We start from the raw sequence: 53,390 nt of genomic DNA, 5'->3' as shown, positions 1-53,390 counted from the left end.
CAGCGCCGCGATGGTGGCATAGCTTGGCCCGGCATTGGTGGTTTCGCCATAGGTGTTGTTGCCGGTGCGGATCGCGGTCGGACCGTAAAGCCGCTGGATCGCCAGGATGTCGGCGGTCATGGGCGAGGCGATATAGGCAAAGCTGGCATCGACCCAGACATTCTCCGCCTGGTCGAAATAGGACATCACCGATGCCTGCCAGCTGTCGTTCAGATAGTGGTTGTTCACCCCCAGGACGGCGCTGCCGTTGTAGTTCCCCGCATGACCCAGCCCCAGGGCATGGCCGATCTCGTGGATATAGGTCTGATAGCTGTAGCTGTTGTAGCCCGTGCCATAGCTGATCAGCCAGTCCAGCCCGATATTCACATGCGAGCTGACGATGCGGTCGCCGCTGGTCATCGACGAGGACCAAGCCCCCCAGTCGCTGTCGTCGAAGGTGATGTGGATGGTCGCGTTCGTCCCGGGATTGCGGTTGAAGACGATGCCCGTCACCTGCGCCCAGGCCGACAGCGCCATGCCGGCCAATTGCCGCCCCTCCTGCGTCAGCCCCGACAGGTCCACGTTCAGCACATCGCCCTGCCCGACATCGAAGGCGCGGCGCGACCGCCCGGTCGCCTCCCAGTAGCCGTCGGTCAGTTGCAGGGCGATCTCGGCCATGGTGAAGTGGTGCGTCGGCCCCGTCGCCGCCAGATTCAGGCTGTAGGCGCCCGAGTAAAGCCCGGCATAGCTGCCCGCCTCCAAGTAATAGGTGCCGGGCTGGGCCACGTTCAGCACCAGGCGCGAGTTCAGCCCGTCGCCGTCGTCGTTCTGGGCGACCTGCACGCCATCGTCGTCCATGACCCGCAAATACGGATCGTAGACGCCGGCCGCGCCGCGCGAATCCAGCGTGATGACATAGCTGCCCGGTTGCAACTCAACGCGCACCCAATCCCTGTCGCCCGCGCTCAGGGTGCCGTTGAACGTGTCCCCCACCGCCATCGCATAGCCGGTCGAGCGCCCCGCCGGCGCATCGCCGCCCTCGGTGCGGACCGCGCGGGCGACCGCGGCCGTCTCGTGCAGGGTCGTGCCGGCGGCATCGGCAAAGGTCAGGTTTCTGCCCGTGAGCGTCATGGAATCGTCCTTGTGCGAAATCAATTGCGTGCGGCTTGCGAAAGCGCGGTTTCCAGCAGCGCCCGGGCAAGGGCCCGGACCCGCTCATCGGGAATCGAGGGCCGATCCGTCACCGACAGTACGATCTCCTCGCCCTGGTGCCGGCCCGAGGCGCTCTCGACCGTCAGCCTGGCGCGCAGGATGTCGGGGCGCGGGCTTTCGGCATCCAGGACCAACTGCGTCCAGGGCATGTCTTCGGGCCGCGCATCGTGCTGGCCCAGCACCTCGTCCAGCGCAGCGCATAGCTGCGCCACCAGGGCATTGTCGCCCGGGGGGCAGGTCAGCCTGACAGGATCCGCCACCGCGCCGGTCACGACGCAGGCCGCGAACAGGGTTGCCGGCAGCAGGGCAAGGCGCATGGCGTCGTCTCTCGTGCGGATGCGGGGGTCATCGGATCAATGGTTAACCCGCCCCGCCCGAACATGCCAACGCAACGCAGGAACAACCGGCGCAAATCACGTCATCCGACCCGCAGTTCATGAAAATGCCGTGCATTTCCGGCCCCTGATGCGCAGGAAATCCGCCCGGCGCTTACCGGATGGTAAAGGTTTCCGGCCTAGAAGGGGATCGCACCACACCGAAACGACGGAACCGAAAATGCAACTGACACTGCTGCTCCAGCCGGACGGGCTGACGATCCGCGTCGATGAAAAGCGCCTCGACGCCGCCATCGCCACCGCCTTCAAGGACCGCGTGCGCGGCCTGATCGCGCGGGGTGGACCACATGTGACGCTGGATCTGGGCGGGGTCGAATTCATGGACAGCTCGGGCCTTGGCGCGGTGATCGCGATCTACAAGGCCATGCCCCCCGGGCGGCAGCTGACGCTGACCGGGCTGACGCCGAATGTCGAGCGGGTGTTCCAGCTGACCCGGATGCATACCGTGCTGACCATCCGCAAGACCGGCGACGCGCCCGAGCCCCCCGGTGACCCCGACCCGGGGCAGAAAAGGCCCGAAGAATGAACGCCTCGCCCGAACCTGCCGGAAGCCGGCTGCGTCGCCCTCCGCCCCGACGCCAGCCGATGTTTCACCGCATCTTCCGCGCCGATCCCGCAACCGTGCGCGCCGCGCTGCTGTTTCTGCGCGAAAGGTTCGACGGCAGCGCCGGGGACGAAGTGATCGCCAAGCTGGAACTGGCACTGGCCGAAGTGCTGAACAACATCTGCGAGCACGGCACCCGCTACGAGGCCCTGCGCCTGGACGGGCGGGCCCATGCGCCGCTGATCCATCTTTGCGTCGCGCGCCATGTCGGCGGCATCGCCTGCGCGGTGACCGATGACGGCCGGCCGCTGCCACCCTCCTGCCTTGCCGCGCATGGCCTGCCCTGGACCGCTCCGCCGCCCCGCGACGCCGAGGCGATCCTGCTGCTGCCCGAAGGCGGTTTCGGCTGGTTCCTGATCCAGGACCTGACCGCCTCGCTCAGCTATTTCCGCGAGGGGCGGCGGAATTTCCTGGCCTTCATCGTTCCGGTGACCGAGCCGCTGCTGCAAAACGCTCCCGCAGCCGGCACGACCTGAGGGGCCGGGCGATCAGTTCAGCCCGAACTGCAACGGATAGCGGCCGTCCTGGAATTCGCCGAACATCTCCGTCACCTCGGGATGTTCCAGCGGCTCGCCCGAATAATCGGGCACCAGGTTCTGCTCGGAAACATAGGCGACGTAATAGGTCGCCTCGGTCTCGGCATAGAGGTGATAGAACGGCTGGTTGCGCGACGGCCGCGAATCCTCGGGGATGGATTCGTACCATTCCTCGGTATTGGCGAATTCCGGGTCCACGTCGAAGACCACACCGCGGAACGGATGTTCGCGATGACGCACCACCTGGCCCAGATTGTATTTCGCGCTCTTGGACGGAATCCGCATCTCACCGTTCCTGTTTGGCGCGGCTCTTACAGCCCCGTGGCCCCGCTGTCCACCTGTCGGCTGCAAACCGCCCCGCCAGGTGCGAGTTTCTCACAGGCCGGGGCTGCGATCATCCGAAATCCGCATCACGCCGGGGGCCAGGCCGACTCCTGGGCCGGATCGGCCACAGCGGCCGGGCATGCGAAGCCGGTGCGGCCGGTGCTTCGTCACGGCGGCAGGACCCGGGCGGGTTCAGCGGGCCGGCAACCCCTCGCCCGGCTCCAGCGCCACGGTAGAGATCGACATCTTGGCCGACCCCTCCTTCACCTGATCGGCATGGGCCAGATAGACCAGGACCTGATTTTGCTCGTCATAGATCCGCTTGACCCGCAGCGACTTGAAGATCAGCGAGCGCGAGGCGCTGAACACCTCCTCGCCCTTCGGGCCGCGCCGGATGTCGCCAAGCCTGACCGGCCCCGTCCGGCTGCATTCGATGGCGGAATTCGAGGGATCCTCGAACCAGTTTCCCTGGCTCAGCCGATCGATCACCGAGCGGTCGAAATAGGCCAGATGGCAGGTCACGCCCTGCACCCCGGGATCGGCGATGGCCTCGACGATGATGTCGTTGCCGACCCAGTCCACCCCGACCTTGCCGACGATCTCGGCCGAAGCGGGCACGGCCGTCAGCAGCAGGGCAGCGATCCATGGCTTCATCTCGACCTCCAGGCAGCGGAACCGGATGGAGGATGGCAAGCCCGCCCCGCCGCCGCAAGCCCCTTGGCCGGGGTATTCGTCCGGGCCTGCGGACCGGCGGCGGAAATGCGGCCGGCTGTGGCGCTCGCCGGAATCACCGCCACGTGGTCCGAAGAGCCGGTCTCCGGCCCGCCGCATGGCGCGGCGCCCGCCCTGCTAGCCGGTCTTCAGCCGGCTTTCGATCAGCAGGTCGGCCTCGTCCAGGATGGGATGCGCGACCGAGACGATATGCGCGTTCACCCGCTTCAGGTCGCGCAGGATGTCCAGATGCAGCGAGGAGGTTTGCTGGCTGTCCGCCTGCCCCTCGCGCAGCCGCATCAGGTGGCGCTGCGCCGACAGTCGCTCCAGCCGCCGGATCTCGACCTTTTCCTCCATCAACTGCCGCGCCAGGTCGCGGTCGCGGGTCATGAAGACGGTCTGGGCAAGCTGCAGGTTCTCGATGGTCATCAGGAACAACCCGTCGAGTTCGCGATAGCCCTCGTCGGAAAAGCGCAGGGACAGCGCGGCCTTCTTGCGAATCTCGGGACCGAGTCCCTTGTCGATGATGTCGCCCACATGCTCCAGGTTGATGACGTAGTCGAGGATGGTGATGGCCTGGCGCCGCTCATCCTCGCCCGCCTCGCGGCCCAGGCGGGACAGGAAGCTCTTGACCTCCTGCTGCATGCGGTCCACCCGCTCCTCCAGCACCGAGACCTCGGCCAGGGGCGCATCGTCGCCGCGGGCAAAGGCGGTGCGGGCCTGCTGCAACATCCGTTCGACCACGTCGCCGATGGCCAGCGCCGCGCGGCTGGCGCGGGCCAGCGCCACGGCGGGGGTGTCCAGCGCATGCCCGTCCAGCAACTGCGCCTCGATCGGCGGCGGCTGCCCCTCTTCGCGCAGAATCAGGGCGGTCAGGCGGGTGACCAGCCCCGAGAAGGGCCAGATCACCGCCGCCAGCACCAGGTTGAAGGCCAGATGCGCCTCGACCGCCAGCCCCGTCTCGGGCAGGGGCACGGCGGACAGAAGCTGCGCCACCTGCCCGGCCAGGGGCAGCGCCACAAGACAGCCGACGGCACGCACGATCAGGTTGCCCAAGGCGACGCGGCGGGCGGCGATGCCCTGCCCGGCCGTGGCCAGCACCGGCGGGATCGCCCCGCCCAGATTGGCGCCCAGCACCAGAACGACGGTCAAGGCCGGCTCCATGCCCAGAGACAGCACCAGCATCACCACCGCCAGAGAGGACGAACAGATCACCGCCAGCCCCGCCGCGATGGCCAGCGCCACCGGCCAGGCATTGCCCAGCATGGCCAGAAAGGCCGCCATCGCCGCGGATTCGCGCAAGGGTTCGGTCGCATGACCCAGCAAACCCAGCGACAGCAGCATCAGCGCAATGCCGATCAGCGCCAGCCCGCCGCCCGACCAGCCCCGGCGATCCTGGCGGCGCAGCACGTAACCGGCCAGCAGCAGCACCGGCACCAGCGCCTCGATCCCCGAGGCGACGATCCACGCGGTCAGCGCCGTGCCCAGATTGGCGCCCAGCAGCACGATCTGCGCCATGCGGGGCCGGATCATGCCGCGATCCACGAAAGAGGCCGTCATCAGCGCCGTCGCGGTCGAGCTTTGCAGCCCCAGCGTCGCCACCAGCCCGGAAACAAAGGCCCGCAACCCGGTGCGCGTGCCCCGCCCCAGCACCATCTTGAGCCTGACACCGAAGGCGCGCACCATCCCGTCGCGGACCAGTCCAAGCCCGAAAAGCAGCAGCGCCACGGCACCGGCCAGCTGGAAGATCACGGAAAGGGACTGCACGGCGCTTCACCTCCTGACGCGCCGCGAGGGGCGCGCCTCCCCTGATATTTGGCCCCGGATGCGCGGGGGTCAATGGATGCGGGGGATTTGAGACATTTCCCGCCGGTGCGATGGCGCCCCTGCCACAGGGCGGGACTCAGGGCGCCGGAATCGGCTCGCGCCCGGCCTCGCCCAGCAGATGCAGGCCGGTTTCGTCGAAGACGACCACGCTCAGCGGGCCACCATAGGCCGCGCCGGTATCGATGGCCAGGCGATTGCCGAAATGCGTCACCCGCTCGACCGGGGTGTGGCCATGCACGACCAGCATGCCGTGATCGCCGGCATGGTCCAGGAAGCCCTTGCGGATCCAGACCAGGTCGTGCTCGGTCTGCCGGGCCAGATCGACGCCGGGGCGGATGCCGGCATGGACGAACAGCGCCTGCGGGATCAGATGCCACAGGGGCAGCGCGTCCAGCCAGCGCAGATGCGCCTGGGGCACGGCGCGCAGCATCTCGGCATGGGTGCGGTCGTGGTCGCGGATCTCGACGCCATAGGAGCCCAGCGTCTCGGCCGCCCCCAGCGAGGGATGGTCCAGCCAGTGCCGACCCGAGGCGAGGCCGGGATCGATCCAGCCCGGCTGCCGGGCAAAGCGCGGCAGGAAACGGTCGTGATTGCCCTTGAGCACGATCCATTGCCGCCCCTCGGCCTGGCCGCGCATCAGGTAATCGACCACGCCGCGCGAATCCGGGCCCCGGTCCTGAAGGTCGCCGACATGGACCAGCGTGCCGCCGCCGCCATGCGCCGCATCGTCGCGCGCGATCAGGTCATGCGCCGCCCTGAGCAGTTCCAGATGGCCGTGAATGTCGCCGATGGCATAGGTCCGCATGCCGCCCCCGCAAATGAAAACCCCCGGACCCTAGTCCGGGGGTTTGCAAGGTTCAAACCTCGAATTGCAGCGGACGCACCTGCAGGAACTTGCCGGTGGCGCGCAGGGCCTCCAGCGCCTCGGGCTTCAGCGGCTCGTCAAGATAGAGGATGGCGATGGCATCGTCCCCGGTCTTGGTGCGGCCCAGGGTGAAATTGGCAATGTTCACGCCCAGATCGCCCAGGGTCATGCCCAGCGCGCCGATGACGCCCGGCACGTCCCTGTTGCGGGTATAGAGCATGTGCTCGCCGATCTCGGCATCGACATTGATGCCGCGGATCTGGATGAAGCGCGGCTTGCCGTCGCTGAACACCGTGCCGGCGATGGACCGCTCGCGGGTGTCGGTCACCACGGTGGCCTTGATATAGCCGTCGAAGACGCCCGACTTGGCCTGCGTCGTGGTCGCCACCTGCACGCCGCGCTCGGCCGCCATGACCGGGGCCGAGACCATGTTCACGTCCGGGTTCGTCGCCTGCATTACGCCCGCGATCACCGCGGCGTTCAGCGCCTTGAGGTTCATCTCGGACGCAACGCCGTCGTAGAGTACGTTGATCGCCTTGATCGGCTCGTCGGTCATCTGGCCGATAAAGGCGCCCAGATGGCCGGCCAGCTTCAGCCACGGCCCCATCACCGCTGCCTCCTCGGCCGTGACCGAGGGCATGTTCAGCGCGTTCTGCACCGCGCCGGTCAGCAGATAGTCCGACATCTGCTCGGCGACCTGCAGGGCGACATTCTCCTGCGCCTCGGTGGTCGAGGCGCCCAGATGCGGCGTCACCACCACGTTGGGCAGGCCGAACAGCGGGCTCGCGGTCGCGGGCTCGGTGGCAAAGACGTCCAGCGCCGCCCCGGCGACATGGCCCGATTTCAGCAGGTCGGCCAGCGCCTCCTCGTCAATCAGCCCGCCGCGCGCGGCATTGATGATGCGCACGCCCTTCCTGGTCTTTTCCAGGTTCTCGCGCGACAGGATGTTGCGGGTCTTGTCGGTCAGCGGCACATGCATGGTGATGAAATCGGCCTTGGCCAGCAGCTCGTCCAGCTCGACCTTCTTCACGCCCAGATCCTTGGCGCGCTCTTCCGACAGGAAGGGATCATAGGCCAGGACCTTCATGTGCAGGCCCAGAGCCCGGTCGATCACGATCGAGCCGATATTGCCCGCCCCGATCACGCCCAGCGTCTTGTTGAACAGCTCGACCCCCATGAAGCGGTTCTTCTCCCACTTGCCCTCATGGGTCGAGACGCTGGCCTCGGGCAGTTGCCGGGCCACGGCGAACATCAGCGCGATGGCATGCTCGGCGGTGGTGACACTGTTGCCGAAGGGCGTGTTCATCACGATCACGCCCTTCTTCGAGGCGGCCGGAATGTCCACGTTGTCCACACCGATCCCGGCGCGGCCGATCACCTTCAGCTTGCCGGCATTCTCCAGCAATTTCGCCGTCACCTTGGTGGCCGAGCGGATGGCAAGGCCGTCATACTGGCCGATAATCTCGGCCAGCTTCTCCTTGTCCTTGCCGACATCCGGCAGGTAGTCCACCTCGACGCCGCGGTCGCGAAAGATCTGGACGGCGGTTTCCGAAAGTTTGTCCGAAACAAGAACCTTGGGCATTTCTCTATCCTCTGGATATGCGGGCGGCGCGCAGGACCAGGGCCCGCGCAGCGTCTTCTTCGTTCGATAAATACTCCGGGGGGGCGCGGGGGGCAGCGCCCCCCGTTCACCGTCAGGCCACTTCCGCCTGCGCCTCGATCTCGGCCTCGAAGGCATACTCGATCCAGGGCATCAGCGCCGCGACATCCGCGGTCTCGACGGTCGAGCCGCACCAGATCCGCAGGCCGGGGGGCGCATCGCGATAGGCGCCGGCGTCCAGCGCCACGCCTTCCTTCTCCAGCCGCTTGGCGACGGCTTTGGCGAATGCGGCACCGTCCTTGATGCGCGGATCGGTGAATTTCAGGCATACGCTCGTGGTCGAGGCGGTGGCCGGATCCTCGGCCAGATCGGCGATCCAGTCGCGGCCGGCGATGAAGTCGCGCACCGCTTTCGCATTCGCCGCGGCCCGCGCCACCAACGCCTGGCGGCCGCCCAGCGATTGCGCCCATTTCAGCGCCACCAGGTAATCCTCGACGCACAGCATCGAGGGCGTGTTGATGGTCTCGCCCTTGAAGATGCCCTCGATCAGCTTGCCGCCCTTGGTCATGCGAAAGATCTTGGGCAGCGGCCAGGCGGGGGTATGGGTTTCCAGCCGCTCGACGGCGCGCGGGCTCAGGATCAGCACGCCATGCGCGCCCTCGCCCCCCAGCACCTTCTGCCAGCTGAAGGTCACGACATCCAGCTTGTCGAACGGCAGATCCATCGCGAAGGCGGCCGAGGTGGCGTCGCAGATGGTCAGCCCGGCCCGGTTCGCAGGGATCGCGTCCCCATTCGGCACGCGCACACCCGAGGTAGTGCCGTTCCAGGTAAAGACCACGTCGTTGTCGAAATCGACCTGGGCGAAATCCACGATCTTGCCGTAATCGGCCTTGCGCACCACCGCATCCAGCTTGAGCTGCTTGACGACGTCGGTGACCCAGCCCTCGCCAAAGCTTTCCCAGGCCAGCATCTCGACCTTGCGCGCACCCAGAAGCGACCACAGCGCCATCTCGACGGCGCCGGTATCCGAGGCGGGAACGATGCCGATGCGGTAATCCGCCGGCACGCCCAGGACTTCACGGGTCAGGTCGATGGCCTCGGCCAGCTTGGCCTTGCCGATGGCGGCACGATGCGAGCGGCCCAGCGGCGCGTCGGCAAGCATGTCCAGCGAGAAATTGGGGATCTTGGCGCAGGGGCCCGAAGAAAAGCGCGGATTGGCCGGCCGCGCGGCCGGAGCAGTCTTGCCCATGATGTTAGCCTTCCAGCTATAAGCGCCGCGTTGGGGCGGCGTGTCCCGCTGACCGCCTTAGCGCCGCCGAAAGATTCTCGCAAGAAAAAATTGCAAGCCATGCTTGCGACAGATTCCCGGTATGAATCCGACTGATTGATCCCCCGCACCGCTTTGGCTAGTGCTGCCGGAAACAACCGCCGAGGGGGCCTTCATGTTCACCGTCACGATCCTTGCCGCGCCCAGCCGCGCGGACCTGCCCGCCTCGCTTGTCGACGATCTCCGCCGCGCCTGGGATGGCGGGCATGTCATCTGGCTGGCCCAGGGCGTTGCCGCGGAATTTCCCCTCGCCGCCGAACCGGCGGATTTCTGGCAGGCCTGGGAACGGCTCCAGGCCGAGGGTTTCGACCTCGCGATCCAACCCACCCTCGGCCGGCGCAAGGCAGTGCTGCTGGCCGACATGGATTCGACCATGATCCAGCAGGAATGCATCGACGAACTGGCCGATGTCGCCGGCGTGGGCGAGCGCGTCGCCACCATCACCGCCCGCGCGATGAACGGAGAGCTGAACTTCCACGAAGCCCTGCTCGCCCGCGTCGGCCTGCTTGCGGGCCTGCCGGAAACCGCCATCGGCGAGGTGCTGGAAAGCCGCATCACCCTGGCGCCGGGCGGCCGGCAACTGGTCGCCACCATGCGCGCGCAGGGCGGCTATGCGGCGCTGGTCTCGGGCGGCTTCACCGATTTCACCGGCCCGGTCGCCGGCGCGCTGGGTTTCGACGAGCATCGCGCCAACACCCTGCTGGCCGAGGAAGGCGTGCTGACCGGCCATGTCGCCCTGCCCATCCTGGGCCGCGAAGCCAAGGTCGAGGCGCTGCGCGAGATCGCCGCCGCGCGCGGCCTTTCCCCCGCCGACGTGCTGGCGGTGGGCGACGGCGCCAACGACCTAGACATGCTGAAACTGGCCGGCATGGGTGTCGCATTGCATGCCAAACCCGTGGTCGCGGCCCAGGTCGGCCTGCGAATCAACCACGGCGACCTGACCGCGCTGCTTTACCTGCAAGGCTACGCGGCCGAGGAATTCGCCCAGTAGCCATGCGGGCATCGCCGCATCACCCCGCGGCAAAGCGCAGGGTGCAACCCGGCGTGAACTTGCGGTCATGACCGTTCGGTGACAGAAGCAGGGGATGAATCCGCGCCTCAAAGCCCTTGCCGTGCATCTGCTGACCGCGACCGGAGCGGTGCTGTCCATGCTTGCCCTGCTGGCCGCCGTCCGGGCGGAGTGGTCGCAGATGTTCTTCTGGCTGGTCATCGCCCTGATCGTGGACGGCGTCGACGGCCCCCTGGCGCGACGCTATCACGTCAAGACCAACTGGCCGACCTATGACGGCGTGTTGATGGACCTGATCATCGACTACCTGACCTATGTCTTCATCCCGGCCTATGCGCTGTTCATGTCGGGGCTCTTGCCGGGCTGGACCGGCTGGATCGCGATCATCGCCATCACCTATGGCAGCGTGATCTATTTCGCCGACACGCGCATGAAGACCCGCGACAATTCCTTTGCCGGCTTCCCGGCCTGCTGGAACATGGTGGTGCTGGTGCTGTTCGCGATCAAGCCGGATTTCTGGCTGACCCTCGTCATCGTCGTGGCGCTGGCGATCACCATGTTCACCAACGTGAAATTCATCCACCCGATGCGGACCGAACGCTGGCGCGCGATCTCGCTGCCGGTGACCGTGGCCTGGGTCGGCTTTTCGGTCTGGGCGGTGCTGGTCGACTTTCATCCCGAAAGCTTCGCCCGCTGGGGGCTGCTGCTCAGCTCGCTCTGGCTGATGTTTGCGGGCCTCGCGCAGCAGCTGACCGAGCGGCGGGCTTGATCGCCGGGCGATTTGCCGGGAAGCTGCGCCCAGGGATCAGCCTAAGGGGGACAGGGATGTTCGCGAAATTCATGCAGGCCGCCGCCATGGCGGCCGTTCTGGCCACGCCGGCGCTGGCAGCACAGGATTCGATCACGCTGGCCATGGTGCTGGAGCCGCCGAACCTGGACCCGACCGGGGGCGCCGCCGCCGCCATCGACGAGGTGGTCTATGCCAATGTCTTCGAAGGGCTGACCCGCATCGCGCCCGACGGCAGCGTGCAGCCCGGCCTGGCCGAAAGCTGGGAAAGCGACGATGGCCGGACCTACGTCTTCCACCTGCGCCCCGGCGTGACCTTCCACGACGGCAGCGCCTTCGACGCGCAGGACGTGATCTTTTCGCTCGACCGCGCCCGGGCGCCCGACAGCACCAATGCCCAGAAGGCCCTGTTCGAGGGCATCGAGACGGTCGAGGCGATCGACCCGCAGACCGTCCGCGTCGCGCTCAAGGCCCCCGACGGCGGCTTCCCCTTCAAGATGGCCTGGGGCGACGCGGTGATGGTGGACCAGGCCAGCATCGGGGACATCGCCACCAAGCCCGTCGGCACCGGCCCGTTCCGCTTCGGCGAATGGCGGCAGGGCGACCATATCCGGCTCGACGCCTTCGACGGCTACTGGGGCGAGAAGCCGGCGCTCAGGACCGCCACCTTCCGCTTCATCTCCGACCCCAGCGCCGCCTTCGCGGCGATGATGGCGGGCGATATCGACGCCTTCCCGATCTACCCCGCGCCCGAGACGCTGCCCCAGCTGCAATCCGATCCGCGCTTCAAGGTGCTGGTCGGCACCACCGAGGGCGAGACGATCCTGGCCATGAACCACAAGCACCCGGCGCTGGCCGACATCAAGCTGCGCGAAGCCATCGCCCATGCCGTCAACCGCCAGGAAATCATCGACGGCGCCATGTTCGGCTACGGCACCCCCATCGGCACGCATTTCGCGCCGCACCACCCCGATTACGTCGACCTGACCGGGAAATCGCAATACGACCCGGAGCTGTCGAAAAAGCTGCTGGCCGAGGCAGGGACCCAGAACCTGACGCTGCGCCTTGCCCTGCCGCCGACGCCCTATGCCCGCCGCGGCGGGGAAATCGTGGCGGCCGAATTGCGCGCCGTGGGCATCCAGACGCAGATCACCAACATGGAATGGGCGCAATGGCTTGAGCAGGTGTTCAAGAATGCCGATTACGACCTGACCATCATCAGCCATGTCGAGCCGATGGATATCGGCATCTATGCCCGCAAGGACTATTACTTCAACTACCGGAACCCCGCCTTCGACGAGACGATGGCGAAGCTCGACGCCACCACCGATCCGGCCGAACGCTCGGCACTGCTGAAGCAGGCGCAGGAAATCCTGGCCGACGACCATGCCAACGCCTTCCTGTTCCAGATGGCGAAGACCGGCGTTGCCAAGGCCGAGATCGAGGGCCTGTGGGAAAACACCCCCATGCCGGCAAACGACCTGACCCAGGTGCGCTGGAAGGAATAGCGGCGCCCCCTTCCTTGCGCGCCCGGCTTCTTCGTTCCTCAAATACTCAAGAAACGCCGCAGCCGGTGCGGCGCTTCAGTTCTTCAGCACGAGGCAGCGCCCGCCCAGGCCGCGCAGCCGGTTGCAGAATGCGTGGGCCTCGGCCTTCGACGAATAGCCGATCTGCGCGGTATAAAGCTTGCGCGGCCCGCCCGAGACCTTGCGATGCACGTAGCTCACGCGCTTGCCGCCCAGGATCGGCCGCAATTGCCGGTTCAGCCGCGCGACTTGCTGGCTGACGCCGGAATGGCTGGGATGGGTGGCGACGATCACGCCCCAGGGCCAGGGATGCTCGGGGGTCTGGAACTCGCGCAGCTTGCGCTTGCCGGCCAGCTCGATGCAGGCGTCGCGGAAGGGCCGCTCCTTGTCCAGCCGCACATCCAGCCGGGCCGGAGGGGTGTCGCGCCAGATCCAGGCCGTCTGGCCGGTGATCGCCTGGACATAATCCTGCGTCTCCCATGGCAGGCCGCCATTTTGCGAGACGAAGCGCGCGGCCCGGTTCTCGCCGCCGTTATAGGCGACGGCGGCAAGGCCCACATTGCCAAAGCTCGCGGTCAGCGTCGCCAGATAGCGCGCCGAGGCCTCGATGGCCTTGGCCGGGTTGAAGGGATCGTCCAGCCCGACCATCTCGGCGGTGCCGGGCATGAATTGCGCGATGCCCATGGCGCCGACCGGGCTGATCGCGCCCGGCTCGAACAGGCTTTCCTTCCACAAGAGCCTGGCGAAGAAATGCGGGTCCAGCCCGTTCTTCCCCGCCGCCCGCTCGATGGCCGAGCAGACATCGGGCACATAGCTCGCAAGCGAGATGCAATAAAGCCCGTCGTCGGTGCAGCGCAGCGTCTTGGACGGGCGCGGGGCGCGCAGCCCCAGAAGCGCATCCACCGCCTCATAGGCGGGGGCCGCGGTGGCGGCCAACACGGCGACAAGGGTCAGGACCAGACGGCGCATGTAAAGACTCGGGCGGTTCGGACAGGTTCCAGATAGCAGCCGGCGCGCGGCTTGGAAACCGCGCCCGCGCCTACTCGGCCTTCTTGCCCTTGGCCGCCCCGCCCTTGGCCGGCCTGGCCGGATCCGCGGTCGCCTTTTCCTTTGCCCTTGCCGCCTTGCGCTCGGCCCTGGCGGCTTCCTTCTCGGCGGCTTTGGCGGCCTGTTTCGCGGCCTTGCGCTCGGCCTTCTCGGCCTCTTTCACGCGCTTCTTCTCGGCCTTCTCGGCCTCCTTGATGCGCTTGCGCTCGGCCTTGTCCGGCTTGGGCAGGACCGGGCGCTGGGGCTTGGCCGCCTCGACAGGCGCGGCGGCGGGGGCCGGGGCATCGGGGGCGACGGCGGCGGCGGGCTCGGTCGCCTCGCCCTGCTCCTTGCGGCGGCGCTTTTCGGCGGCGGCGCGGCGCATCGCCTGGGACAGCGCCTTGCGCACGGCCTCGTCCTGCTCGCTTTCCTTCATCGCGCGCAGGTCGCGCTGCAAGGCGGTCAGCGCGGACTGGTCCAGCAGGCGCAGCGCGGCGGTCTGGGTCTGTTCGACAAGCGCATCCAGATCGCGCGAGGCGGTGGTGGTCTGATCGGCGGGCTTGGCCATGGGGCTCTCTCCTGACAGGCGCATTGCGCGCGAAATCTGCCACGGGCAGCCGGCGCTGACCAGAGAAAGAAACGCCCCGGCCGTGGACGGGCCGGGGCGCGAAAGAGCGGCAGAGCGGGCGGCGCTATTGCGCGGGCTGGACCTCGGCGGTCTGCACCTCGCCCCCCGCCGGCGCCAGGTAGCCGTTGGGCAGTTCGACCAGCGGCCCCTCCAGCGCCCGGCTTTCCGCCTGGGTGCGGACCTTGACCGTGGTGCCGTTGGGGATGTCGTGGAACAGGTCCATGATGTCCTGGTTGAACAGACGGATGCAGCCGGCCGAGGTGGCCTTGCCGATCGAGGACGGGTCCATGGTGCCGTGGATGCGATACATGGTGTCGCGCCCGCCCTTGTAGAGATACAGCGCGCGCGAGCCCAGCGGGTTGTCCACCCCGCCGCGCAGCCCGCCCTTGAGCGGGCCGTAAAGCTCGGGCTGGGTGCGGACCATGTTCGCGGTGGGCGTCCAGCTGGGCCAGGCATGCTTGCGGCCGACCGACGCCGTGCCCTGGAAGTTCTTGCCCGCCTGGCCGACTGCGACGCCATAGCGCATCGCCTCGCCGTTCCCCAGCACATGATAAAGGAAGCGCGCATAGGGATCGACGACGATGGTGCCGGCTGCCTCGGGACCGTTGTAGGGAACGCGCTGGCGGCGGTTGCGCTCGGTCAGGTAGGCGGTGCGGACGGCATGGATCTCGATCGGCTCGCCATTGGGGCCGGTATCGGTCCGCGCGCCATAGACGCCGTGATCGGGCGGCGGGGCGGCCGGAGGTTCGGGGGTGGGCGCGCAGGCGGCAAGGCCCAGGCCCATCGCCAGCAGAAGCGGAGCAAGGCGCATCGGTGTTTCCCTTCGTAACGCGCCGCACCCGGGAAGGATGCGGCCGTGGCAGCAGTGACATCGCGTCGGATGACGCGCCCGGCCCGAGCAGAGGGCGGGCAGGAGTTACAAGCCCCTTATCAGCCTTTCCGGTCCTGTGGCGTCAAGCCTCGGACCCCGGGGATATGCGCAATCGTTACCGAACTGTTGCCGAAACGCGCGGTTTTTCGCGCCTGCCGGGGCGAAACGACGGGTTTCGGAACCCGCGCAGGGCGGAAAGCGTTTGCCTGCCTGACCGGCCAGGTGCCGGAAAACCTGCAAGGGAGGACGCTTTCATGACCCTGACCGCCCTGCTCATCACCCTGATCATCGGCGCGATCGCCGGCTGGCTGGCCGGAGTGATCGTCAAGGGCCATGGCGAGGGCCTGCTGATGAATATCGTCATCGGCATCCTGGGCGCGGTGATCGCGGGCTGGCTGTTCCCGATGCTCGGCATCGGCATGAGCGCCTCGGCCCCGATTCTCGGCACGATCATCTTCGCCACGCTCGGCGCGGTGATCCTGCTGGTGGTGCTGCGGCTCGTCAAACGGGCCTGACCCCGCCGAATTGCCAGAAAGGGGGCCCTGAACGGGCCCCCTTTTTCATGCCTGCCGCGATTTTCAGGCGCGGGCGGGTTGCAGCGCCGGCCGGCCGGCGGCCTTTGCCCCGCGCATATAGCGGGCATAGCCCAGATCCTCGGCGGCGATATCGGGCTTGCGGCCCGAGATCAGGTCGGCGATCAGTCGCCCCGAGCCCGCCGACATGGTCCAGCCCAGCGTACCGTGGCCGGTGTTCAGGTAAAGGTTCGGGATCGGCGTCGCGCCGACGATGGGCGTGCCGTCCGGCGTCATCGGGCGAAGCCCGGTCCAGAACAGCGCCTGCTCTGCATCGCCCGCGCCACCGAACAGCTCGCCCACCGATTTCGCCAGCGTTTCCTTGCGCCGCGGGTTCAGGCTCAGGTCGTAGCCGGCGATCTCGGCCAGCCCGCCGACGCGGATGCGGTCGCCCAGGCGGGTGATCGCGACCTTGTAGGTCTCGTCCATCACCGTCGAGACCGGCGCGCGGCTTTCGTCCTGGATGTCGATGGTCAGCGAATAGCCCTTGAGCGGATAGACCGGCAGCTTCAGCCCCAGATGCCGCACCATGCGCGGCGAATAGGAGCCCATGGCCAGCACATAGCGATCAGCGGTCAGCCGGCCCTTGTCGGTGCGCACGGCGCTGATGCGGCCGCCCTCGGCCTCGAGCGCCTCGATGCTGACGCCCCAGCGGAAGGTCACGCCCGCCTCTGTCGCCATCTCGGCCAGACGGTTGGTGAACAGGAAGCAATCGCCGGTCTCGTCGCCCGGCAGCCGCAGCCCGCCGACGATCCGCTCGGCCGAGCCGGCCAGCCCCGGCTCGGCGGCGACGCAGCCGTCACGGTCCAGAACCTCGAAGGGCACGCCATCGGCCCTGAGCACCTCGATATCCTTGCCGGCCGCATCCAGCTGCTGCTGCTTGCGGAACACCTGCAGGGTGCCCTGCGTGCGCTCGTCATAGCGGATGCCGGTTTCGGCCCGCAACTCGCCCAGGCAGTCGCGGCTGTATTCGGCCAGCCGCACCATGCGGCTTTTATTGACGGCATAGGCCGAGGAGGTGCAGTTCGCCAGCATCCGCGCCATCCAGGAAACGCGCTGCCAGTCCAGCCGGGGCTGGACGACCAGCGGCGCATGGCGCTGGAACATCCATTTCAGCGCCTTCAGCGGCACGCCGGGCGCCGCCCAGGGCGAAGAATAGCCGGGCGAGATCTCGCCGGCATTGGCAAAGCTGGTTTCCAGCGCCGGGCCTTCCTGCCGGTCGATCACCGTCACCTCATGCCCGGCCTTGGCCAGATACCAGGCCGAAGTGACGCCCAGGACGCCAGCACCAAGAACGACGATCTTCATATTCGCGCACCTCCCAGATCCAAGTTGAGAGGAAGGATAGCAGCCCGGAAAGAAATGAAATCCCGATTCCGTCGCAAGATCGCAGGTGTTAGGCAAACACATCCCACATTAATGTAGTATTATCGAATATTCTTCGATGATATGCTTTCAATGCGGAAGAAATTGCGTACGCGGCAAGAATCGGCCGCCCCGATTGCGGCCCGGAGAGGCTCTGCCTAAGGTTGGGCGTATCGCCGCGCGCCCCAGATTTTTCGGATCATGCCAGCCCCTGCCCGCAAGAGCCCCTTTGCCCCGTTCCGCCATCGCGACTTCCGCCTGCTCTGGTCGGCGACGCTGATCTCGAATTTCGGCGGGCTGGTCCAAGCGGTGGGGGCGGCCTGGATGATGACGCAGCTGACCGATTCGGCGACGCTGATCGCGCTGGTGCAAGCATCCAACACGCTGCCGATCATGCTGTTTGCGCTGCTGTCGGGCGCGCTGGCCGACATCTTCGACCGCCGCACGCTTCTGCTCGGGGCACAGGTCTTCATGGCCGCGGTCTCGGTGCTGCTGGCGGTGCTGACCTGGCAAGGCTGGATGACGCCCTTGCTGCTTTTGTCGCTGACCTTTCTGATCGGGGTCGGACAGGCGATCTACAACCCGCCCTGGCAGGCCAGCATGCAGGACCTGGTGCCGCGCGACGACCTGCCGGCGGCGGTCTCGCTGAACTCGGTCGGCTTCAACCTGATGCGCTCGGTCGGTCCGGCGGTGGGCGGGATCATCACCGCCGCCTTCGGAGCCGCCGCCGCCTTTGCGGTCAATGCCGCAAGCTACATCCCGCTGCTGGGCGCGCTCACGCGCTGGCATCCGGTGACGCCGCCCCGCGTCACCACGCCCGAGCCCTTCGTCGCCGCCGTGGGCGCCGGCCTTCGCTATGTGGCGCTGTCGCCGAACCTGGTGCGGGTGCTGTCGCGCGGGGCGCTGTTCGGCTTTTCGGCCATCGTCGTCATGGCGCTGTTGCCGCTGGTGGCCAAGCAGAACCCCACGGGCGGCTCGCTGCTGTTCGGCCTGCTGCTGGGCTGCTTCGGCCTGGGCGCGATCTGCGGCGCGCTGATCAACCCGCTGGTGCGCGAAAGGCTTGACAACGAGAACGTGGTGCGCGTCGCCTTTGCCGCCTTCGGCGCCTCGGCACTGATGCTGGCCCTGACCGAAAGCACCTGGCTGCATGCGCTGGCCATGCTGCCGGCGGGCGCAAGCTGGGTGCTGGCGCTGTCGCTCTTCAACGTCACGGTGCAGCTTTCGACGCCGCGCTGGGTGGTGGCGCGGGCGCTGGCGCTTTACCAGACCGCGGTCTTCGGCGGCATGGCGGCGGGCAGCTGGGCCTGGGGTTCGGTCGCCAACAATTACGACGTGAACACGGCGCTGATCACGGCCTCGGTGCCGCTGTTCCTGGGCGCGATGCTGGGGCACTGGCTGCGCATCCCCGAATTCGGCACGCTGGACCTCGACCCGCTCAACCGCTTTCGCGAGCCGGAACTGGCGCTGGACCTGCGCGGCCGTTCGGGCCCGATCATGGTGATGGTCGATTACGAGATCGACCAGAAGGACGTGCCAGAATTCCTGCGCCTGATGGCGCTGCGCCGCAACGTGCGCCGCCGCGACGGGGCGCGGAACTGGGCGCTCTTGCGCGACCTGGAGCATCCCGAGCGCTGGACCGAAAGCTATCACATCGCCACCTGGGACGAATACGTGCGCCACAACCTGCGCCGCACCAAGGCCGATTTCGAGACCTACCAGGACCTGAACAAGCTGCATCGCGGCACCGAGCCGCCCATCGTCCACCGCATGATCGAGCGCCACACCGTCAGCCTGGACGACGATGTGCCGCTGATCGGCAAGCTGGAAGTGCCCTGAGCGCAAAGGCGGCTTTACCGGCGTGGCAAGCCGGACTAGCGTTTCCCCATGCTGCGCTATGTGATCCGCCGCCTGATCTCGCTTGGCCTGAGCCTGCTCGTGGCCTCGGCGCTGATCTTTTCGGTGGTCGAGCTGGTGCCGGGCGATCCGGCCAGCTTCATGCTGGGCACCGGCGCGCAGCCCGAGACGGTGGCCGCGCTGCGCCAGCAGATGGGCTTGGACCTGCCCTTGCCGCTGCGCTACCTGCATTGGCTGGGCGGGGTGCTGACGGGCGACCTGGGTCACAGCTTCACCTACAAGACGCCGGTGGCGGGGATGATCCTGGACCGCATGCAGGTCTCGTTGCCCCTGGCGCTGATGGCGCTGGCGCTGGCGGTGCTGATCGCCCTGCCCATCGGCATGTTCGCCGCCGCAAGGCGCGGGCGGACGGGCGACACGGCGGTCATGGGGGCGACGCAGATCGGCATCGCGCTGCCGAATTTCTGGTTCGCCATGCTGCTGGTGCTGCTTTTCGCGGTGAACCTGCGGTGGCTGCCGGCGGGCGGCTTTCCGGGCTGGAGCCATCCCGGCGCCGCGCTGAAATCGCTGCTCCTGCCCGCCGTCGCGCTGGCGCTGCCGCAGGCGGCGATCCTGGCGCGCGTGCTGCGCTCGGCCCTGGTCGAGACGCTGGGGCAGGACTATATCCGCACCGCCCGCGCCAAGGGGCTGACCGCCGGGCAGGTGCTGTCGCGCCATGCGCTGCGCAATGCGCTGATCCCGGTGCTGACCATCCTGGGGATGCAGTTCTCGTTCCTGCTGGCCGGGGCGATCATCATCGAGAACGTCTTCTACCTGCCCGGCCTGGGCCGGCTGATCTTTCAGGCGATCACCCAGCGCGACCTGATCGTCGTGCAAAGCGCGGTGCTGGTGCTGGTCGCGGCGGTGATCCTGGTCACCTTCCTTGTCGACCTGTCCTATGCGCTGGTCGATCCGAGGTTGCGCAAATGAGGGCCTCGCTGATCCTCGGCACCCTGCTGTCGGGGCTGGCGCTGGCCGCGGCGCTGGCCTCGTTTGTCTGGACGCCGGCCGACGTGACGCAGCTTGCCATCGCGCAGAAGCTGCTGCCGCCCTCGGGCCAGCATTGGCTGGGCACCGACCATTTCGGCCGCGACATGCTGTCGATGATCATGGTCGGCGCGCGCACCTCGATCGCCGTGGCGCTGGTCGCGGTCGGCATCGGCATGGGCTTCGGCGTGCCCCTGGGCCTCTTGGCGGCCGCCCGCAGCGGCGGCTGGCTGGACGAGGTGGTGATGCGCGGCAACGACCTGGTCTTTGCCTTCCCCAGCCTGGTCATCGCCATCCTGATCACCGCGGTGCTGGGGCCTTCGGCGCTGAACGCGATCATCGCCATCGGCATCTTCAACATCCCGGTCTTTGCCCGCGTCACGCGCGGGGGCGCGCTGCCGATCTGGACGCTGGACTATATCCGCGCCGCGCAGGTCGCCGGCAAGGGCGCCGGCCGGATCAGCATCCAGCACATCCTGCCGAACATCGCCAACCTCCTGATCGTGCAGGGCACCATCCAGTTCAGCCTGGGCATCCTGGCCGAGGCGGGCCTTTCCTATGTCGGGCTGGGCGCGCAACCGCCCACGCCAAGCTGGGGCCGGATGCTGGCCGAGGCGCAGACCATGGTCGCACTTGCCCCGCATGTCGCCATCATCCCCGGCCTTGCCATCGTCGTGACGGTGCTGGGGCTGAACCTGTTGGGCGACGGCTTGCGCGACGCGCTGGATCCCAGGTTGCGCAGGTCGCCATGATCCAGACCAGCCGCCTTTCGGTCGAGATCGGCCCGCATGAGATCCTGCGCGGCATCGACCTGGCGCTGCCGCCCGGCCAAATCACCGGGCTGGTCGGCGAAAGCGGCTCGGGCAAGTCCATGGCCGCGCTGGCGATCATGGGCCTGCTGCCCGATGGCATGCGGACCGAGGGCCGGGTGGATCTGGACGGCCGGAACCTGCTGGAGCTGTCAGAGCGCGATCTGTGCCGCATCCGTGGCAAGCGCATCGGCATGATCTTTCAAGAGCCGATGACGGCGCTGAACCCGCTGATGACCATCGGCGACCAGGTGGCCGAGGTGCTGCGCATTCATCAGGGGCTGGACCGCAAGGCCGCGCAGGAACGTGCCCGCGACCGGCTGGACCGCGTCGGCCTGACCGCGCCGCGCTTTCCGCTGACGCTTTACCCGCACGAGCTATCGGGCGGCCAGCGCCAGCGCGTCGCCATTGCGCTGGCCATCGCCTTGCGTCCCGACCTGCTGATCGCCGACGAGCCGACGACCGCGCTGGACGTGACCACGCAGGCCAAGATCCTCGACCTGCTCAAGGCGTTGGTCCGGGACGAGGGGATGGCGCTTCTGCTCATCACCCACGACCTTGCCGTGGTGGCGGGCATCGCCGACCGCGTGGCGGTGATGCAGCACGGGACCATCGTCGAGGAAGGTCCGACCGAACAGGTGTTTCGCCAGCAGCGCCACCCCTATACCCGCGCGCTGTTCGCCGCCTCGACCCATCAGCCGCGGCTGGTGCTGCCCCGGGCGGAGCCCCGGCCGCTCTTGCAGGTCGAGGGGGCGGTGCGCGAATATCCCCTGCCCCGCCGCAGCCTCGGCGAAGCGCGCGGCAGCCTGCGGGCGGTGGACGGGGTCGGCTTCCGCATCGAGGCCGGCGAGTCGGTCGGGCTGGTCGGCGAATCCGGTTGCGGGAAATCGACCCTGACACGGGCGATCCTGGGGCTCGACCCGCTGCAGGGCGGCCGCATCCTGCTGGACGGACAGGAGATCCGGGCCGGTCGCGCCATGCCGGCCGGGCTGCGCGCCAAGATGCAGGTGGTGTTCCAGGACCCGTTCGGCAGCTTCGATCCGCGCTGGCGGGTCGAGCGGCTGGTGGCCGAGCCCTTTCACCTGACCGGCCTGCCCCGCGACTGGCGCGAACAGGTGGCCGAGGCGCTTTACGAGGTCGGTATCGCGGGCGACGCCATGCGCCGGCATATCCACGAATTTTCCGGCGGCCAGCGCCAGCGCATCGCAATCGCCCGGGCGTTGATCATCAAGCCCCGGCTGATCGTGCTGGACGAGGCGGTCAGCGCGCTGGACGTGCGGGTGCGGGCGCAGGTCCTGGACCTGCTGGCAGGGCTGCGGGTCAGCCACGGCCTGGCCTATCTGTTCATCAGCCACGACCTGTCGGTGGTGCGCCAGATCACCGACCGGGTGATGATCATGGAAAAGGGCCGCATCGTCGAGACCGGCCCGACCCACAAGGTGATGGACGCGCCCGAGCATCCCTATACGCAAAGCCTGCTGGCCGCGACGCCGCGCATACCGGTGGACTGGCACGTTCACGAACAGGTCAGCAGGGTTGCACTTTCGACCCCGGCGCCATAGGTGCTGCGGGCTATTTCGACAGCGGACCGACAGATGGCACGCAAGGATCACCGCAGCCGCCCGGCGGGCCCGGGCGCGGAAGAAACCGGCAACCGGAGCATCTCCGGCGGCCTGCTGCCCGCCATGCCCGAATCGCCTATTCCCGACTGGGCGCCGCGCAACCGGACGCCCGATCCGCTGTCCCGTCCGGCCGCGCAGCCCGAGCCCTGCGACGCCAAGGGCTGAAGCGCCCCGGGGAAAACCGGGATCGCCGCCCGGGCATTGCTTGCAATATGCTGATTTCAGGGGATGTTTCCGGGCTTGTGCGATGCGGCCCGGCCTGAATGACAACAGGCCCCGCGCAGCCGCAGGGCCTGTTGCTCCTCCCCTGTCATGGCGGCCAGCCTCCCCGCGTAGCCGCCCAGGTATTCTTGCTGGTCAGGCCCCGATCAACTCTGCCTGACGCACGATCACTTGTGCCTGACGGATGGACGCTATGTCAACCAGTCTACCTTTGTATACCGTCGCGCCTGCGCCGGTCCGCTTGGCTTCCTCCATCGCGGCCAGGATCTCACGCGCCTCGGTCACGGCCTTTTCGCTGGGCGAGAAGACCTCGTTGGCCAGCGCCACCTGCTTGGGATGGATCGCCCATTTCCCGACCATGCCCAGCGTGGCCGAGCGGCGGGCCTGCGCGCGGAAACCCTCGTCATCGCTGAAATCGCCGAAGGGGCCGTCGACCGGCAGCACGCCATGGGTGCGGCAGGCGGCGACGATGGCGGTCTGCGCCCAATGCCAGGGGTCGGACCAGTATTTCGCCCCCTCGTGCAGCATGTAGTAGTTTTCCTGGGTGCCGCCGATGCCCGTGGTAGCCATGCCCATGCTGGCGGCAAAATCCGCCGCGCCCAGGCTCATCGCCTGCAACCGGGGCGAGGCGGCCGCGATCTCTTCGACATGGGCGATACCGGCGGCGGATTCGATGATCACCTCCAGGCTGATGCGCTTGGACCGCCCCTTGGCCGCCTCGATGGCGGTGACCAGCGCATCCACGGCATAGACGTCCGCGGCGTTGCCGACCTTGGGGATCATGATCTGGTCCAGCCGCTCGCCGGCCTGTTCCAGCAGGTCCACCACGTCGCGATACCAATAGGGCGTGTCCAGCCCGTTGATCCTGACCGACAGCGTCTTGGCGCCCCAGTCGATGTCGCCGATGGCCTGGATCACGTTCCTGCGCGCCTGCGCCTTGTCGTCGGGCGCCACCGAATCCTCAAGATCCAGGTTGATGACGTCGGCGGCCGAACCGGCCATCTTTTCGAACAGCGCATCGCGAGAACCGGGGCCGAAAAGCTGGCAGCGGTTCAGGCGGGCGGGCGCAGGAGGTTGCGTGCGGAAGGACATGGCTTGCCTTTCGGGTAAGGATGTTTCAAACGGCGCTGCGAAACTGATAGATAATTGCTGCGCCTGCATCAAGCTGATTTTGCATCTGCGAAATCCCGCCCATCTTGACGCCTTGCCGCTTTAGGCGCAGGACCGCGATGCAAGCCCCTGGGACAGGAGAAACGACATGACCCGCACCGTCTATCTGAATGGCGACTATCTGCCGGAAACCGAAGCCAAGGTCTCGATCTTCGACCGCGGTTTCGTGATGGGCGACGGCGTCTACGAGGTGACGAGCGTGCTGGACGGCAAGCTGCTGGATTTCGCCGGCCACATGAAGCGGCTGACCCGTTCGCTGGCCGAGCTGGGCATGGGCAACCCGCTTGGCGACGACGAATGGCTGCTGGCGCATCGCAAGCTGCTGGAGCTGAACGCGTTGACCGAGGGCATGGTCTATCTGCAGGTCACGCGCGGCAATCCCGGCGACCGCGACTTCATCTATCCGCCCGAGGACACGCCGCAGACCGTGGTCATGTTCACCCAGTCCAAGCCCGGCCTTGCCGACAATCCGCAGGCGAAAACCGGCATCCGGGTGATCTCGATCCCCGACATGCGCTGGCACCGCCGCGACATCAAGACGGTGCAACTGCTCTATCCCTCGATGGCCAAGATGGAGGCCAAGCATCGCGGCGCCGACGACGCCTGGTTCACCGAGGACGGTTTCGTGACCGAGGGCACCTCGAACAACACCTATATCGTCAAGGACGGCAAGATCGTCACCCGCCAGCTGTCGAACGACATCCTGCACGGCATCACCCGCGCCTCGCTCCTGCGCTATGCCGCCGAGGCGCAGATGCAGATCGAAGAGCGCCCCTTCACCATCGAAGAGGCGCAGGCGGCGGACGAGGCGTTCTTCACCTCGGCCTCGGCCTTCGTGCTGCCGGTGGTCGAGATCGACGGCGTGCAGCTGGGCGACGGCAAGCCAGGCCCGGTGGCGGCCCGCCTGCGCGAGCTTTACCTGGAAGAGTCGCGCAAATCCGCGATCTGACCGGACGGACGGAAACCGGGAAAGGCGCGCGGGCCGGCCCTGCGCGCCTTTCTCATGGACCGGGCCGGGGAATCAGGTCGCGGCCGCCTCGCGTTCCAGGGTGACGGTGCCGACATCGCGGGCCAGGGTATCGCGCAGAATGGCCACGTCCTGGCCGTCCAGCACCACGCGCACGTCGTCGCCGTCCTGGACCAGCGCATATTCCTCGGCACCGGCATAGCCTTCGGCCAGGGTGATGGTGATCGTGTCCTCGCCGCCATAGGTGATCTCGGCGGCGCCCCCCGCATCGCTGCGCAGCACGATCAGGTCGGCGCCGTCGCCGCCCTCGACGATGTCGCCCGCCCCGGCATGGATCGTATCCTCGCCCGCACCGCCCAGCAGCGTATCGGGGCGCTCGGGATCCGAGGCATCGGGCGACAGGATCAGGTCGTCGCCATCCTCGCCGTCGATATAGACGGAACCGCCGTGATCCTCGATCCGGTCGTCGCCCGTGCCGCCGGTGATCGAGTGATTGCCCAGGTTGGTGATGATCGTGTCGTTGCCCGAGCCGCCGTCAATGGTGTCGTCGCCCTCGTCTGCATCCAGGTCATAGGCGCCGTAAAGGTCGTCGTCGCCGCCCAGGTCGATCTTGTCGTCGCCCGGGTCGGCCAGGACCGTATCGTCGCCGTAGCCGGTGCTGATCAGGTCGTCGCCCAGACCGCCATCGACAAGATCGTTCCCGTCCAGACCCTGGATGGCGTCATCGCCGTCGGTGCCGGTCAGGGTATCGTCCCCTTCGGTGCCCACGATGAAGGTATCCCGATCACGGGGGTCTTCGTCGGACCCCTCGGGCGCATGGTCGTCGTCATTGCTCGACACGACCGAGCCGATGCCGACAAGGCCCAAAAGTCCCAGCATCAGGAAAATGGTCTGGTTCATCTTGAAGTCTCCGAAGCGGTTGACGGCAAGATAGACCGGGCCCGCCCCGGGCGGCAACCGTCACTGAACCGGATAGTTCTTTCCCCGGCAAAGAAAAGCCGCCCCACGGCCAGCGGCCGGCCGCAGGGGCGCGCGACGCCCCCACGGCATCGCCGCTCAGTGCCCCAGGATCTGGCTGAGGAACAGCTTGGTGCGCTCGGACCGGGGGTTGTTGAAGAACTCCTTCGGCGTGTTCTGCTCGACGATCTGGCCCTGGTCCATGAAGATCACCCGATGCGCCACGGCCTGGGCAAAACCCATCTCATGCGTGACGCACAGCATGGTCATGCCGTCCTCGGCCAGCTCGATCATGGTGTCCAAGACCTCCTTGATCATCTCGGGGTCCAAGGCCGAGGTCGGCTCGTCGAACAGCATGATCCGCGGCCGCATGCACAGCGAGCGCGCGATGGCCACCCGCTGCTGCTGGCCGCCCGACAGCTGGCCGGGATATTTATGCGCCTGCTCGGGGATCTTGACCTTGGTGAGGAAATGCATGGCCGTTTCCTCGGCCTCGCGCTTGGGGATCTTGCGCACCCAGATCGGCGCCAGCGTGCAGTTTTCCAGGATCGTCAGATGCGGGAACAGATTGAAATGCTGGAACACCATTCCGACCTCGGAGCGCACCTTGTCGATGTTCTTGAGGTCATGGGTCAGTTCGGTCCCGTCCACGATGATCTTGCCGGCCTGATGTTCCTCGAGCCGGTTGATGCAGCGGATCAGCGTCGATTTCCCCGACCCCGAAGGGCCGGCGATCACGATGCGCTCGCCGCGGCTGACGACCAGGTCGATGTCGCGCAGCACATGGAAGGTTCCGTACCATTTGTTGAGATTGACGATCTCGATGGCAGCCTCATGGCCTGCGGCGGGGATCGCGGTGGTTTGGGTGGTCATGTGCGCCTCCTCAGCGGTGGTCGCGCTTCAGCCGGCGTTCCAGATACATGGAATAACGCGACATGCCGAAGCAGAGGATGAAGAAGATCGCGCCGACGAAGATATAGGGCTCCCAATAGGCGCCTTTCCATTCGAAGCTTGCGCGGATGGTATCGGCCATGGCCTTCAACGGGTCGAACAACCCGACGAAGACGACCAGCGTGGTGTCCTTGAACATGCCGATGAAGGTCGAGACGATGCCGGGGATCGAGATCTTCAGCGCCTGCGGCAGGATGATCAGCCGCTGCGCCTTCCAATAGTCCAGCCCCAGCGCGTCGGCAGCCTCGTATTGGCCCTTTGGCAGGGCGGCAAGGCCGCCGCGGATCACCTCGGCCATATAGGCGGCGGCGAACAGCGTCACCATGATGATGACCCGCAGGATGATGTCGAAATTCGTGCCCGGCGGCAGGAAATAGTTGAGCAGCAGCGAGGCCACGAACAACAGCGTGATCAGCGGCACGCCGCGGATGAACTCGATGAACATCACCGCCAGCAGCTTGATCACCGGCAGGTCCGAGCGCCGGGCAAGCGCCAGGATCACCCCCAGCGGCAGGGACAGCGCGATACCGGCCACGCCGATGGTGATCGACAGCACGAAGCCGCCGAACTGGTCCGAGGATACCGGCCGAAGCCGCAGCGGCAGAACGCCCGCCAGCGCCGAAGCCAGCGGACCGGACAGCAGCAGCCACCAGGCCGCCGCCACCACCACCGCCAGCGCAAAGGCCAGCAGGCCGAACCGCGCCGCAAGCACCCGCCAGACCGCGAAGCCAAGGCCGAAGCCGGCCAGCACCATCGCCTCGCTCCAGAGCGAGCCGCCCCAGAGCAGCCAGACGGCGATGAAGGGATAGACCAGGCTCGCCAGCAGCGACCATTGCGGGCGCGTCTCGATCAGCGCCGCCCAGGCCAGCATCAGCACGGCCATTCCCAGCAGCGCGGCCACGGGGGCGCCCAGCAGGGCGGCGATGACGAAGGTCAGCACCATCGACAGGCCCAGCACGATCCGCCGCGCCTTGGCGCTTTCGGAAAACAGCACCGGCGCCAGTGCCAGGAACAGCAGGCCGAAGGCCAGCACCGGGCGCCAGTAAAGCACCTGCGGATAGAAGCCGAACATGAACTGGTTCCAGCGGTGCTTGATCAGGGCAAAGCAGGCCCCCGAGGCGCCCTGCCCCCAGGTTTCGGCGATGATCTGCCGGCATTCGGCCATGCTGCCGGCGTTCCAGACGGAATGCGACAGCCACGGGCCGACGGTGCTGAGGATCAGCCAGACGATGCCCAGCCCGACGAAGGTCAGCGCGATGTTCAGCGGCCCCGAGAACAGGTTCTCGCGCAGCCATTTGATCGCGCCGGATTCGGCCAGCGGCGGCGGCTCGGGCGGCAGCATGGTCTCGCGGACATAGGCGACGGTTTCGGAATGCGTCTCGCTCATCTCACCGCTCCTTCAGCTTGACGCGGCTGTTGAAGATGTTCATCCCGGCCGAGATGATCAGGCTGAGCGCCAGATAGATGCCCATCATCAGCACCATCGCCTCCATCTCGCGCCCGGTCTGGTTCAGCGTGGTGCCGCCCAGCGTGCCGCGCAGGTCCATGTAGCCCACGGCGATGGCAAGCGAACTGTTCTTGGTCAGGTTCAGGTATTGCGAGATCAGCGGGGGCACGATCACCCGCAACGCCTGGGGCAGCACGACCAGCGACATGGTGCGGCGCGGGCGCAGTCCCAGCGCAAAGGCTGCCTCGGTCTGGCCGCGGCTGACGGCCAGGATACCGGCGCGCACGATCTCGGCGATGAAGGCGCCGGTATAGAGCGTCAGTGCCAGCCACAGCACCACGAAGGCGTTGTCGAGGTTGATGCCGTCGGCGAAGTTGAAGCCGCGCAGCACCGGCGGAACCAGATGCAGGCCGAAATACCAGGTCAGGAACAGCACCGGGACGACGAACATCGCCAGGCTGATCCACCAGGTCCGCGGCCGCTTGCCGGTCCGGTCCTGCACCCGCTGCGCCCAGTTGCGCAGCACGCGCCAGCCGGTCCAGGCGGCGGCGATGACCACGGCAAAGGCGATGAACGCCCAGCTGATCCCCTCGCGCCCCAGCGAGATGGTGCCGGGCGGGTTGGTCATGCCGATCGAGGGGATGGCGGTATAGCGGTTCGTGGGTGCGATCATGTCGAACAGGATCATGTTCGCCGCCGGATTCTCGCCGCGATAGGCGTTGGGCGGCGGCATGACCTCGGTAAAGATCGCAAGGCAGACCAGGATCCACAACAGCAGGGGGATGTTGCGGAAGACCTCGACATAGACCGTCATCAGCCGCGCGATCAGCCAGTTCGAGGACAGCCGCAGCACGCCCACGATCACGCCCAGGATCGTCGCGGCGATACAGCCCAGGATCGAGACCAGCAGCGTGTTCAGCAGCCCGATCACGGTAGCGCGCAGATGGGTGTCGTCGGAATTGTATGGGATAAGCTGCTGCGGGATGTCGTATCCCGCGCGGCGGAAAAGGAAATCGAAGCTGAGCGTCTTGCCCATGGCGGACAGGTTGCGCAGCGTGTTGTCGATCAGCCAACTCGCCGCCAGCATCACCAGGATGAAGACGATGGCTTGCAGGGTCAGCGAGCGGTAGCGCCGATCATAGATCAGCATCGACAACCGGAACGGCGGATTGTCCGCCCCCGTATAGGTGACCATGTATTAACCCCCTGTATCCGGCTTGGGTGACGGGCCTTTGGCCTCTGGCTTGCCGGCTTTCATTCGGGGCGCGCGGGGGGACATGCGCCCCCGCACACCCTTTGTTCAGATGCGATTACCGGAAGGGCATCGCATACATCAGCCCGCCTTGGGTCCATTGCGCGTTCAGGCCGCGCGCCAGGCCGATCGGGGTCTGTTCGCCGATGGTGGCGGCAAAGATCTCGCCATAGTTGCCGCCGGCCTTGATGGCGCGCTTGGCCCATTCGGCGTCAAGCCCGATCATCTTGCCCAGATCGTCGGTGGTGCCCAGCAGGCGCTGGACTTCCGGGTTCTGCGAGGATTTCGCCAGCTCGTCGATATTGGCCGAGGTGACGCCGTATTCCTCGGCGGCGATCAGCGCGTAAAGCGTCCAGCGCGCGATGTCGCCCCAGTTGTTGTCGCCATGGCGCACCGCCGGGCCCAAGGGCTCTTTCGAGATGATCTCGGGCAGGATGATGTGGTTTTCCGGGTCGGCAAAGCTGGCGCGGGTCGCGGCCAGGCCCGAGGCGTCGGTGGTATAGGCATCGCAGGCGCCGGCCATGTATTGCTGTTCGCCCTCGGCGTTGCTGTCGATGTTGACCGGCTGGTAGTCCATGTTGTTGGCCTTGAAGTAATCGGCCAGGTTCAGCTCGGTCGTGGTGCCGGTCTGGATGCAGATCGTGGCGCCGTTCAGCTCTTTCGCCGAGCTGACGCCCAGATCCTTGCGGACCATGAAGCCCTGGCCGTCGTAGTAGTTGACGCCGATGAAGTCGAGCTTGAGGTCGGTGTCGCGCTGGAAGGTCCAGGTGGAGTTGCGGGCCAGAAGGTCCACCTCGCCCGAGGAAAGCGCCGTGAAGCGGGTCTGGCCGGTGGTCGGCACATATTTGATCTTGGTCGCATCGCCCAGCACGGCCGCGGCCATGGCCTTGCAGAAGGCGACGTCGAAGCCGGACCAGTTGCCGTTCGCGTCAGGGGCGGCGAAGCCGATCAGGCCGGTATTCACGCCGCAGTTCAGCACCCCGCGGGCCTTGACCTCCTTCAGCGTGTCGCCTTCTGCGGCCAAGGCACCCGAGGCCGCCAGCGCGACCGCCGTCACAGAGCCGAAGAATACAGATTTCTTCATTGATTTCCCCACTGTTGTTCCCGGACTCGTCCAGGAATGAGCCAATGCAAGGCCCGTTGGCGAGCCCGTTTGAGCAAGGAGCATTTATGCCCCCATAAGCGGCATTGTGCCGATGGAGGCCGGTGCGTCAAGAAAGAACCAAAACGCGCCCGTCAGCCGCGGGTGAGATGCCAGAACCGCTCAGAATCGCGCATCGCGGCCAGACGGCTTGCGGCCTGCGCCTCGGCCTCCTCGTCCCGGCCCCAGCGTTCTGCCTGAAATTCCTCGTCAATCCGGGACAGGGCATGGGCGGTCGGCGCGTCGATCCGCCCCCGAATCACCGCCAGCCCCAGGATCAGCGAGCCCGGCAGAGTCACCAGATCGTGCAGCGCCGTCAGCCCGAAGGGATCGAGCGATGCGACCTCTGCCCGCAATTTCAGCAGAACGACCGGATCCTGCGGCACCGGGATCACGCCATGGGTGATGCGCAGCGGCGCCCGCAGTTCGGTCGCCGCCCAGTCGATCAGCGGATCCCAGCCCTCGGCCTGGGCGCGCACCAGCGCCTCGGGCGCGTCGGCGCGATAGGACAGCAGGTCCGTGCCGCCATAATCGCCCAACATCGCCGCCACCGCGTCGAATTGCGGCGCCACCTTCTCGATGGCGGAATTGGCCGAGCGGGTCAGCGGCATCGCATTAGGGTCGATCACCTCCTGCACCGCCTGCCATTCCTCGGCGATGGCCAGCGCCAGCGCCTCGGTCGGCAGGCGCAGCGGCTGCTTGCCCGGCGTGCGCAGGGGACGCTCGTCCAGCAGAACGGCCCAGCCGCCCTCTTCCTTGTGGATCCCGACGGATGCCCAGAAACGGCGCGCCTTCCATTCACTCATCGGCCCACTCCAGCAGTGCGCGGGTCAGCGCGGGATAATCCGGCGCGATCAGATGGGCGCCGGCCGCATGCAGTTCCTCGACCGGGCAAAAGCCCCAGCCGACGCCGAAGCCGGCCACGCCGGCCGCCCGCGCCATTTCCATGTCGAAGGTGGAATCGCCCACCATGACCGCGCGCGCGGCCGGCACGCCGGTTTCCGACAGCGCGCTTTCCAGCATGGCCGGATGCGGCTTGGACGGATGGCCGTCCGCCGATTGCCGGGTGATGAAGCGCCGCGTCAGCCCATGCGCATCCAGGATCGCCGCCAACCCCCGCGCCGGCTTGCCGGTAGCGATGCCCAACAGCACCTCGTCCCGCGAGGCCAGCGCGTCCAGGCATTCCAGCGCGCCGGGATAAAGCGGCGGCAGCGCCCCCGCCGCGCGCGAGGCGATGAAGGATTCGCGATAGCCGGCCACGACGCGCTCATGCAGGTCGGGGCCCGCGCCGGGCAACAGCTGCGCCACGGCGACCGGCAGCGACAGGCCGACGATGGACAGGATGCGCGCGGGCTCCATCTCGGGCAGGCCGGCGACGCTCATGCCCCGGTTCATCGCCTGGGTGATCTCGTGCTGGCTGTCGACCAGCGTGCCGTCGATGTCGAAGATGACCAGTTTCATGCTGTCTCGGCAAAGGGGTCTTCGGGCACGTCGTTCTCCGACCAGCCCAGCGTCTTCCAGGTGCGGCTCATGTGTTCGGGCAAGGGCGCGGTGACGGTGATCAGCTTCTTGGTGATCGGATGCTCGAACCGGATCATGCGGGCGTGCAGGTGCAGCTTGCGGCTGATCTCTCCGCCAAGCTGGGCGCCCCAGCCGTCGCCCAGGTTCTCTTGCCCCGAGCCGCCGTATTTGCCGTCGCCGACGATGGGATGGCCGATCTCGGCCATGTGGGCGCGCAGCTGGTGGGTGCGGCCGGTGACCGGCACCATGGCCACCCAGCTGACCCGGCCGCCCAGGGCATCCAGCACGGCATAGTCGGTATGGGCACGCTTGGCGCCCTCGGTCGCAGCGACGGCCGAGGGATGCACGGCCATCATCTTTTCGCCCTCGCCGCCCCTGCCCCGGCCCGGCGCCTTCACGAGCCCGTATTTGATCGAGCCCATGCGCGGATGCGGAACGCCCGCCACGGCGGCCCAATAGATCTTGCGGGTCAGGCGGTGGCGGAACGCCTCGCTGAGCGCGCGCGCGATCCGGTCGGTGCGCGCCAGCAGCAGCACGCCCGAAGTGTCCTTGTCCAGCCGATGCACCAGCTTGGGCCGGTCCTTGTAGCCGAACATCAAGGCCGTGGTCAGCCCGTCCACATGCCGGTCGCCCTGCCCCGAGCCGCCCTGCGAGGGCAGGCCAGGCGGCTTGTTCAGCGCGATGATATGCTCGTCGCGCCACAGAACGCAGGACTGGATCATCTCGGCGTCGGATTGCTTCACCGACGCTTTCGGCGCGGCGGGCGGCGGCGCGCCCTCGGGCAGCGGCGGCACGCGCACCTCCTGCCCGGGTTCGATGCGGGTATTGGCCTTGACCCGGCCGCCATCGACGCGCAGCTGGCCGGTGCGGCACATCTTTTCCACCGCGCCCTGGGTCAGCTGCGGAAACCGCTTCTTCAGCCAGCGGTCGATGCGCTGTTCGCCCTCGTCCTCGCCGACGCGGATGGTCTGCACGCCGCTCATGCGAAAAGCCCCCGACCGACGGTCAGCCCGGCGATCACCGCCGCCAGCGACAGCACGACCGAGCCCAGCACATAGCCAAGCGCGGTGGCGATCTCGCCCCGTTCCCACAGGGTCATGGTGTCCAGCGCGAAGGCGGAGAACGTGGTGAAGCCGCCCAGCATCCCGGTCAGCAGGAAAGGCGCCAGATGCTGCCCGCCCCGATGCGCCAGCAACGCCGCCAGCAGCCCCATGGCCAGGCAGCCGGCGATGTTCACGCTCAGCGTGCCCAGCGGAAAGCCGGGGGTCAGCCGCCCGGCCAGGATATTGACCCCATAGCGCGCCGCGGAACCCAAGGCCCCACCCAGCGCGACCTGAAGGAAAGTGTGTTTCATGCTTTGTCCTCTGTCCGCCGCTTCTGACGCAGCCCGGCGAACCATTCAACGCGCTTTTTCAGGTCGCGCTCGAATCCGCGCTCGACGGGCAGGTAGAAGACCGGGCGCTTCATGCCGTCGGGGAAATAGTTCTGCCCCGAAAAGGCGTCCTCGGCATCGTGATCGTAACGATAGCCGGCGCCATAGCCCTGTTCCGACATCAGCCCGGTGGGCGCGTTCAGGATATGCTTGGGCGGCATCTGGCTGCCCGAACGCCGCGCCAGATCGCGCGCCGCCTTGTAGGCGGCATAGCCGGCGTTGGATTTCGGCGCCAGCGCCAGATAGATGGTGGCCTGCGCCAGCGCCAGCTCGCCCTCGGGGCTGCCCAGCCGTTCGTAAAGCGCCCAGGCGTCCAGGCAGTGGCGCTGCGCCGCCGGGTCGGCCAGGCCGATATCCTCGATCGCCATGCGGGTCAGGCGGCGGGCCAGATAGCGCGGATCCTCGCCGCCCTCCAGCATGCGCGACAGCCAGTAAAGCGCCGCATCCGGGTCGCTGCCGCGCACCGATTTGTGCAAGGCCGAGATCAGGTTGTAATGCTCATCCCCCGACTTGTCGTATTTCGCCACGCGCCGCATCAGCCGCTGCGCCAGCTGTTCGGGGTCCAGCTTGTCCTTGACCTTCCAGGCCATGACCTGCTCGATCAGGTTCAGCACCGTGCGGCCGTCGCCATCCGCCATCTCCAGAAGCCGGTCGCGCGCCTCGGCGGTCAGCGGCAGGGCCCGGCCCAACTCCTGCTCGGCGCGTTGCGCCAGACGCTCCAGATCGGCCAGACCCAGCCGCTCCAGCACGATGACCTGGGCGCGGGACAAAAGGGCCGCGTTCAGTTCGAAACTGGGATTCTCCGTGGTGGCACCGACCAGGGTGATGGTGCCGTCCTCCATATGCGGCAGGAAACTGTCCTGCTGCGCCTTGTTGAAGCGGTGGATCTCATCGACGAAAAGCAAAGTGCCGCGGCCCTGCTGGCCGCGCAGGCGGGCGGCGTCAAAGACCTTGCGCAACTCGGGCACGCCCGAAAAGATCGCCGAGATCTGCACGAAGGCCAGGTCGGTCTCCTGTGCGAGGAGCCGGGCGATGGTGGTCTTGCCGACCCCGGGCGGACCCCAGAGGATCAGCGAGGACAGGCTGCCGGCGCCCAGCATGGCGCCCAGCGGGCCGTCGGGGCCAAGCACCTTGTCCTGGCCGACGACATCGGACAGCCGGGCCGGACGGATCCGGTCGGCCAAGGGACGCGCCACCGGGCGCGCAGGATCGCCCGAAGGGGGCGCGGTGTCGAAAAGGTCTGCCATGCGGGCGACATGTTACGCCGCCCGCATCACGCGCGAAAGGCCCTCCACCCAAAGCGGCCCATCAGTGCATCTTGGCCGCCAGGTTGATCGAGACGCATTGGAAATAGCCGTCGTCGATCCAGACCACCGGGCCCATGGCCTGTGCGTCCAGACCGCAGGGCACCAGCCAACGCGGCCAGGTCGAGGCGACCAGGCAAACCAGGCGCGAGGCGCCAAGCTCACGCGCCGAGTTGGTCATCTCGGCGACCAGGTTGAAATGCACACGGCGGCGTTCCCGCTGCGGGATCGTGTGGTCGACGAACAGCCGGCTGGCCTCCCAGGTCCCGGCTTCGACCGGCGCCGGCTCGTCCAGCAGGTTCTGCGGGATCGAGCCGCCCAGAAGGTCGAGCTGGGCATCGCGGATCATATAGGAATACATGCCGCAGCGCGCCGTGGTGGGGGTCAGCCGCACGCCGGCCAGAACCCGGCCGTTTTCATGGATCGCCACCCAGCGGCTCATCGGGGTGTCGTATTGGTCGAACTCCATGTCGTCCGTCTGGGGCAGGTTCCAGCGCTTCTGGACGATGAAGCTTTGCTTGCGGGCGCGGAAGATATTCGCGAACAGCTCGCCGTGATTGTGAAGGTTGGCGAAGGAAAGTGTGGTGGTCTGCATGGTCTTCTCCTGGGGTTCTTGGTGGTGGTGGCCCCCAGGTGTAAACCGCAACGGCGGACGGACCGTATTACAGCAAGCGGTAATCCTTGGCCCGTTGCAGCGCCTCGGCCGTCGTGCGCGCCATGAGTCGTTCGCGCGCCGAGATGAGACGTGCCTTGAATGCGCTTTCCGTTATGCCAAGCTTGGCAGCCGCCGCTGCATGACGATCCCCCTCTGCGATACACCGAAGGGCCTCTTGCTGAGCCTTCGTCAGGCTCTCCGGCGGCTCCGTGATCTCGTGAAGCCGTCGTAGCGTTGCCGAGATCACGTCGATCTCGTCATCCGTGAATTCCCGCTTGTCATGGGCAAATGCTGCGATGGTGCGCGACTTGATCGGCCCATGCGCGACGACCAGGCCATAGTGCAGGCCGTGATCCGCCGCATCCTGAAGAATCGAAAACGGGTCGGGAATCGGCAGCACGCTCCAGCGGCAGGCCCCGGTCGTCGAAAAGCCCCAGGCGATGGTGGGGTCGCGCAAGGCATAGGCCCGTTCGGAATAGCGCTGGGCCCATTCCTTGTTATAGGTCTGGAACTGCATCAGCGGTGCAGCGAAACGAATGTGCAGCCCGATGAAATAGCCTGCCGGAGCAAGCTTTTTCAACTTGGCGAGTGCTGCATTGATTTCCGCGCGAGACGACATGACTTTTTGGACAGATTGCGTTTTCTTCGGGTTACCAGGAAAAATGGCACGGTTCTCAGGGTATTCAAGCAATACCGTGCTTGCGAGCGACGTTTTTCGGAATGCCGTCGGGTCAACCCGAAGGCACGACTAGCTTTACCCGCCTTTTGCCCCCAAGTGCAAGCAGCCCTCACCCGCTGCAATTCCCGTGTGTTTTCTTCTGCGCAGGACAACCAGTGATGGAAAACGATCTTTTCGACTCAGCCTGAACGCGACCGGCAGAGTTTCGAACTGTTGCAAAAAAGCCCGCAGCCACGAACGCGACTGCGGGCCCATACCATCGCTTAACCCTAAGAAAGGGTTGAATTTCTTACGATTCGTCGGCGGCCGATTCGGCTTCCAGGCGAGCGCGGTCGGCGGCACCCTTGGCGCTGGTGTCGCGCTCGACGAATTCGATGATCGCCATCGGAGCCATGTCGCCATAACGGAAACCGGCTTTCATGATGCGAACATAACCGCCCTGGCGGTCCTTGTAGCGGGCGCCGAGCACGTCGAACAGTTTCGCGACATGGCTGTCCTGCTTCAACTGGGCGGCAGCCTGACGGCGAGCGTGCAGATCGCCGCGCTTGGCCAGCGTGATCAGCTTCTCGACGATGGGGCGCAGTTCCTTGGCCTTGGGCAGTGTGGTCTTGATCTGCTCATGCTCGATCAGCGAGCCGGCCATGTTGGCGAAAAGCGCCTTGCGGTGCTCGTGGGTGCGGTTCAGACGGCGATAGCCGCGGGCGTGACGCATGATGTTTCTCCTTCACGTCTTTTGCTTTGTCCGGCAGCCCATGCGTGCGGGCCGCTCTCCTTGGGGCGGGATGCCCGATCTTCCGGGGACGCGGGCGGCGTCCCCGGTATTCCTGTTCAGAACTGGTCGTCGAAACGCTTGGCCAGGTCTTCGATGTTTTCCGGCGGCCAGTCCACGACATCCATGCCAAGGTGCAAGCCCATGCCGGACAGCACTTCCTTGATCTCGTTCAGCGACTTGCGGCCGAAGTTCGGAGTGCGCAGCATCTCGGCTTCGGTCTTCTGGATCAGGTCGCCGATATAGACGATGTTGTCGTTCTTGAGGCAGTTCGCCGAACGCACCGACAGTTCCAGCTCGTCCACCTTCTTCAGCAGGCGCGGATCGAATTCCAGCCCGTCCTCGGCATCCGAGCGGGTGGCGGTTTCCGGCTCGTCGAAGTTGACGAAAACCGAAAGCTGGTCCTGGATGATGCGCGCGGCATAGGCCACGGCGTCTTCCGGGGTCAGCGAACCGTCGGTCTCGACCTTCATGGTCAGCTTGTCATAGTCCAGCACCTGTCCCTCGCGGGTCGGCGTGACTTCGTAGCTGACGCGCTTGACCGGCGAGAAGATGGCGTCGATCGGGATCAGGCCGATGGGCGCGTCCTCGGGACGGTTCTTGTCGGCGGCGACATAGCCCTTGCCGTTGGCGACGGCCAGTTCCATGTGCAGTTCCGCCCCCTCGTCGAGATGGCAGATGACATGGTCGCGGTTCAGGATGGTGATGCCCGCGGATTCCTGGATGTCGCCGGCCTTGACCTCGCCCGGACCCTTGGCCGAAAGCGTCAGGCGCTTGGGCGCATCGACATCCATCTTCAGCGTCACGCCCTTGAGGTTCAGGACGATGTCGGTCACGTCCTCGCGCACGCCGGGGACGGACGAGAACTCGTGCAGCACGTTGTCGATCTGGACCGAAGTGATGGCCGCGCCCTGAAGCGAGGACAGCAGCACCCGGCGCAGCGCATTGCCCAGCGTCAGGCCGAAGCCGCGTTCCAGCGGTTCCGCGACGACGGTGGCCACGCGGGACGAATCGGCGCCCGGCTTGATTTCAAGCTGGGTCGGCTTGATCAGTTCAGCCCAATTCTTGTGGATCATGCGTTTGCCTCCATACCAGTTTCCGACCCATGACCGATGGTCGGAAACGCCCGAGGTGAAATGCGAAAAGCGCGCCCCGCGCGGAAAGCCCGCGCGGAACGCGTCAAATTCTTGACCGATCAGACCCGGCGGCGTTTCGGCGGGCGGCAGCCGTTATGCGCGATCGGGGTCACGTCGCGGATCGCCGTGATGTTGAAGCCGACGGCGGCCAGCGCACGCAGCGCCGATTCGCGGCCCGAACCGGGACCCTGAACCTCGACCTCCAGCGTGCGGACGCCGTGTTCCTGCGCCTTCTTGCCGGCGTCTTCGGCGGCCATCTGCGCAGCATAGGGGGTCGACTTGCGCGAGCCCTTGAAGCCCATGGTGCCGGCCGACGACCAGGAGATCGCATTGCCCTGCACGTCCGAGATCAGGATCTTGGTGTTGTTGAAGGACGAGTTTACATGCGCCACGCCGGTGGCGATGTTCTTGCGTTCCTTGCGCTTGATACGGGTTTTATCGCGTGCCATGTCCGTTCCCCCTTACTTCTTCTTGCCGGCGATGGGCTTCGCCGGGCCCTTGCGGGTGCGGGCATTGGTGTGGGTACGCTGGCCGCGGACCGGCAGGCCGCGACGATGGCGCAGCCCGCGATAGGACCCCAGGTCCATCAGGCGCTTGATGTTCATCTGCGTCTCGCGGCGCAGGTCGCCTTCGACGGTCAGGTTCGCGTCGATATATTCGCGGATCTGCAGGACTTCGGCATCCGACAGTTCGTTCACGCGGCGGGTCGGCTCGATGCCGACGGCGGAGACGATCTCGTCGGCGAATTTCGAGCCGATCCCGTGGATATAGGTCAGTGCGATCGGGACGCGTTTCCCGGTCGGAATGTTGACGCCAGCAATACGAGCCACGCGTTTTTCCTTTTCCATGTTGCGGTTCCGTAGCGCCGGAACCTTTTTTCACAACCAAAGACCCGAAAGCCATGCCTTCGGGCCTTGAAGCGATCCCCGGAACATCCGGGTGATTCTCTTGCGAGATGCTGCGAATTAAGGGATTCGCAGCCCGAGGTCAAGCCTAGGCGGGGATCTTGTCCATCACCTTCGCGACCTGGGCCGCCACCTCGTCGATCTCGGCCAGGCCGTCGACCGGGTTCAGGTTGCCCTTGACATAGTAGTAACCGATCAGCGGCGAGGTCTTCTTGTAATATTCCATCAGCCGGGTCTTGAGGCTTTCCTCATTGTCATCGGCGCGCCGGCGCAGGTCGGTCGAGCCGCAGACGTCGCATTTGCCCGGCTCCTTCGTCGGCTTGGTCACGTCGTGATAGACCTCGCCGCAATTGCCGCAGGTGAAGCGGCCCGAGATACGCGACACCAGCGCGGCATCATCCACCCGCATCTCGATCACGGCGTCGATGCGCTGGTCCATCTCGGCCATCAGCGCCTGGAGCGCGTCGGCCTGCGCCAGCGTGCGCGGGAAACCGTCGAAGATGAAACCCTTGCCGCCCTGCCCCAGCTTTTCGCGGATCAGGCCGATGACGATCTCGTCCGTCACCAGCTCGCCCCGGTCCATCACCTCGGCCACGCGCTTGCCCATCTCGGTTCCCGAGCTGCGCGCCTCGCGCAGCATGTCGCCGGTCGAGAGCTGGACGAGACCGCGCTCGTCGATCAGACGCCGAGCCTGCGTGCCCTTGCCTGCGCCGGGCGGGCCCAGCAGAATGATGTTGATCGCCATGTCGTCGTCCCTCTCCTACCCTTATGGTGGGTTTCCCTCAGCGACGTGCCGGGGCCTTGCGGGGCTTGGCCGCCCCGGTCTTGCCACGCTTGCCGCGCAATTGCGATTTTTCGATCAAACCTTCGTATTGATGGGCGAGCAAGTGGCTTTGCACCTGGTTGATCGTGTCCATGACGACGCTGACCACGATCAGCACCGAGGTTCCGCCGAAGTAGAAGGGGATCGCCAGCTGGTCGCGGATGATCTCGGGCAGCAGGCAGACGAAGGCCAGGTAGGCCGAACCGATCACCAGCACCCGGGTCACCACATAGGTCAGGTAATCCTCGGTCCGCTTGCCCGGGCGGATGCCGGGAATGAAGCCGCCCTGGTTCTTCAGGTTCTCGGCCACGTCCTCGGTCTTGAAGCTGACGTTGTATGTGTAGAAATAGGTGAAGAACACGATCATCGCCGCGAAGAACAGCAGGTAGAGCGGCTGGCCGGGACCGAAATAGGCCAGGACCGTCGACATGATCGGGCCGGTCTGGTTGCCCGAGAAGGTCGAGATCGTCACCGGGAGGAGCAGCAGCGAACTGGCGAAGATCGCCGGGATCACCCCCGCCGGGTTCACCTTGATCGGCAGATGCGACGACTGGCCGTCATAGACCTTCATCCCGACCTGGCGGCGCGGATACTGGATATGGATCTTGCGCAGGGCGCGTTCCATGAACACCACGAAGGCGATCACCGCGGCGACCATGATCATCACGCCCAGGATCACCGGCGTCGAGACGGCGCCCGAACGGCCCTGGGCCAGGAATTGCGCCAGGTGGCCGGGGATCTCGGCCACGATGCCGACGAAGATGATCAGCGAGATGCCGTTGCCGATGCCGCGGGCGGTGATCTGCTCGCCCAGCCACATCAGGAACATGGTGCCGCCGACCAGCGTGATCACCACCGAGGCGCGGAAGAACATCCCCGGCTCATGCGCGAGGTTGCCGTGCTCCAGGCTGACGGCAAGGCCCCAGGCCTGGAACAGCGCCAGCGCCACCGTGCCGTAGCGGGTGTACTGGTTGATCTTCTTGCGGCCCTGCTCGCCCTCTTTCTTCATCTGCTCCAGCGCCGGGACCATCGAGGCCAGCAGCTGCACGATGATGGAGGCCGAGATATAGGGCATGATGCCGAGCGCAAAGACGCCCATCCGTCCCAGCGCGCCGCCGGTGAACATGGACAGGATGCCGCCGATGCCGGCCTGCGCCTGGTCCATGAAGTTGCGCAGCGCGGCGCCGTCGATGCCGGGCACCGGGATGTAGGTGCCGAGGCGGTAGATGATGAGAAGTCCGAGGGTGAACCAGATTCTCTGGCGCAGCTCGGTCGCCTTGCCGAGCGCGCCCCAGGAAAGGTTCGCGGCCATCTGTTCTGCGGCTGACGCCATGCTTCGTGCCCCTTCGTGGCAGCGCCGCCGGATCGTTTCCCGATCCCGCGGCGCCTGGAAAACTTGACAGCTATCTATGGGGCGCGGGCGCGCCCTTCAACAGCTTATTCGGCCGCGGCTGCTTCTTTGGCCGGGCGGCTGACGGTGATCTTGCCGCCGGCCTTCTCGATGGCCTCGACGGCGGCCTTCGACGCACCGGCCACGGACAGGTTCAGCGCAGCCTTGATCTCGCCCTTGGCCAGCACGCGCACGCCGTCCAGCTTGCGGCGGATGACGCCTGCGGCGACCAGAGCATCCTCGGTCACGTCGGCTTTCGCGTCCAGCTTGCCCGCGTCCACGAAGGCTTGCAGCTGGCCCAGGTTCACCACCGCGAATTCCAGGCGATTCGGCTTCGAGAAGCCGCGCTTGGGCAGGCGGCGATAAAGCGGCATCTGGCCGCCTTCATAGCCGTTCAGCGCCACGCCCGAACGCGAGGTCTGGCCCTTGATACCACGGCCGGCGGTCTTGCCTTTGCCCGAGCCGGGGCCGCGTGCAACGCGCTTTTTCTTGCGGTTGGCGCCGGGATTGTCGTGCAGTTCATGCAGTTTCATATCGCTTCTCCTTGGCCGGAAGCGCCCCATGAAGCGAAGGGGGCGGACACGGCATTTCTTGCTTGTTGAGTCGTCAGTATCCCAAGGGACACCGGCGGCTTCTACCGGCTGCGCCTCTCGGGGTCAAGCTGGCAAGGCCGGGCGGGCGGTGGCGTCAGAATTCCAGCCAGCTGCCCAGTCTCAGCGCCAGTTCGCCCTCGCCTGCTAACGGGGCGATCACGCCCAGTTCCAGCTTCGCCGGGCCGGCCAGATCGCGCACGGCCGAGACCGCCAGCTTGCCGGAAAGGCCGGTATCGTCGCGCTGCTCGAACCGGAACTGGTTGACCAGCATCAGCTTGTCCCGTGCATGCCAGCCCAGCGTCAGGTCCAGCTTGTGCGTGGTCTGGGGCATCAGATAGGTCGGATCCTCGTAGATCACGTCCGGCTCCTCGGGGTATTCCTGCCTCACGATGGCGAGTTTCGAGCGGCTTTCGACTACCAGCCAGCCGCCGCCGGGAATGCGGCGCAGCAGCGGAATGCTGTCGAACCCCCGGCCCCAGGCCGTGCCGAACTGCCCCATCGCGTGATAGCGCCCGTCGCGACGGATCGCACCAAGGCCCAGCGAAACCGCGCGACGGTTCGGCCCCTTCCCCGACAGCGCCCGCTGCCACCAAAGCATCAGGCTGCTTTCCCCGGCACTACCGTGGCCCAGGTCGAATCCGAGCGTGTTGCGGGCACTCAGCCCATATTCCCCGTAAACACTGGCATGGCTGTTCCCCGCCCGGTCCCGCTCGACCGAGAGCGTAGCGAAGAAGCCGCCGGGATCGCGAGCCCAAGGCCCGGCCAGCGCGCCCGAAGACAGCACCAACGCTGCCAGACAGCAGAGAATGCCGCGCATGTTCCGCCCCCATCCCTCGCCCCCGGTTCACGTCTGGTTAAAGGGAAACGGTTAGCAAAGCGTTAACTCGGCAAAGCAAAACGCCCCGGATCTCTCCGGGGCGTTCCGAAATCCTGCGAGGGGCTGAAATCAGCCGCGCTCTTCGATGATGACGGCCAGATGCGGGATCTTGGCGACCATGCCGCGCACGGCCGGAGTATCTTCCAGCTCGCGGGTGCGGTTCATCTTGTTCAGGCCCAAGCCCTTCAGCGTCTCGCGCTGGATGGCCGGACGACGGATCGGCGAGCCGATCTGCTTCACGACGATGGTTTTAGCCATATGCCTGTCTCCTTACGCTTCGACGGCGGCTTCGGCCGGCTTGTCGTTGGACGGCAGGATCTCGGCCACCTTCTTGCCGCGGCGCTGTGCGACGTTGCGGGGCGAGGCTTCCTTCTTGAGGCCGTCGATGGTGGCGCGGATCATGTTGTAGGGGTTTTGCGACCCCTGCGACTTGGCCACCACGTCCTGGACGCCCAGCATCTCGAACACGGCGCGCATCGGGCCGCCGGCGATGATGCCCGTGCCCGGAACGGCGGTGCGCATGATCACCTTGCCGGCGCCGTGACGCCCCTCGATGTCATGGTGCAGGGTGCGGCCGTCGCGCAGCGGCACGCGGATAAGGCTGCGCTTGGCCTGCTCGGTCGCCTTGCGGATCGCCTCGGGCACTTCCTTGGCCTTGCCCTTGCCGAAGCCGACGCGGCCACGCTGGTCGCCCACGACCACCAGAGCGGCAAAGCCGAAGCGCTTGCCGCCCTTGACGGTTTTCGACACGCGGTTGATCGCCACCAGACGATCGGCGAATTCCGGGGTTTCCTCGCGCTCTTCGCGGCGGCCCCGACGGTGTTCACGTTCTGCCATAAGGCATTTCCTCATACGCTGGCGCGCGCTTCGCGCCGTTAAAGCCGATCCAAGTGGGCCGCCGTCCAAGCGAACGGCCCCCGGATCATCGGGGTGGCGCAATGGCCACCCGCAATCGTCAGAACTTCAGGCCGCCCTCGCGGGCTGCATCGGCAAGCGCCTTGATCTTGCCGTGGAACAGGAAGCCGCCGCGGTCGAAGATCACCTCTTCGACGCCAGCCTTCTTCGCGCGTTCTGCAATGGCGGCGCCGATCTTGGCCGCCGCTTCGACGTTGTTCTTGCCGACGACGCCCAGATCCTTCTCGAGCGACGAGGCAGCGGCCAGGGTGACCCCCTTCACGTCGTCGATCACCTGGACGCTGATGTTCTTGGAAGAACGGTGGACGGAAAGCCGCGGACGACCGTCCGAGATCTTCCGCAACTTGTTCCGCACGCGCAGGCGGCGCTTCTGGAACAGCTCTCTTTTGTTCAGTGCCATTTTTGCGCCCCTTACTTCTTCTTGCCTTCCTTGCGGAAGACGACCTCACCCTTGTAGCGGATGCCCTTGCCCTTGTAGGGCTCGGGGCGGCGCCACTCGCGGATGTTCGCGGCGACCTGGCCGACCAGCTGCTGGTCGATGCCTTCCACCACGATCTCGGTCTGTTTCGGAGCCGAGATGGTCACGCCTTCCGGCGTTTCGAAGTTCACGTCATGCGAATAACCCAGCGCGAGCTTCAGGGTCTTGCCCTGCATCTGGGCGCGGTAGCCGACGCCCTGGATCTCCAGCTCTTTCTTGAAGCCTTCGCTGACGCCGACGGTCAGGTTCTCGACCATCGAGCGGGTCATGCCCCATTGCTGACGGGCGCGTTTCGACAGGCCGCGCGGGGTCACCTTGACGGCGCCCTCCTCGATGGCCAGCGTCACGTCGTCGGTCGCAGTAAAGCTGCGGGTGCCTTTCGGACCCTTGACCTCGATGGTCTGGCCCTTGATCTCCGCGGTCACGCCCTTGGGGAGGGCGACCGGCTTTTTACCAATCCGAGACATCTCTGCCCTCCTTAGAACACGGTGCAGAGGACTTCGCCGCCGACATTGGCGCTGCGAGCCGCTGCATCAGACATGACGCCCTTCGGCGTCGAGACGATGGAGACGCCGAGGCCGTTGCGGACCTGCGGCAGTTCCTTGGCGCCGGCATAGACGCGGCGGCCAGGCTTGGACACGCGGGCCAGTTCACGGATGACCGGAGTGCCTTCGTAATACTTCAGGCTGATTTCCAGTTCCTTGTGACCGGCTTCGGTCGTCACTTCTTCATAGCCGCGGATGTAGCCTTCGGCTTTCAGCACGTCCAAAACCCAAGCACGCAGCTTGGAGCCCGGCGTACGGACGGTCGACTTGCCGCGCATCTGAGCGTTGCGGATGCGGGTCAGCATATCGCCGAGCGGATCGTTCATCGACATATTGCCCCCTTACCAGCTCGATTTGACCATGCCGGGGATCTGGCCGAACGAGCCGAGCTCGCGCAGCATGATCCGCGACAGTTTCAGTTTACGGTAATACGCGTGCGGACGGCCGGTCAGTTGGCACCGGTTGTGCAGACGCGTGGCCGAAGAGTTGCGCGGCAGTTCAGCCAGTTTCAGGCTGGCCTTGAAGCGCTCTTCCATCGGCAGGGACTGATCGTGAATGATCTCGTTCAGCGCGGCGCGCTTGGCGGCGTATTTCTGAACCAGACGTTCGCGCTTCTTCTCGCGCTCGACCATGGATTTCTTAGCCATATCTTCTTCCCTCCGCGATCAGCTGTTGAACGGCATGTTGAATGCCTTCAGCAGCGACTTCGCTTCCGCGTCGGTCCGCGCGGTGGTGCAGATGATGATGTCCATCCCCAGAACTTCGTCGACCTTGTCGAAGTTGATTTCCGGGAACACGATATGCTCCTTCAGGCCCATGGCATAGTTGCCGCGGCCGTCGAAAGCCGAGCCCTTCACGCCGCGGAAGTCGCGGACGCGGGGCAGCGCGATGTTGATCAGGCGATCCAGGAACTCATACATCCGGTCGCCGCGCAGGGTGACCTTGCAGCCCAGCGGCATCTCTTCACGGACGCGGAAGCCGGCGATCGACTTCTTGGCCTTGGTGATGACGGCCTTCTGACCCGCGATCAGCGAAAGCTCCTCGGCGCCCTGCTTGACCTTCTTGGTGTCCTTGACGGCCTCGCCGATGCCCATGTTCAGGACGATCTTGTCCAGGCGCGGGATCTGCATGTCGTTCTTGTAGCCGAACTCTTCTTTCAGCGCGGCGCGGATCGTCTCGCGAAACTGCGCTTTCAGACGCGGCGTATAGGTGGCTTGGTCCAGCATCAGATCACGTCTCCCGTGGTCTTGGCGAAACGGACCTTCTTGCCGTCTTCCTCACGGAAGCCGACGCGGGTCGCTTTGCCGTTCTTGTCCAGCAGCGCGAGGTTCGACAGGTCGATCGGCATGGCCTTCGCCACGCGGCCGCCCTGGCTCGTCTGGGTCTGGCGCTGGTGACGGATGGCGATGTTGATGCCATCGACCACGGCCTTGTTCTCTTTCGGGAACACGGCAGAGATCTCGCCCTGCTTGCCCTTGTCCTTGCCGGTCAGCACGACGACCTTGTCGCCCTTCTTGAGCTTCGCAGCCATCACAGCACCTCCGGCGCAAGCGAGATGATCTTCATGAAGTTCTTGGCCCGCAGCTCGCGCACGACCGGCCCGAAGATACGGGTGCCGACGGGTTCGCCCTGGTTGTTCAGGATGACGGCGGCGTTGCGGTCGAAGCGGATCGAGGTGCCGTCCTCGCGCTTCACTTCTTTCGCGGTGCGCACGACGACGGCCTTGCGGACGTCGCCCTTCTTCACGCGACCGCGCGGAATGGCTTCCTTGACGGAGACGACGATGATGTCGCCCACCGACGCATAGCGACGGTGCGAACCACCCAGAACCTTGATGCACTGCACCCGGCGTGCGCCGGAGTTGTCAGCGACATCCAGATTGGTCTGCATCTGGATCATTTGGTTACTCCCGACCTTTGGGGACCGGCAGCACCGGCCCCAGGGTATCGATTAAACTGGGCCTCAGGCCGAAACTTCAGCAGTTTCGGTCAGGACGGTCCAGCGTTTGGTCTTCGAGATCGGCGCGCATTCGACGATGCGAACGGTGTCACCGACCTTGAACTGGTTATCCGCGTCATGGGCGCGGTATTTCTTGGACGAACGCACGGTCTTGTGCAGCAGCGGATGCTTGAAGCGACGCTCGACCAGAACGGTGACGGTCTGTTCGTTCTTGTCGCTGACGACCTTGCCTTGCAGGATGCGTTTGGGCATGGACCGGGCTCCTTAGTTCGACGCCGCGGCTTCCGCCGCTTTCTGGTTCAGAATGGTTTTCACACGGGCCACGTCGCGGCGGACGGTGCGCATGCGGGCGGTCGATTCGAGCTGGCCGGTGGCCTGCTGGAAGCGCAGGTTGAACGCTTCCTTCTTCAGCGCGAGCAGCTGTTCTTTCAGCTGATCAGGCGTCTTGTCTTTCAGTTCCTGCGCTTTCATGCGCCTCTTCCTTTCAACATCACCGGAGAGCCCCTGCCATGCAGGGCCACCCTGATTCCGGTGGAGTTTCATGTGAAGGCTTGCCCATACAGGCTTGCCCGGCTTTTGGCAACCCCGATTGTCCCGAGGCGCCGCAAATGCAGCGCCCCGCCACTTTCGCGGCGGGGCGCAATCTGGAAGCGGTGGCGATTACCAGTCTTCGCGCGCGACGATGCGGGTCAGCACCGGCAGCTTCTGCGCGCCCAGGCGCAGCGCTTCGCGGGCGATGGTGTCGTTCACCCCGTCGATCTCGAACATGATCCGGCCGGGATGGACGCGGGCGGCCCAGTAATCCACCGAACCCTTGCCCTTACCCATCCGCACTTCGGTCGGCTTCGAGGAAACCGGCACGTCCGGGAAAATCCGGATCCAGACCCGGCCCTGACGCTTCATGTGGCGGGTGATCGCACGGCGGGCAGCTTCGATCTGGCGCGCGGTGACGCGCTCGGGTTCGATGGCCTTCAGCGCGTAGGAGCCGAAGTTCAGGTTGAACCCGCCCTTGGCTTCGCCATGGATGCGGCCCTTGTGCTGTTTGCGGAACTTGGTCCGTTTCGGTTGCAGCATTGCTTCTTCTCCTTAGCGCGCGTCGCGGTCGCGATCACGGCGCGGGCCGCGGGGCGACGGGCCGTCCTGCGCTTCGGTGGCGCGGCGGTCGCGGGCCTGCGGATCGTGCTCCATGATCTCGCCCTTGAAGATCCAGACCTTCACGCCGATGATCCCGTAGGGGGTCGAGGCCTCCGACAGCGCATAGTCGATGTCGGCGCGCAGCGTGTGCAGCGGCACCCGGCCCTCGCGATACCATTCGGTGCGGGCGATCTCGGCGCCGCCAAGGCGGCCCGACACGTTCACCCGGATGCCCAGGGCACCCATGCGCATGGCGTTCTGCACCGCACGCTTCATGGCGCGGCGGAACGACACCCGGCGCTCGAGCTGCTGGGCGATCGACTCGGCCACCAGCTGGGCGTCCAGTTCGGGCTTGCGAACCTCGACGATGTTGAGGTGCAGTTCCGAGCCGGTGAAGTTCGCCAGCTTCTTGCGCAGGGTCTCGATATCGGCGCCTTTCTTGCCGATGATGACACCCGGGCGCGCGGCATAGATCGTCACGCGGCATTTCTTGTGCGGACGCTCGATCACGACGCGGCTGACGCCGGCCTGCTTCGCTTCCTTCTTGATGAAGTCGCGGATCTTCAGGTCTTCCAGCAGCAGATTGCCGTAGTCCTTGTCATCCGCATACCAGCGGCTGTCCCAGGTGCGGTTGACCTGGAGACGCATCCCGATGGGGTTTACCTTCTGACCCATTACGCGCGCTCCTCGACCTGACGCACCTTGATGGTGATTTCCGAAAACGGCTTCATGATCTTGCCGTAACGACCACGGGCGCGCGGACGGCCACGCTTCATGACCAGGTTCTTGCCGACCCAGGCCTCTGCGACAATCAGGTTGTCCACGTCGAGGTTATGGTTGTTCTCGGCATTGGCGATGGCCGATTGCAGGCATTTCTTGACATCGCCCGCAATGCGCTTGGACGAGAAGGTCAGGTCGGCCAGGGCCTTGTCCACCTTCTTGCCGCGGATCATCGCCGCAACCAGGTTCAGCTTCTGCGGCGAGGTGCGAAGCATCTTGGTCTTCGCAAACGCCTCGTTCTCCGCCACGCGGCGCGGATTCTGTTCCTTACCCATGACGCTTACTTCCTTTTCGCTTTCTTGTCGGCGGCGTGACCGTAATAGGTCCGCGTCGGCGAATATTCACCGAACTTCTGGCCGATCATCTCCTCGGTCACCGAGACCGGGATGTGTTTCTGGCCGTTATAGACGCCAAAGGTCAGGCCGACGAATTGCGGCAGGATGGTCGAACGACGCGACCAGATCTTGATGACGTCCGACTTGCCGGACTCGCGGGCTTTCTCGGCCTTGCGAAGCACATAGGCGTCGACAAAGGGGCCCTTCCAAACAGAACGTGCCATGGATCAACGCCCCTTCTTCTTCGCGTGACGCGACCGCAAGATATACTTGTCGGTCGATTTGTTCGAGCGGGTCCTGGTGCCCTTGGTGCCTTTGCCCCAGGGGGTGACCGGGTGACGGCCGCCCGAAGTCCGACCCTCACCACCGCCATGCGGGTGGTCGATCGGGTTCATGGCGACACCGCGCACGCTCGGGCGGATGCCCTTGTGACGGTTGCGACCAGCCTTGCCGAAGTTCTGGTTCGAGTGGTCCGAGTTCGACACGGCGCCGATGGTAGCCATGCATTCCTGGCGGACCAGGCGCAGCTCGCCCGAAGACAGGCGGATCTGGGCATAGCCGCCGTCACGACCGACGAACTGGGCATAGGTGCCGGCCGAGCGGGCGATCTGGCCGCCCTTGCCGGGCTTCAGCTCGACGTTGTGGACGATGGTGCCGATCGGCATGCCGCTGAAGGGCATGGCGTTGCCGGGCTTCACGTCGACCTTGGCGCCGGCGATCACCTTGTCGCCCACCGCCAGACGCTGCGGGGCCAGGATATAGGCCTGCTCGCCGTCTTCGTATTTGATCAGCGCGATGAAGGCGGTGCGGTTGGGATCGTATTCGATCCGCTCGACCGTCGCCGAAACATCGAACTTGGTGCGTTTGAAATCGACGATGCGATAGAGACGCTTCGCCCCGCCGCCCTTGCGGCGCATCGTGATCCGTCCGGTGTTGTTCCGGCCGCCGTTCTTGGTCAGCCCCTCGGTGAGGGATTTGACCGGGCGCCCTTTCCAAAGCTCCGAACGGTCGATCAGAACCAGCCCCCGCTGGCCAGGCGTCGTCGGCTTATACGACTTGAGTGCCATGCTTTCTGTCTTCCGTTGCTTTGGACCTGAGGTGGTCCGTTTCAGTCAAAAGGCGACGGCCCCGCTGCCGGGGCCGTCGATTCGTCGGCTTCTTATCAGAGGCCGGTCGAGACGTCGATGCTGTTGCCAGCTTCCAGCGTCACATAGGCCTTCTTCACGTCCGAACGGACGCCGGGGCGGCCGCGGAAACGCTTGGTCTTGCCCTTGGTGATGGTGGTGTTGACCGCCTTCACCTTGACGTTGAACAGGGCCTCGACGGCCTGCTTGATCGCCGGCTTGCTCGAATCCTTGGCCACTTCGAAGACATAGGCGTTGGCATCGGAAACCAGCGTCGCCTTCTCGGTGATGATCGGCTTGACGATCACGTCGTAATGTTCGGGTTTCACGCTCATTTCAGGCGAGCCTCCAGAGCTTCGACACCGGCGCGGGTCAGCACGAGCGTGTCCCGGCGCAGGATGTCATAGACGTTGGCACCCATCGAAGGCAGCACGTCGACGCCTTCCAGGTTGCGGGCGGCACGGGCGAAGTTCTCATTCACCTCGGCGCCGTCGATCACCAGGACCCGCTTCCAGCCGTTTTCCTTGACCGCCTTGGCGACGGCCGCGGTCTTGGCTTCCGCGATGTTCAGGCTGTCCACGACGACCAGTTCACCCGCGGCGGCCTTGGCCGACAGCGCATGCTTCAGGCCGAGCGCGCGGACCTTCTTGGGCAGGTCGAAGGCGTGCGAGCGCGGGGTCGGGCCCTTGTAGACGCCGCCGTGACGGAAGATCGGAGCCTTGCGGCTGCCGTGACGGGCGCCGCCGGTGCCTTTCTGGCGATAGATCTTCTTGGTCGAGTAGCTGACATCCGACTTGCCCAGCACCGAATGGGTGCCCGCCTGCGCCTTCGCACGCTGCCAGCGCACGACGCGATGCAGGAGGTCCGCACGCGGCTCGAGCCCGAAGATGTCATCGCTCAGGTCGATGTCCCCGGCCTTGCCGGCATCGAGCGTGATAACGTCGAGTTTCATCAGTTGTCTCCTTCGGGCGCGGCGGCCTCGGCAGGGGCGGCAGCCTCGGCCTGGACAGCTTTCGAACGGGTCGCAGCCGGGAAAACGGTGCTTTCGGCCAGCGGCTTCTTCACGGCGTCCTTGATGGTGACCCAGCCGCCTTTCGAACCCGGGACCGAACCCTTGACCATGATCAGGCCACGCTCGGCATCGGTCTTGACGACCTGCAGGTTCTGGGTGGTGACGCGCACCGCACCCAGGTGACCCGCCATCTTCTTGCCCTTGAACACCTTGCCGGGATCCTGGCACTGGCCGGTCGAGCCGTGCGAGCGGTGGCTGATCGACACGCCGTGCGAGGCGCGCAGACCGCCGAAGTTGTGCCGCTTCATCGCACCGGCAAAGCCTTTACCGATCGAGGTGCCGGCGATGTCGACATACTGGCCTTCGAAGTAATGGTCGGCGACGATTTCCTCGCCCACTTCGACCAGGTTCTCGGGCGAGACGCGGAATTCCGCGATCTTGCGCTTGGGCGCGACATTCGCCTTGGCGAAATGGCCACGCAGCGCGGCGGTCGTGCGCTTGGCTTTCGCCTCGCCCGCGCCGAGCTGCAGCGCCACATAGCCGTCTTGCTCGGCGGTGCGCTGAGCGATGACCTGCACGTTGTCGACGTGCAGAACGGTGACGGGCACCTGACGCCCGTCTTCCAGGAACAGCCGGGTCATGCCCAGCTTCTTGGCGATAACACCAGTCCGCAGCATGATAGCCTCCTTACACCTTGATCTCGACATCCACGCCGGCGGCGAGGTCGAGCTTCATCAGGGCGTCAACGGTCTGGGGGGTCGGATCGACGATGTCCAGCAGGCGCTTGTGCGTGCGGATTTCCCACTGGTCGCGGGATTTCTTGTCGATATGCGGACCGCGCAGAACGGTGAATTTCTCGATCTTGTTGGGCAGCGGAATCGGGCCGCGGACCTGCGCGCCGGTGCGCTTGGCGGTGTTCACGATTTCCTGCGTGCTGGCATCCAGGACGCGGTAATCGAACGCCTTCAACCGGATGCGGATATTCTGGCTTTGCATTCTCATCCCTCTTGCGGGGAATTCAAGTTGAGAGGCTGACGACACACCACGCACCGCCAGCGTCGAACCGTATAAACAAGAGCAGGCCGCCCCATGATATGGCGGCCCGGCACAAGGCAACCGATTCTGGAAAGATCGGCAGCGATGCGGCTACATGCACGAGCAGGCCCGGCACGTCAAGGGGGTCTGGCCTCCTTGCCTTGATCTCTGCCGCCACGCGGCGCAGCATCCGGCCTACCCATTTGTTCTGGAGAATTGTCCAGATGACGATCGTCGTTGTTTTGTTCGTTGCCCTTTTGGTCTGCGCCGTCGTTGCCGCCGCATACCTGACCACCGTCATCCCGCTTTTCGGACTGCCCGTCGCCTCGGGCTGGAGCGACCTGTCCGGCGCCTTCACCACCGCCGCGGCCATCTTTACCGGCATCACCCTGATCGGCGTGGTGTTCAGCCTGCGCCATCAAGCGCTTGATGGCGCCAAGCAGCGCCATGCATTGGAGCAGTCGCTGGCGGCGCAAAAGGATGCCCTTCATCATCTCTCCACCGCGGCCCGGGCACTCAAGGATCAGGTGGCCTCGCTGGAGCGCCGGGCGGACGCCGCGGAAACGCAACTGGCCCTGCAACTGGATGAACGCAGGATCGCCCGCTTGCGGGAACTACGGAACCGTTTCCTGAATGCCGGCAAGCCGGGCGAGGCCAGCATTGCGGAGCTTCAACCCTCGTCCGAACTGGCGCAAGACGATGTGCGCCGGCTCATCCCCGATGATTGGAGCGCCGGTCTCCGACTCCTGCTCCGAACGCTGCACGCCATGATCCGGACCGGAGGCAAGGACAGCGATATCGGCCGAGAGGCGGAAGCGATCGTGGAGGAACTGAGGGAGCGCATCAGCAAGCAGGAGAAAGTGGCTCTGTTTCTTGCCGAACTGCCGATGAGAGCACCAACGGGATATGGGGGCAGCCAACTGGCGCGGCTGTTGCGGCACTTCCAGCTTTTTCCCTATATCGAGAACCGCGATGAATGCCTTGAGCGGTTCCTGATGATGCATCGCGTCGGCGAGCCGGACTGAGATCTGCCAACGGCAAGGGCCGCTCCTTTTGGAGCGGCCCTGTCATCGCGATATCCCTTGCGGGATCACCGGATGGTCCCCGGCGGGGCCGCGGCCTTGGGCCGCCGCCCCTGACGGATCACTTCAGGATCTTCGACACGGAGCTTGCAGCGCGTCTCGGGACCCTTCCGTGATCCTGACGGATCACTTCAGGATCTTCGACACCACGCCGGCGCCGACCGTGCGGCCGCCCTCGCGGATCGCGAAGCGCAGCTTCTCTTCCATCGCGATCGGAGCGATCAGCTCCACCTCGAACTTCAGGTTGTCGCCAGGCATCACCATCTCGGTGCCTTCCGGCAGCTTCACCGTCCCGGTCACGTCCGTCGTCCGGAAGTAGAACTGC

67 protein-coding genes (1 of these 67 running past the window's edge) are annotated in these 53,390 nt (G+C 66.0%); 13 read left to right on the top strand and 54 right to left on the bottom strand.

What is annotated here, in order from left to right; all coding sequences use genetic code 11:
* Both BLT64_RS13800 and BLT64_RS13795 read right to left on the bottom strand, forming a co-directional pair.
* Positions 1-1,110: the beginning of a M10 family metallopeptidase gene (locus BLT64_RS13800; RefSeq protein WP_011747162.1), read on the bottom strand. 1,353 nt of this gene lie to the left of the window's left edge; the window shows 1,110 of its 2,463 coding nt (coding positions 1-1,110); the start codon lies at positions 1,108-1,110; its stop codon lies off the left edge, out of view.
* 20 nt (positions 1,111-1,130) lie between these two features.
* Positions 1,131-1,508, bottom strand: a complete 378-nt coding sequence (locus BLT64_RS13795; RefSeq protein WP_011747161.1) for a hypothetical protein — start codon at positions 1,506-1,508, stop codon at positions 1,131-1,133.
* A gap of 238 nt (positions 1,509-1,746) precedes the next feature.
* On the opposite strand from BLT64_RS13795, the gene BLT64_RS13790 reads away from it, so the two are divergent.
* Positions 1,747-2,112: an STAS domain-containing protein gene (locus BLT64_RS13790; protein ID WP_011747160.1), complete on the top strand. Its 366-nt coding sequence runs from the start codon at positions 1,747-1,749 to the stop codon at positions 2,110-2,112.
* A gap of 59 nt (positions 2,113-2,171) precedes the next feature.
* On the top strand, positions 2,172-2,666 hold the full coding sequence (locus BLT64_RS13785; RefSeq protein WP_230998625.1) for an ATP-binding protein: 495 nt from the start codon (positions 2,172-2,174) through the stop codon (positions 2,664-2,666).
* 12 nt (positions 2,667-2,678) lie between these two features.
* Here BLT64_RS13785 and hspQ read toward each other — a convergent pair whose 3' ends face one another.
* The 6 genes from hspQ to BLT64_RS13755 all read right to left on the bottom strand — a co-directional run bounded on the left by hspQ (position 2,679) and on the right by BLT64_RS13755 (position 9,302).
* Positions 2,679-3,011, bottom strand: coding sequence for a heat shock protein HspQ (hspQ, locus tag BLT64_RS13780; protein ID WP_011747158.1), 333 nt, complete (start codon positions 3,009-3,011; stop codon positions 2,679-2,681).
* 231 nt (positions 3,012-3,242) lie between these two features.
* Positions 3,243-3,704 carry a CreA family protein gene (locus BLT64_RS13775; RefSeq protein WP_011747157.1) on the bottom strand — a complete coding sequence of 154 codons (462 nt, stop codon included), beginning with the start codon at positions 3,702-3,704 and terminating at the stop codon, positions 3,243-3,245.
* A gap of 195 nt (positions 3,705-3,899) precedes the next feature.
* Positions 3,900-5,528: a Na/Pi cotransporter family protein gene (locus tag BLT64_RS13770; RefSeq protein WP_011747156.1), complete on the bottom strand. Its 1,629-nt coding sequence runs from the start codon at positions 5,526-5,528 to the stop codon at positions 3,900-3,902.
* Positions 5,529-5,664: 136 nt separating this feature from the next.
* The gene (locus BLT64_RS13765) at positions 5,665-6,393 is read right to left on the bottom strand and encodes a metallophosphoesterase family protein (protein ID WP_011747155.1); all 729 of its coding nucleotides are present in this window, start codon (positions 6,391-6,393) and stop codon (positions 5,665-5,667) included.
* 52 nt (positions 6,394-6,445) lie between these two features.
* Complete coding sequence (serA, locus tag BLT64_RS13760) at positions 6,446-8,035, bottom strand: phosphoglycerate dehydrogenase (protein ID WP_011747154.1); 1,590 nt, start codon at positions 8,033-8,035, stop codon at positions 6,446-6,448.
* A gap of 112 nt (positions 8,036-8,147) precedes the next feature.
* On the bottom strand, positions 8,148-9,302 hold the full coding sequence (locus BLT64_RS13755; protein WP_011747153.1) for a phosphoserine transaminase: 1,155 nt from the start codon (positions 9,300-9,302) through the stop codon (positions 8,148-8,150).
* Between the two features lie 193 nt (positions 9,303-9,495).
* Between BLT64_RS13755 and serB the strand changes: the two genes are divergently transcribed.
* The 3 genes from serB to BLT64_RS13740 all read left to right on the top strand — a co-directional run bounded on the left by serB (position 9,496) and on the right by BLT64_RS13740 (position 12,684).
* Positions 9,496-10,371, top strand: a complete 876-nt coding sequence (gene serB, locus BLT64_RS13750; protein ID WP_011747152.1) for a phosphoserine phosphatase SerB — start codon at positions 9,496-9,498, stop codon at positions 10,369-10,371.
* 94 nt (positions 10,372-10,465) lie between these two features.
* Positions 10,466-11,158: a CDP-alcohol phosphatidyltransferase family protein gene (locus BLT64_RS13745; RefSeq protein WP_011747151.1), complete on the top strand. Its 693-nt coding sequence runs from the start codon at positions 10,466-10,468 to the stop codon at positions 11,156-11,158.
* 56 nt (positions 11,159-11,214) lie between these two features.
* A complete protein-coding gene (locus BLT64_RS13740) occupies positions 11,215-12,684 on the top strand; it encodes an ABC transporter substrate-binding protein (protein WP_011747150.1) in 1,470 nt (489 codons plus the stop codon).
* Between the two features lie 75 nt (positions 12,685-12,759).
* Here BLT64_RS13740 and BLT64_RS13735 read toward each other — a convergent pair whose 3' ends face one another.
* From BLT64_RS13735 to BLT64_RS13725, 3 genes are all read right to left on the bottom strand, one after another.
* Entirely contained in the window at positions 12,760-13,671 is a 912-nt protein-coding gene (locus BLT64_RS13735; protein WP_011747149.1) for a lytic transglycosylase domain-containing protein, read from the bottom strand.
* A gap of 70 nt (positions 13,672-13,741) precedes the next feature.
* Positions 13,742-14,296, bottom strand: coding sequence for a hypothetical protein (locus BLT64_RS26870; protein WP_011747148.1), 555 nt, complete (start codon positions 14,294-14,296; stop codon positions 13,742-13,744).
* Positions 14,297-14,420: 124 nt separating this feature from the next.
* Complete coding sequence (locus BLT64_RS13725) at positions 14,421-15,167, bottom strand: L,D-transpeptidase (RefSeq protein ID WP_011747147.1); 747 nt, start codon at positions 15,165-15,167, stop codon at positions 14,421-14,423.
* Positions 15,168-15,481: 314 nt separating this feature from the next.
* On the opposite strand from BLT64_RS13725, the gene BLT64_RS13720 reads away from it, so the two are divergent.
* A complete protein-coding gene (locus tag BLT64_RS13720) occupies positions 15,482-15,742 on the top strand; it encodes a GlsB/YeaQ/YmgE family stress response membrane protein (protein WP_011747145.1) in 261 nt (86 codons plus the stop codon).
* A 63-nt stretch (positions 15,743-15,805) separates the two neighbouring features.
* On the opposite strand, the gene BLT64_RS13715 is transcribed toward BLT64_RS13720, so the two are convergent.
* Positions 15,806-17,107 (bottom strand): D-amino acid dehydrogenase, encoded by a 1,302-nt coding sequence (locus BLT64_RS13715; RefSeq protein WP_011747144.1) that lies wholly within the window; start codon positions 17,105-17,107, stop codon positions 15,806-15,808.
* Positions 17,108-17,365: 258 nt separating this feature from the next.
* Between BLT64_RS13715 and BLT64_RS13710 the strand changes: the two genes are divergently transcribed.
* The 5 genes from BLT64_RS13710 to BLT64_RS13690 are packed head-to-tail and all read left to right on the top strand — an operon-like array spanning position 17,366 to position 22,640.
* The gene (locus BLT64_RS13710; RefSeq protein ID WP_011747143.1) at positions 17,366-19,000 is read left to right on the top strand and encodes an MFS transporter; all 1,635 of its coding nucleotides are present in this window, start codon (positions 17,366-17,368) and stop codon (positions 18,998-19,000) included.
* A gap of 48 nt (positions 19,001-19,048) precedes the next feature.
* Positions 19,049-19,987, top strand: coding sequence for an ABC transporter permease (locus BLT64_RS13705; protein ID WP_011747142.1), 939 nt, complete (start codon positions 19,049-19,051; stop codon positions 19,985-19,987).
* Entirely contained in the window at positions 19,984-20,796 is an 813-nt protein-coding gene (locus BLT64_RS13700) for an ABC transporter permease (protein ID WP_074810520.1), read from the top strand. Before BLT64_RS13705 ends, BLT64_RS13700 begins: the two co-directional genes overlap by 4 nt.
* Positions 20,793-22,415, top strand: a complete 1,623-nt coding sequence (locus BLT64_RS13695) for an ABC transporter ATP-binding protein (protein WP_011747140.1) — start codon at positions 20,793-20,795, stop codon at positions 22,413-22,415. Before BLT64_RS13700 ends, BLT64_RS13695 begins: the two co-directional genes overlap by 4 nt.
* A 33-nt stretch (positions 22,416-22,448) precedes the next feature.
* Entirely contained in the window at positions 22,449-22,640 is a 192-nt protein-coding gene (locus BLT64_RS13690; RefSeq protein ID WP_041529776.1) for a hypothetical protein, read from the top strand.
* Positions 22,641-22,832: 192 nt separating this feature from the next.
* On the opposite strand, the gene BLT64_RS13685 is transcribed toward BLT64_RS13690, so the two are convergent.
* Positions 22,833-23,789: an L-malyl-CoA/beta-methylmalyl-CoA lyase gene (locus tag BLT64_RS13685; RefSeq protein WP_041529775.1), complete on the bottom strand. Its 957-nt coding sequence runs from the start codon at positions 23,787-23,789 to the stop codon at positions 22,833-22,835.
* Between the two features lie 166 nt (positions 23,790-23,955).
* On the opposite strand from BLT64_RS13685, the gene BLT64_RS13680 reads away from it, so the two are divergent.
* Entirely contained in the window at positions 23,956-24,816 is an 861-nt protein-coding gene (locus BLT64_RS13680; RefSeq protein ID WP_011747138.1) for a D-amino-acid transaminase, read from the top strand.
* A gap of 72 nt (positions 24,817-24,888) precedes the next feature.
* Here BLT64_RS13680 and BLT64_RS13675 read toward each other — a convergent pair whose 3' ends face one another.
* The 40 genes from BLT64_RS13675 to rpsJ all read right to left on the bottom strand — a co-directional run bounded on the left by BLT64_RS13675 (position 24,889) and on the right by rpsJ (position 51,944).
* The gene (locus BLT64_RS13675) at positions 24,889-25,734 is read right to left on the bottom strand and encodes a calcium-binding protein (protein ID WP_049792350.1); all 846 of its coding nucleotides are present in this window, start codon (positions 25,732-25,734) and stop codon (positions 24,889-24,891) included.
* Between the two features lie 156 nt (positions 25,735-25,890).
* A complete protein-coding gene (locus BLT64_RS13670; RefSeq protein WP_011747136.1) occupies positions 25,891-26,664 on the bottom strand; it encodes an amino acid ABC transporter ATP-binding protein in 774 nt (257 codons plus the stop codon).
* A gap of 10 nt (positions 26,665-26,674) precedes the next feature.
* A complete protein-coding gene (locus BLT64_RS13665; RefSeq protein ID WP_011747135.1) occupies positions 26,675-28,129 on the bottom strand; it encodes an amino acid ABC transporter permease in 1,455 nt (484 codons plus the stop codon).
* 1 nt (position 28,130) lies between these two features.
* Entirely contained in the window at positions 28,131-29,384 is a 1,254-nt protein-coding gene (locus BLT64_RS13660) for an amino acid ABC transporter permease (protein ID WP_011747134.1), read from the bottom strand.
* Between the two features lie 115 nt (positions 29,385-29,499).
* Positions 29,500-30,525 (bottom strand): amino acid ABC transporter substrate-binding protein, encoded by a 1,026-nt coding sequence (locus tag BLT64_RS13655; RefSeq protein ID WP_011747133.1) that lies wholly within the window; start codon positions 30,523-30,525, stop codon positions 29,500-29,502.
* A 152-nt stretch (positions 30,526-30,677) separates the two neighbouring features.
* Positions 30,678-31,388, bottom strand: coding sequence for an ATP12 family chaperone protein (locus tag BLT64_RS13650; RefSeq protein WP_011747132.1), 711 nt, complete (start codon positions 31,386-31,388; stop codon positions 30,678-30,680).
* The gene (locus BLT64_RS13645) at positions 31,381-32,043 is read right to left on the bottom strand and encodes an HAD-IA family hydrolase (RefSeq protein WP_011747131.1); all 663 of its coding nucleotides are present in this window, start codon (positions 32,041-32,043) and stop codon (positions 31,381-31,383) included. Before BLT64_RS13645 ends, BLT64_RS13650 begins: the two co-directional genes overlap by 8 nt.
* Positions 32,040-33,086, bottom strand: coding sequence for an RluA family pseudouridine synthase (locus BLT64_RS13640; RefSeq protein WP_011747130.1), 1,047 nt, complete (start codon positions 33,084-33,086; stop codon positions 32,040-32,042). The genes BLT64_RS13645 and BLT64_RS13640 overlap by 4 nt, the downstream gene beginning before the upstream one ends.
* Complete coding sequence (gene crcB / locus BLT64_RS13635; RefSeq protein WP_011747129.1) at positions 33,083-33,457, bottom strand: fluoride efflux transporter CrcB; 375 nt, start codon at positions 33,455-33,457, stop codon at positions 33,083-33,085. Before crcB ends, BLT64_RS13640 begins: the two co-directional genes overlap by 4 nt.
* Positions 33,454-34,782, bottom strand: a complete 1,329-nt coding sequence (locus BLT64_RS13630; RefSeq protein ID WP_011747128.1) for a replication-associated recombination protein A — start codon at positions 34,780-34,782, stop codon at positions 33,454-33,456. Before BLT64_RS13630 ends, crcB begins: the two co-directional genes overlap by 4 nt.
* A gap of 61 nt (positions 34,783-34,843) precedes the next feature.
* Positions 34,844-35,434, bottom strand: coding sequence for an acyl-homoserine-lactone synthase (locus tag BLT64_RS13625; protein WP_011747127.1), 591 nt, complete (start codon positions 35,432-35,434; stop codon positions 34,844-34,846).
* 67 nt (positions 35,435-35,501) lie between these two features.
* On the bottom strand, positions 35,502-36,113 hold the full coding sequence (locus tag BLT64_RS13620; protein ID WP_011747126.1) for an autoinducer binding domain-containing protein: 612 nt from the start codon (positions 36,111-36,113) through the stop codon (positions 35,502-35,504).
* Between the two features lie 349 nt (positions 36,114-36,462).
* Positions 36,463-36,885, bottom strand: coding sequence for a 50S ribosomal protein L17 (rplQ, locus tag BLT64_RS13615; protein WP_011747125.1), 423 nt, complete (start codon positions 36,883-36,885; stop codon positions 36,463-36,465).
* A 116-nt stretch (positions 36,886-37,001) separates the two neighbouring features.
* The gene (locus BLT64_RS13610; protein ID WP_011747124.1) at positions 37,002-38,018 is read right to left on the bottom strand and encodes a DNA-directed RNA polymerase subunit alpha; all 1,017 of its coding nucleotides are present in this window, start codon (positions 38,016-38,018) and stop codon (positions 37,002-37,004) included.
* Between the two features lie 119 nt (positions 38,019-38,137).
* Positions 38,138-38,527 (bottom strand): 30S ribosomal protein S11, encoded by a 390-nt coding sequence (gene rpsK, locus BLT64_RS13605; RefSeq protein ID WP_011747123.1) that lies wholly within the window; start codon positions 38,525-38,527, stop codon positions 38,138-38,140.
* Between the two features lie 12 nt (positions 38,528-38,539).
* The gene (gene rpsM / locus BLT64_RS13600) at positions 38,540-38,908 is read right to left on the bottom strand and encodes a 30S ribosomal protein S13 (protein ID WP_011747122.1); all 369 of its coding nucleotides are present in this window, start codon (positions 38,906-38,908) and stop codon (positions 38,540-38,542) included.
* Between the two features lie 163 nt (positions 38,909-39,071).
* Positions 39,072-39,728: an adenylate kinase gene (locus BLT64_RS13595; RefSeq protein WP_011747121.1), complete on the bottom strand. Its 657-nt coding sequence runs from the start codon at positions 39,726-39,728 to the stop codon at positions 39,072-39,074.
* A gap of 37 nt (positions 39,729-39,765) precedes the next feature.
* Positions 39,766-41,139, bottom strand: coding sequence for a preprotein translocase subunit SecY (gene secY / locus BLT64_RS13590; protein WP_011747120.1), 1,374 nt, complete (start codon positions 41,137-41,139; stop codon positions 39,766-39,768).
* A 104-nt stretch (positions 41,140-41,243) separates the two neighbouring features.
* Complete coding sequence (gene rplO, locus BLT64_RS13585; RefSeq protein WP_011747119.1) at positions 41,244-41,729, bottom strand: 50S ribosomal protein L15; 486 nt, start codon at positions 41,727-41,729, stop codon at positions 41,244-41,246.
* Between the two features lie 154 nt (positions 41,730-41,883).
* Entirely contained in the window at positions 41,884-42,606 is a 723-nt protein-coding gene (locus BLT64_RS13580) for a hypothetical protein (RefSeq protein ID WP_011747118.1), read from the bottom strand.
* Positions 42,607-42,735: 129 nt separating this feature from the next.
* Entirely contained in the window at positions 42,736-42,924 is a 189-nt protein-coding gene (rpmD, locus tag BLT64_RS13575; protein WP_011747117.1) for a 50S ribosomal protein L30, read from the bottom strand.
* Positions 42,925-42,936: 12 nt separating this feature from the next.
* Entirely contained in the window at positions 42,937-43,503 is a 567-nt protein-coding gene (gene rpsE / locus BLT64_RS13570; protein ID WP_011747116.1) for a 30S ribosomal protein S5, read from the bottom strand.
* A gap of 118 nt (positions 43,504-43,621) precedes the next feature.
* Positions 43,622-43,981 carry a 50S ribosomal protein L18 gene (gene rplR / locus BLT64_RS13565; protein WP_011747115.1) on the bottom strand — a complete coding sequence of 120 codons (360 nt, stop codon included), beginning with the start codon at positions 43,979-43,981 and terminating at the stop codon, positions 43,622-43,624.
* Between the two features lie 11 nt (positions 43,982-43,992).
* Positions 43,993-44,526: a 50S ribosomal protein L6 gene (rplF, locus tag BLT64_RS13560; RefSeq protein ID WP_011747114.1), complete on the bottom strand. Its 534-nt coding sequence runs from the start codon at positions 44,524-44,526 to the stop codon at positions 43,993-43,995.
* A gap of 11 nt (positions 44,527-44,537) precedes the next feature.
* Positions 44,538-44,936 (bottom strand): 30S ribosomal protein S8, encoded by a 399-nt coding sequence (rpsH, locus tag BLT64_RS13555; protein WP_011747113.1) that lies wholly within the window; start codon positions 44,934-44,936, stop codon positions 44,538-44,540.
* A gap of 9 nt (positions 44,937-44,945) precedes the next feature.
* A complete protein-coding gene (rpsN, locus tag BLT64_RS13550; RefSeq protein WP_011747112.1) occupies positions 44,946-45,251 on the bottom strand; it encodes a 30S ribosomal protein S14 in 306 nt (101 codons plus the stop codon).
* 18 nt (positions 45,252-45,269) lie between these two features.
* Positions 45,270-45,830, bottom strand: a complete 561-nt coding sequence (rplE, locus tag BLT64_RS13545; RefSeq protein WP_011747111.1) for a 50S ribosomal protein L5 — start codon at positions 45,828-45,830, stop codon at positions 45,270-45,272.
* Positions 45,830-46,135, bottom strand: coding sequence for a 50S ribosomal protein L24 (rplX, locus tag BLT64_RS13540; protein WP_011747110.1), 306 nt, complete (start codon positions 46,133-46,135; stop codon positions 45,830-45,832). Before rplX ends, rplE begins: the two co-directional genes overlap by 1 nt.
* The gene (gene rplN / locus BLT64_RS13535) at positions 46,135-46,503 is read right to left on the bottom strand and encodes a 50S ribosomal protein L14 (RefSeq protein WP_010400243.1); all 369 of its coding nucleotides are present in this window, start codon (positions 46,501-46,503) and stop codon (positions 46,135-46,137) included. Before rplN ends, rplX begins: the two co-directional genes overlap by 1 nt.
* 63 nt (positions 46,504-46,566) lie before the next feature.
* Positions 46,567-46,815 (bottom strand): 30S ribosomal protein S17, encoded by a 249-nt coding sequence (gene rpsQ / locus BLT64_RS13530; protein WP_011747109.1) that lies wholly within the window; start codon positions 46,813-46,815, stop codon positions 46,567-46,569.
* A 12-nt stretch (positions 46,816-46,827) separates the two neighbouring features.
* The gene (rpmC, locus tag BLT64_RS13525; protein ID WP_041529773.1) at positions 46,828-47,034 is read right to left on the bottom strand and encodes a 50S ribosomal protein L29; all 207 of its coding nucleotides are present in this window, start codon (positions 47,032-47,034) and stop codon (positions 46,828-46,830) included.
* Between the two features lie 189 nt (positions 47,035-47,223).
* Positions 47,224-47,637: a 50S ribosomal protein L16 gene (rplP, locus tag BLT64_RS13520; protein WP_011747107.1), complete on the bottom strand. Its 414-nt coding sequence runs from the start codon at positions 47,635-47,637 to the stop codon at positions 47,224-47,226.
* A gap of 12 nt (positions 47,638-47,649) precedes the next feature.
* Positions 47,650-48,372: a 30S ribosomal protein S3 gene (gene rpsC, locus BLT64_RS13515; RefSeq protein WP_011747106.1), complete on the bottom strand. Its 723-nt coding sequence runs from the start codon at positions 48,370-48,372 to the stop codon at positions 47,650-47,652.
* Positions 48,372-48,752 (bottom strand): 50S ribosomal protein L22, encoded by a 381-nt coding sequence (gene rplV, locus BLT64_RS13510; RefSeq protein ID WP_011747105.1) that lies wholly within the window; start codon positions 48,750-48,752, stop codon positions 48,372-48,374. Before rplV ends, rpsC begins: the two co-directional genes overlap by 1 nt.
* A 5-nt stretch (positions 48,753-48,757) precedes the next feature.
* The gene (gene rpsS / locus BLT64_RS13505; RefSeq protein ID WP_010400236.1) at positions 48,758-49,036 is read right to left on the bottom strand and encodes a 30S ribosomal protein S19; all 279 of its coding nucleotides are present in this window, start codon (positions 49,034-49,036) and stop codon (positions 48,758-48,760) included.
* Between the two features lie 3 nt (positions 49,037-49,039).
* Positions 49,040-49,879, bottom strand: coding sequence for a 50S ribosomal protein L2 (gene rplB / locus BLT64_RS13500; RefSeq protein ID WP_011747104.1), 840 nt, complete (start codon positions 49,877-49,879; stop codon positions 49,040-49,042).
* A 95-nt stretch (positions 49,880-49,974) separates the two neighbouring features.
* The gene (locus BLT64_RS13495) at positions 49,975-50,271 is read right to left on the bottom strand and encodes a 50S ribosomal protein L23 (protein ID WP_011747103.1); all 297 of its coding nucleotides are present in this window, start codon (positions 50,269-50,271) and stop codon (positions 49,975-49,977) included.
* Positions 50,268-50,888, bottom strand: coding sequence for a 50S ribosomal protein L4 (gene rplD / locus BLT64_RS13490; RefSeq protein WP_011747102.1), 621 nt, complete (start codon positions 50,886-50,888; stop codon positions 50,268-50,270). The genes BLT64_RS13495 and rplD overlap by 4 nt, the downstream gene beginning before the upstream one ends.
* Entirely contained in the window at positions 50,888-51,625 is a 738-nt protein-coding gene (rplC, locus tag BLT64_RS13485) for a 50S ribosomal protein L3 (RefSeq protein ID WP_011747101.1), read from the bottom strand. The genes rplD and rplC overlap by 1 nt, the downstream gene beginning before the upstream one ends.
* A gap of 10 nt (positions 51,626-51,635) precedes the next feature.
* Positions 51,636-51,944, bottom strand: a complete 309-nt coding sequence (gene rpsJ, locus BLT64_RS13480; RefSeq protein WP_010400227.1) for a 30S ribosomal protein S10 — start codon at positions 51,942-51,944, stop codon at positions 51,636-51,638.
* 263 nt (positions 51,945-52,207) lie between these two features.
* On the opposite strand from rpsJ, the gene BLT64_RS13475 reads away from it, so the two are divergent.
* Positions 52,208-53,008: a hypothetical protein gene (locus BLT64_RS13475; protein ID WP_011747100.1), complete on the top strand. Its 801-nt coding sequence runs from the start codon at positions 52,208-52,210 to the stop codon at positions 53,006-53,008.
* Between the two features lie 183 nt (positions 53,009-53,191).
* Here BLT64_RS13475 and BLT64_RS13470 read toward each other — a convergent pair.
* On the bottom strand, positions 53,192-53,390 hold a 199-nt coding region (locus BLT64_RS13470; RefSeq protein ID WP_496559547.1), incomplete at its 5' end, for an EF-Tu C-terminal domain-related protein.

It is taken from the genome of Paracoccus denitrificans (assembly GCF_900100045.1).
In the GTDB taxonomy this organism is placed as follows: domain Bacteria; phylum Pseudomonadota; class Alphaproteobacteria; order Rhodobacterales; family Rhodobacteraceae; genus Paracoccus; species Paracoccus denitrificans.
This window is presented reverse-complemented; position numbering and strand designations above follow the sequence as displayed.

Bases quoted from the DNA above. Each gene is read 5' to 3' on its own strand.
- BLT64_RS13595 (WP_011747121.1), bottom strand. From the start codon at position 39,728: ATGGCGATCAACATCATTCTGCTGGGCCCGCCCGGCGCAGGCAAGGGC.
- BLT64_RS13785 (WP_230998625.1), top strand. From the start codon at position 2,172: ATGTTTCACCGCATCTTCCGCGCCGATCCCGCAACCGTGCGCGCCGCG.
- BLT64_RS13640 (WP_011747130.1), bottom strand. From the start codon at position 33,086: ATGAGCGGCGTGCAGACCATCCGCGTCGGCGAGGACGAGGGCGAACAG.
- BLT64_RS13765 (WP_011747155.1), bottom strand. From the start codon at position 6,393: ATGCGGACCTATGCCATCGGCGACATTCACGGCCATCTGGAACTGCTC.
- BLT64_RS13620 (WP_011747126.1), bottom strand. From the start codon at position 36,113: ATGTCGTCTCGCGCGGAAATCAATGCAGCACTCGCCAAGTTGAAAAAG.
- rpmD (WP_011747117.1), bottom strand. From the start codon at position 42,924: ATGGCTAAAACCATCGTCGTGAAGCAGATCGGCTCGCCGATCCGTCGT.
- BLT64_RS13690 (WP_041529776.1), top strand. From the start codon at position 22,449: ATGGCACGCAAGGATCACCGCAGCCGCCCGGCGGGCCCGGGCGCGGAA.
- BLT64_RS13685 (WP_041529775.1), bottom strand. From the start codon at position 23,789: ATGTCCTTCCGCACGCAACCTCCTGCGCCCGCCCGCCTGAACCGCTGC.
- rpsN (WP_011747112.1), bottom strand. From the start codon at position 45,251: ATGGCTAAGAAATCCATGGTCGAGCGCGAGAAGAAGCGCGAACGTCTG.
- BLT64_RS13715 (WP_011747144.1), bottom strand. From the start codon at position 17,107: ATGAAGATCGTCGTTCTTGGTGCTGGCGTCCTGGGCGTCACTTCGGCC.
- rpsJ (WP_010400227.1), bottom strand. From the start codon at position 51,944: ATGCAAAGCCAGAATATCCGCATCCGGTTGAAGGCGTTCGATTACCGC.
- rplO (WP_011747119.1), bottom strand. From the start codon at position 41,729: ATGAAACTGCATGAACTGCACGACAATCCCGGCGCCAACCGCAAGAAA.
- BLT64_RS13790 (WP_011747160.1), top strand. From the start codon at position 1,747: ATGCAACTGACACTGCTGCTCCAGCCGGACGGGCTGACGATCCGCGTC.
- BLT64_RS13655 (WP_011747133.1), bottom strand. From the start codon at position 30,525: ATGAAGAAATCTGTATTCTTCGGCTCTGTGACGGCGGTCGCGCTGGCG.
- BLT64_RS13670 (WP_011747136.1), bottom strand. From the start codon at position 26,664: ATGACCACCCAAACCACCGCGATCCCCGCCGCAGGCCATGAGGCTGCC.
- rpsH (WP_011747113.1), bottom strand. From the start codon at position 44,936: ATGTCGATGAACGATCCGCTCGGCGATATGCTGACCCGCATCCGCAAC.
- BLT64_RS13660 (WP_011747134.1), bottom strand. From the start codon at position 29,384: ATGGTCACCTATACGGGGGCGGACAATCCGCCGTTCCGGTTGTCGATG.
- BLT64_RS26870 (WP_011747148.1), bottom strand. From the start codon at position 14,296: ATGGCCAAGCCCGCCGATCAGACCACCACCGCCTCGCGCGATCTGGAT.
- BLT64_RS13610 (WP_011747124.1), bottom strand. From the start codon at position 38,018: ATGATCCACAAGAATTGGGCTGAACTGATCAAGCCGACCCAGCTTGAA.
- BLT64_RS13695 (WP_011747140.1), top strand. From the start codon at position 20,793: ATGATCCAGACCAGCCGCCTTTCGGTCGAGATCGGCCCGCATGAGATC.
- BLT64_RS13680 (WP_011747138.1), top strand. From the start codon at position 23,956: ATGACCCGCACCGTCTATCTGAATGGCGACTATCTGCCGGAAACCGAA.
- BLT64_RS13745 (WP_011747151.1), top strand. From the start codon at position 10,466: ATGAATCCGCGCCTCAAAGCCCTTGCCGTGCATCTGCTGACCGCGACC.
- secY (WP_011747120.1), bottom strand. From the start codon at position 41,139: ATGGCGTCAGCCGCAGAACAGATGGCCGCGAACCTTTCCTGGGGCGCG.
- BLT64_RS13700 (WP_074810520.1), top strand. From the start codon at position 19,984: ATGAGGGCCTCGCTGATCCTCGGCACCCTGCTGTCGGGGCTGGCGCTG.
- rplB (WP_011747104.1), bottom strand. From the start codon at position 49,879: ATGGCACTCAAGTCGTATAAGCCGACGACGCCTGGCCAGCGGGGGCTG.
- rpsE (WP_011747116.1), bottom strand. From the start codon at position 43,503: ATGGCAGAACGTGAACACCGTCGGGGCCGCCGCGAAGAGCGCGAGGAA.
- rpmC (WP_041529773.1), bottom strand. From the start codon at position 47,034: ATGAAAGCGCAGGAACTGAAAGACAAGACGCCTGATCAGCTGAAAGAA.
- rplQ (WP_011747125.1), bottom strand. From the start codon at position 36,885: ATGCGTCACGCCCGCGGCTATCGCCGTCTGAACCGCACCCACGAGCAC.
- BLT64_RS13495 (WP_011747103.1), bottom strand. From the start codon at position 50,271: ATGAGCGTGAAACCCGAACATTACGACGTGATCGTCAAGCCGATCATC.
- BLT64_RS13580 (WP_011747118.1), bottom strand. From the start codon at position 42,606: ATGCGCGGCATTCTCTGCTGTCTGGCAGCGTTGGTGCTGTCTTCGGGC.
- BLT64_RS13650 (WP_011747132.1), bottom strand. From the start codon at position 31,388: ATGAGTGAATGGAAGGCGCGCCGTTTCTGGGCATCCGTCGGGATCCAC.
- rplF (WP_011747114.1), bottom strand. From the start codon at position 44,526: ATGTCTCGGATTGGTAAAAAGCCGGTCGCCCTCCCCAAGGGCGTGACC.
- rplE (WP_011747111.1), bottom strand. From the start codon at position 45,830: ATGCTGGACCAAGCCACCTATACGCCGCGTCTGAAAGCGCAGTTTCGC.
- BLT64_RS13645 (WP_011747131.1), bottom strand. From the start codon at position 32,043: ATGAAACTGGTCATCTTCGACATCGACGGCACGCTGGTCGACAGCCAG.
- BLT64_RS13735 (WP_011747149.1), bottom strand. From the start codon at position 13,671: ATGCGCCGTCTGGTCCTGACCCTTGTCGCCGTGTTGGCCGCCACCGCG.
- rplX (WP_011747110.1), bottom strand. From the start codon at position 46,135: ATGGCTGCGAAGCTCAAGAAGGGCGACAAGGTCGTCGTGCTGACCGGC.
- BLT64_RS13475 (WP_011747100.1), top strand. From the start codon at position 52,208: ATGACGATCGTCGTTGTTTTGTTCGTTGCCCTTTTGGTCTGCGCCGTC.
- rpsK (WP_011747123.1), bottom strand. From the start codon at position 38,527: ATGGCACGCGATAAAACCCGTATCAAGCGCAAGGAACGCAAGAACATC.
- serA (WP_011747154.1), bottom strand. From the start codon at position 8,035: ATGCCCAAGGTTCTTGTTTCGGACAAACTTTCGGAAACCGCCGTCCAG.
- BLT64_RS13625 (WP_011747127.1), bottom strand. From the start codon at position 35,434: ATGCAGACCACCACACTTTCCTTCGCCAACCTTCACAATCACGGCGAG.
- crcB (WP_011747129.1), bottom strand. From the start codon at position 33,457: ATGAAACACACTTTCCTTCAGGTCGCGCTGGGTGGGGCCTTGGGTTCC.
- BLT64_RS13675 (WP_049792350.1), bottom strand. From the start codon at position 25,734: ATGAACCAGACCATTTTCCTGATGCTGGGACTTTTGGGCCTTGTCGGC.
- BLT64_RS13720 (WP_011747145.1), top strand. From the start codon at position 15,482: ATGACCCTGACCGCCCTGCTCATCACCCTGATCATCGGCGCGATCGCC.
- rplC (WP_011747101.1), bottom strand. From the start codon at position 51,625: ATGCTGCGGACTGGTGTTATCGCCAAGAAGCTGGGCATGACCCGGCTG.
- rplR (WP_011747115.1), bottom strand. From the start codon at position 43,981: ATGGCACTGAACAAAAGAGAGCTGTTCCAGAAGCGCCGCCTGCGCGTG.
- BLT64_RS13755 (WP_011747153.1), bottom strand. From the start codon at position 9,302: ATGGGCAAGACTGCTCCGGCCGCGCGGCCGGCCAATCCGCGCTTTTCT.
- BLT64_RS13665 (WP_011747135.1), bottom strand. From the start codon at position 28,129: ATGAGCGAGACGCATTCCGAAACCGTCGCCTATGTCCGCGAGACCATG.
- BLT64_RS13705 (WP_011747142.1), top strand. From the start codon at position 19,049: ATGCTGCGCTATGTGATCCGCCGCCTGATCTCGCTTGGCCTGAGCCTG.
- rplP (WP_011747107.1), bottom strand. From the start codon at position 47,637: ATGCTGCAACCGAAACGGACCAAGTTCCGCAAACAGCACAAGGGCCGC.
- serB (WP_011747152.1), top strand. From the start codon at position 9,496: ATGTTCACCGTCACGATCCTTGCCGCGCCCAGCCGCGCGGACCTGCCC.
- rpsQ (WP_011747109.1), bottom strand. From the start codon at position 46,815: ATGCCCAAACGCATCCTGCAAGGCAAGGTCGTCAGCGACAAGAACGAA.
- BLT64_RS13630 (WP_011747128.1), bottom strand. From the start codon at position 34,782: ATGGCAGACCTTTTCGACACCGCGCCCCCTTCGGGCGATCCTGCGCGC.
- rpsS (WP_010400236.1), bottom strand. From the start codon at position 49,036: ATGGCACGTTCTGTTTGGAAGGGCCCCTTTGTCGACGCCTATGTGCTT.
- rpsC (WP_011747106.1), bottom strand. From the start codon at position 48,372: ATGGGTCAGAAGGTAAACCCCATCGGGATGCGTCTCCAGGTCAACCGC.
- BLT64_RS13775 (WP_011747157.1), bottom strand. From the start codon at position 3,704: ATGAAGCCATGGATCGCTGCCCTGCTGCTGACGGCCGTGCCCGCTTCG.
- rplN (WP_010400243.1), bottom strand. From the start codon at position 46,503: ATGATCCAGATGCAGACCAATCTGGATGTCGCTGACAACTCCGGCGCA.
- BLT64_RS13725 (WP_011747147.1), bottom strand. From the start codon at position 15,167: ATGCGCCTTGCTCCGCTTCTGCTGGCGATGGGCCTGGGCCTTGCCGCC.
- hspQ (WP_011747158.1), bottom strand. From the start codon at position 3,011: ATGCGGATTCCGTCCAAGAGCGCGAAATACAATCTGGGCCAGGTGGTG.
- rplD (WP_011747102.1), bottom strand. From the start codon at position 50,888: ATGAAACTCGACGTTATCACGCTCGATGCCGGCAAGGCCGGGGACATC.
- BLT64_RS13740 (WP_011747150.1), top strand. From the start codon at position 11,215: ATGTTCGCGAAATTCATGCAGGCCGCCGCCATGGCGGCCGTTCTGGCC.
- rplV (WP_011747105.1), bottom strand. From the start codon at position 48,752: ATGGGTAAGGAACAGAATCCGCGCCGCGTGGCGGAGAACGAGGCGTTT.
- BLT64_RS13710 (WP_011747143.1), top strand. From the start codon at position 17,366: ATGCCAGCCCCTGCCCGCAAGAGCCCCTTTGCCCCGTTCCGCCATCGC.
- BLT64_RS13795 (WP_011747161.1), bottom strand. From the start codon at position 1,508: ATGCGCCTTGCCCTGCTGCCGGCAACCCTGTTCGCGGCCTGCGTCGTG.